Source organism: Caldimonas mangrovi (assembly GCF_023721835.1).
Lineage (GTDB): Bacteria > Pseudomonadota > Gammaproteobacteria > Burkholderiales > Burkholderiaceae_C > Caldimonas > Caldimonas mangrovi.
The window spans coordinates 168614-226284 of the sequence record NZ_JAMKFE010000002.1 but is presented as its reverse complement, the minus strand read 5'-3'; the positions used below and the strand labels follow the sequence as shown (position 1 = coordinate 226284).

The 57671-nt window shown below is 66.3% G+C and carries 46 protein-coding genes (2 of these 46 running past the window's edge); 11 read left to right on the top strand and 35 right to left on the bottom strand.

Features of this window, described 5'->3' with window-relative positions; translation table 11 throughout:
- The 3 genes from M8A51_RS03610 to M8A51_RS03600 form a co-directional block, all read right to left on the bottom strand.
- Positions 1 to 427 carry the 5' portion of an aspartate ammonia-lyase gene (locus M8A51_RS03610; RefSeq protein WP_251776759.1) on the bottom strand. 986 nt of this gene lie to the left of the window's left edge, so only the first 427 of its 1413 coding nucleotides appear in the window; the start codon lies at positions 425 to 427; its stop codon lies beyond the left edge, outside the window.
- Positions 428 to 569: 142 nt separating this feature from the next.
- Positions 570 to 2792, bottom strand: coding sequence for a site-2 protease family protein (locus M8A51_RS03605; protein ID WP_251776758.1), 2223 nt, complete (start codon positions 2790 to 2792; stop codon positions 570 to 572).
- A 48-nt stretch (positions 2793 to 2840) separates the two neighbouring features.
- Complete coding sequence (locus M8A51_RS03600; RefSeq protein WP_251776757.1) at positions 2841 to 3764, bottom strand: LysR substrate-binding domain-containing protein; 924 nt, start codon at positions 3762 to 3764, stop codon at positions 2841 to 2843.
- Positions 3765 to 3928: 164 nt separating this feature from the next.
- On the opposite strand from M8A51_RS03600, the gene M8A51_RS03595 reads away from it, so the two are divergent.
- On the top strand, positions 3929 to 4420 hold the full coding sequence (locus M8A51_RS03595; RefSeq protein WP_251776756.1) for a hypothetical protein: 492 nt from the start codon (positions 3929 to 3931) through the stop codon (positions 4418 to 4420).
- A gap of 9 nt (positions 4421 to 4429) precedes the next feature.
- Here the strand turns inward: M8A51_RS03595 and M8A51_RS03590 are convergent, their stop codons facing one another.
- The 6 genes from M8A51_RS03590 to M8A51_RS03565 are packed head-to-tail and all read right to left on the bottom strand — an operon-like array spanning position 4430 to position 15197.
- Positions 4430 to 5767, bottom strand: a complete 1338-nt coding sequence (locus M8A51_RS03590) for an ATP-binding protein (RefSeq protein WP_251776755.1) — start codon at positions 5765 to 5767, stop codon at positions 4430 to 4432.
- A gap of 35 nt (positions 5768 to 5802) precedes the next feature.
- Positions 5803 to 8640: an EAL domain-containing protein gene (locus M8A51_RS03585; protein ID WP_251776754.1), complete on the bottom strand. Its 2838-nt coding sequence runs from the start codon at positions 8638 to 8640 to the stop codon at positions 5803 to 5805.
- The gene (locus tag M8A51_RS03580; protein WP_251776753.1) at positions 8637 to 9083 is read right to left on the bottom strand and encodes a response regulator; all 447 of its coding nucleotides are present in this window, start codon (positions 9081 to 9083) and stop codon (positions 8637 to 8639) included. The genes M8A51_RS03585 and M8A51_RS03580 overlap by 4 nt, the downstream gene beginning before the upstream one ends.
- Positions 9080 to 12895 carry a PAS domain S-box protein gene (locus tag M8A51_RS03575; protein WP_251776752.1) on the bottom strand — a complete coding sequence of 1272 codons (3816 nt, stop codon included), beginning with the start codon at positions 12893 to 12895 and terminating at the stop codon, positions 9080 to 9082. Before M8A51_RS03575 ends, M8A51_RS03580 begins: the two co-directional genes overlap by 4 nt.
- A 58-nt stretch (positions 12896 to 12953) precedes the next feature.
- Complete coding sequence (locus tag M8A51_RS03570) at positions 12954 to 13847, bottom strand: ATP-binding protein (RefSeq protein ID WP_251776751.1); 894 nt, start codon at positions 13845 to 13847, stop codon at positions 12954 to 12956.
- Positions 13848 to 13856: 9 nt separating this feature from the next.
- Positions 13857 to 15197, bottom strand: a complete 1341-nt coding sequence (locus tag M8A51_RS03565) for an HD domain-containing phosphohydrolase (RefSeq protein ID WP_251776750.1) — start codon at positions 15195 to 15197, stop codon at positions 13857 to 13859.
- A gap of 346 nt (positions 15198 to 15543) precedes the next feature.
- Between M8A51_RS03565 and M8A51_RS03560 the strand changes: the two genes are divergently transcribed.
- Positions 15544 to 16572: a GGDEF domain-containing protein gene (locus tag M8A51_RS03560; protein WP_251776749.1), complete on the top strand. Its 1029-nt coding sequence runs from the start codon at positions 15544 to 15546 to the stop codon at positions 16570 to 16572.
- A gap of 13 nt (positions 16573 to 16585) precedes the next feature.
- On the opposite strand, the gene M8A51_RS03555 is transcribed toward M8A51_RS03560, so the two are convergent.
- Positions 16586 to 17998 carry a wax ester/triacylglycerol synthase family O-acyltransferase gene (locus tag M8A51_RS03555; protein WP_251776748.1) on the bottom strand — a complete coding sequence of 471 codons (1413 nt, stop codon included), beginning with the start codon at positions 17996 to 17998 and terminating at the stop codon, positions 16586 to 16588.
- An 80-nt stretch (positions 17999 to 18078) separates the two neighbouring features.
- On the opposite strand from M8A51_RS03555, the gene M8A51_RS03550 reads away from it, so the two are divergent.
- Entirely contained in the window at positions 18079 to 18333 is a 255-nt protein-coding gene (locus M8A51_RS03550; protein ID WP_251776747.1) for an acyl-CoA-binding protein, read from the top strand.
- 166 nt (positions 18334 to 18499) lie between these two features.
- Here the strand turns inward: M8A51_RS03550 and M8A51_RS03545 are convergent, their stop codons facing one another.
- From M8A51_RS03545 to M8A51_RS03535, 3 genes are all read right to left on the bottom strand, one after another.
- On the bottom strand, positions 18500 to 18883 hold the full coding sequence (locus M8A51_RS03545) for a polyhydroxyalkanoic acid system family protein (protein WP_251776746.1): 384 nt from the start codon (positions 18881 to 18883) through the stop codon (positions 18500 to 18502).
- A complete protein-coding gene (locus tag M8A51_RS03540; RefSeq protein ID WP_251776745.1) occupies positions 18880 to 20019 on the bottom strand; it encodes an aminopeptidase in 1140 nt (379 codons plus the stop codon). Before M8A51_RS03540 ends, M8A51_RS03545 begins: the two co-directional genes overlap by 4 nt.
- Positions 20020 to 20082: 63 nt before the next feature.
- Complete coding sequence (locus tag M8A51_RS03535) at positions 20083 to 22155, bottom strand: molybdopterin-containing oxidoreductase family protein (RefSeq protein WP_251776744.1); 2073 nt, start codon at positions 22153 to 22155, stop codon at positions 20083 to 20085.
- An 88-nt stretch (positions 22156 to 22243) separates the two neighbouring features.
- Here M8A51_RS03535 and M8A51_RS03530 point away from each other — a divergent pair, with 88 nt between their 5' ends.
- The 3 genes from M8A51_RS03530 (at position 22244) to M8A51_RS03520 (ending at position 25800) form a co-directional block, all read left to right on the top strand.
- Complete coding sequence (locus tag M8A51_RS03530) at positions 22244 to 23377, top strand: ABC transporter substrate-binding protein (protein ID WP_251776743.1); 1134 nt, start codon at positions 22244 to 22246, stop codon at positions 23375 to 23377.
- 133 nt (positions 23378 to 23510) lie between these two features.
- A complete protein-coding gene (locus M8A51_RS03525; protein ID WP_251776742.1) occupies positions 23511 to 24704 on the top strand; it encodes a M20 aminoacylase family protein in 1194 nt (397 codons plus the stop codon).
- Between the two features lie 7 nt (positions 24705 to 24711).
- Positions 24712 to 25800: a M14 family metallopeptidase gene (locus M8A51_RS03520; RefSeq protein ID WP_251776741.1), complete on the top strand. Its 1089-nt coding sequence runs from the start codon at positions 24712 to 24714 to the stop codon at positions 25798 to 25800.
- 14 nt (positions 25801 to 25814) lie between these two features.
- On the opposite strand, the gene M8A51_RS03515 is transcribed toward M8A51_RS03520, so the two are convergent.
- The gene (locus M8A51_RS03515) at positions 25815 to 26558 is read right to left on the bottom strand and encodes a zinc ribbon domain-containing protein (protein WP_251776740.1); all 744 of its coding nucleotides are present in this window, start codon (positions 26556 to 26558) and stop codon (positions 25815 to 25817) included.
- A gap of 177 nt (positions 26559 to 26735) precedes the next feature.
- Between M8A51_RS03515 and M8A51_RS03510 the strand changes: the two genes are divergently transcribed.
- Positions 26736 to 27293 (top strand): cysteine hydrolase family protein, encoded by a 558-nt coding sequence (locus M8A51_RS03510; RefSeq protein WP_251777034.1) that lies wholly within the window; start codon positions 26736 to 26738, stop codon positions 27291 to 27293.
- A complete protein-coding gene (locus M8A51_RS03505; protein WP_251776739.1) occupies positions 27277 to 28293 on the top strand; it encodes a GlxA family transcriptional regulator in 1017 nt (338 codons plus the stop codon). Before M8A51_RS03510 ends, M8A51_RS03505 begins: the two co-directional genes overlap by 17 nt.
- 7 nt (positions 28294 to 28300) lie before the next feature.
- Here M8A51_RS03505 and M8A51_RS03500 read toward each other — a convergent pair whose 3' ends face one another.
- The 3 genes from M8A51_RS03500 to tal are packed head-to-tail and all read right to left on the bottom strand — an operon-like array spanning position 28301 to position 31497.
- Positions 28301 to 28915, bottom strand: coding sequence for an HAD family hydrolase (locus tag M8A51_RS03500; RefSeq protein WP_251776738.1), 615 nt, complete (start codon positions 28913 to 28915; stop codon positions 28301 to 28303).
- Positions 28916 to 28928: 13 nt separating this feature from the next.
- On the bottom strand, positions 28929 to 30527 hold the full coding sequence (gene pgi, locus M8A51_RS03495; RefSeq protein WP_251776737.1) for a glucose-6-phosphate isomerase: 1599 nt from the start codon (positions 30525 to 30527) through the stop codon (positions 28929 to 28931).
- Positions 30528 to 30549: 22 nt separating this feature from the next.
- A complete protein-coding gene (tal, locus tag M8A51_RS03490) occupies positions 30550 to 31497 on the bottom strand; it encodes a transaldolase (protein WP_251776736.1) in 948 nt (315 codons plus the stop codon).
- Positions 31498 to 31803: 306 nt separating this feature from the next.
- On the opposite strand from tal, the gene zwf reads away from it, so the two are divergent.
- Complete coding sequence (gene zwf, locus M8A51_RS03485) at positions 31804 to 33252, top strand: glucose-6-phosphate dehydrogenase (RefSeq protein ID WP_251776735.1); 1449 nt, start codon at positions 31804 to 31806, stop codon at positions 33250 to 33252.
- Between the two features lie 38 nt (positions 33253 to 33290).
- On the top strand, positions 33291 to 34145 hold the full coding sequence (locus M8A51_RS03480; RefSeq protein WP_251776734.1) for a MurR/RpiR family transcriptional regulator: 855 nt from the start codon (positions 33291 to 33293) through the stop codon (positions 34143 to 34145).
- 45 nt (positions 34146 to 34190) lie between these two features.
- Here M8A51_RS03480 and M8A51_RS03475 read toward each other — a convergent pair whose 3' ends face one another.
- The 18 genes from M8A51_RS03475 to M8A51_RS03390 all read right to left on the bottom strand — a co-directional run bounded on the left by M8A51_RS03475 (position 34191) and on the right by M8A51_RS03390 (position 55249).
- Positions 34191 to 34463 (bottom strand): STAS domain-containing protein, encoded by a 273-nt coding sequence (locus M8A51_RS03475; RefSeq protein ID WP_251776733.1) that lies wholly within the window; start codon positions 34461 to 34463, stop codon positions 34191 to 34193.
- A 12-nt stretch (positions 34464 to 34475) separates the two neighbouring features.
- Positions 34476 to 35090: an MlaC/ttg2D family ABC transporter substrate-binding protein gene (locus tag M8A51_RS03470; protein WP_251776732.1), complete on the bottom strand. Its 615-nt coding sequence runs from the start codon at positions 35088 to 35090 to the stop codon at positions 34476 to 34478.
- A 38-nt stretch (positions 35091 to 35128) separates the two neighbouring features.
- Positions 35129 to 35899 carry an MlaA family lipoprotein gene (locus M8A51_RS03465; protein ID WP_251776731.1) on the bottom strand — a complete coding sequence of 257 codons (771 nt, stop codon included), beginning with the start codon at positions 35897 to 35899 and terminating at the stop codon, positions 35129 to 35131.
- Entirely contained in the window at positions 35896 to 36384 is a 489-nt protein-coding gene (gene mlaD, locus M8A51_RS03460) for an outer membrane lipid asymmetry maintenance protein MlaD (RefSeq protein WP_251776730.1), read from the bottom strand. Before mlaD ends, M8A51_RS03465 begins: the two co-directional genes overlap by 4 nt.
- Positions 36385 to 36554: 170 nt before the next feature.
- A complete protein-coding gene (gene mlaE / locus M8A51_RS03455) occupies positions 36555 to 37340 on the bottom strand; it encodes a lipid asymmetry maintenance ABC transporter permease subunit MlaE (RefSeq protein ID WP_407062199.1) in 786 nt (261 codons plus the stop codon).
- Between the two features lie 2 nt (positions 37341 to 37342).
- The gene (locus M8A51_RS03450) at positions 37343 to 38170 is read right to left on the bottom strand and encodes an ABC transporter ATP-binding protein (protein ID WP_251776729.1); all 828 of its coding nucleotides are present in this window, start codon (positions 38168 to 38170) and stop codon (positions 37343 to 37345) included.
- Between the two features lie 276 nt (positions 38171 to 38446).
- Entirely contained in the window at positions 38447 to 39925 is a 1479-nt protein-coding gene (locus tag M8A51_RS03445; RefSeq protein ID WP_251776728.1) for a glutamate synthase subunit beta, read from the bottom strand.
- Positions 39926 to 39949: 24 nt separating this feature from the next.
- A complete protein-coding gene (locus tag M8A51_RS03440; RefSeq protein ID WP_251776727.1) occupies positions 39950 to 44710 on the bottom strand; it encodes a glutamate synthase-related protein in 4761 nt (1586 codons plus the stop codon).
- 117 nt (positions 44711 to 44827) lie between these two features.
- A complete protein-coding gene (locus M8A51_RS03435) occupies positions 44828 to 45532 on the bottom strand; it encodes a transposase (protein WP_251776726.1) in 705 nt (234 codons plus the stop codon).
- 48 nt (positions 45533 to 45580) lie between these two features.
- Positions 45581 to 46690, bottom strand: coding sequence for a deoxyguanosinetriphosphate triphosphohydrolase (locus tag M8A51_RS03430; protein ID WP_251776725.1), 1110 nt, complete (start codon positions 46688 to 46690; stop codon positions 45581 to 45583).
- A 13-nt stretch (positions 46691 to 46703) separates the two neighbouring features.
- Positions 46704 to 47807, bottom strand: coding sequence for a 3-dehydroquinate synthase (gene aroB / locus M8A51_RS03425; RefSeq protein ID WP_251776724.1), 1104 nt, complete (start codon positions 47805 to 47807; stop codon positions 46704 to 46706).
- 1 nt (position 47808) lies between these two features.
- Complete coding sequence (locus M8A51_RS03420) at positions 47809 to 49458, bottom strand: hypothetical protein (protein WP_251776723.1); 1650 nt, start codon at positions 49456 to 49458, stop codon at positions 47809 to 47811.
- Between the two features lie 71 nt (positions 49459 to 49529).
- Positions 49530 to 50084, bottom strand: a complete 555-nt coding sequence (locus M8A51_RS03415; protein ID WP_251776722.1) for a shikimate kinase — start codon at positions 50082 to 50084, stop codon at positions 49530 to 49532.
- A 24-nt stretch (positions 50085 to 50108) separates the two neighbouring features.
- Positions 50109 to 52262 (bottom strand): type IV pilus secretin PilQ, encoded by a 2154-nt coding sequence (pilQ, locus tag M8A51_RS03410; protein WP_407062206.1) that lies wholly within the window; start codon positions 52260 to 52262, stop codon positions 50109 to 50111.
- Complete coding sequence (locus M8A51_RS03405; RefSeq protein WP_251776721.1) at positions 52259 to 52753, bottom strand: pilus assembly protein PilP; 495 nt, start codon at positions 52751 to 52753, stop codon at positions 52259 to 52261. Before M8A51_RS03405 ends, pilQ begins: the two co-directional genes overlap by 4 nt.
- 47 nt (positions 52754 to 52800) lie before the next feature.
- On the bottom strand, positions 52801 to 53502 hold the full coding sequence (locus M8A51_RS03400; protein WP_251776720.1) for a type IV pilus inner membrane component PilO: 702 nt from the start codon (positions 53500 to 53502) through the stop codon (positions 52801 to 52803).
- A gap of 14 nt (positions 53503 to 53516) precedes the next feature.
- The gene (locus M8A51_RS03395; protein ID WP_251776719.1) at positions 53517 to 54173 is read right to left on the bottom strand and encodes a PilN domain-containing protein; all 657 of its coding nucleotides are present in this window, start codon (positions 54171 to 54173) and stop codon (positions 53517 to 53519) included.
- A complete protein-coding gene (locus M8A51_RS03390) occupies positions 54170 to 55249 on the bottom strand; it encodes a pilus assembly protein PilM (RefSeq protein ID WP_251776718.1) in 1080 nt (359 codons plus the stop codon). Before M8A51_RS03390 ends, M8A51_RS03395 begins: the two co-directional genes overlap by 4 nt.
- 269 nt (positions 55250 to 55518) lie before the next feature.
- On the opposite strand from M8A51_RS03390, the gene M8A51_RS03385 reads away from it, so the two are divergent.
- A protein-coding gene (locus tag M8A51_RS03385; protein ID WP_251776717.1) for a penicillin-binding protein 1A crosses the window boundary here: on the top strand, positions 55519 to 57671 show its 5' portion. 211 nt of this gene lie beyond the right edge of the window; only the first 2153 of its 2364 coding nucleotides appear in the window; it begins with the start codon at positions 55519 to 55521; its stop codon lies beyond the right edge, outside the window.

Below are 57671 nucleotides of genomic sequence, written 5' to 3'. Positions count from 1 at the left end.
TCTGCGAGGCGTTGACGTGATCGTTCGGGTGCAGGACGTCGTAGCGGCCCTTGTCGAAGCCGAGGTGCTCGAGCGCGCGATTGGCGATCACCTCGTTCGCGTTCATGTTGGTCGAGGTGCCGGCGCCGCCCTGGATCACGTCGACGACGAACTGGTCGTGCAGTTGCCCGGCGGCCAGATCGTCGCAGGCAGCCTCGATCGCGTGGGCCAGCTTCGGCTCGAGCACGCCCAGGCGGGTGTTGGTGCGCGCGGCGGCCTTCTTGACGAGCGCCAGCGCGCGCACCAGTTCGGGCACTGCGCCGATCGGGTGCCCCGAGATGGGGAAGTTCTCGACCGCCCGTGCCGTGTGCACGCCCCAATACGCACCCGCGGGGATGTCCTTGCTACCCAGGAAATCGTGTTCGTGCCGTACAGCGGGGGTGGTCATGAAGGGGCTCGGTCAGTCGGTCTGGGCGCGACTGTAGGGCGGAGGCAATTCCGATGCCAATGCTGTTTCTACGGGACGTTATGCGATCGACGCATGGCGACCTAGGGTAAACACCATAGATCGGTGGAGGCGATTTCAGCGCTCACCGCGGAGGCAGCGCGGCCGCTGCGCGGACCATGAACTGCGCCTGCAGCAGTTCGCGCAAGGTCGGCAGCTCGACCAGTTCCATCGGCTGCGTTTGCAGCATCACGAGCCGCCAGCGCCCCGCCGCGTGGTCGGGGTGCAGCAGCACCGGTTGGTCCTGCAGCGTGCCGAGCTGCGGCCAGCTCAGCACCTCGTCGAGACCGTGGCCGCAGTTGCGCCCGGTGCTGCTCGTGCAGGCCATCGGCACGTGTGTCGGTCGCTGCGGGTGCAGCTCCTGCAGCTGCCTGCCGAGCTGGCTGGCGAGCCGCGGGCGGTTCTCGCGCAGCACCCTCACGTCCGCCACCGGGTACAGCTCGAGCCCGGTGTCGCTCTGCAACCCGTCTTGTGCCGAATACAGCCGACGCACGTCGTCCGGCAAGGCGTCGCCGGTGCGGTGGGCGAGTGAGGTCAACGCCAGCTCTGATGCGGGCGGCGGCGCAGCGGTGCGGCTTTCGAGCGCGCGCACCAGATCGCCGACCGCCATGGTGCGTACCCGCGTCTGCACATCGGCCAGCATCTGCGTCTGTTTCTCGGCCTCGCTGAGGAAGCTGGCGTGCATCGACCGTGCGAGATCCGGCACGGCCGCCAGCGGCAGGCAGAGCAAGGCCACATAGGCGAGCGCGACGCCCGCCCCTCGGGCGGCGCCCATCGGCCTGTAGCGCAGGTGGGCAATCAACTGGTCGACCATGCGGATGCGTTGCGCGAGCGATGCGCGCCGGGGCAGCAGCTTGTCCAGCAGCTGAAACGACTGCCGAGCGACGGCCTTGGCATCGCCCGGCTTGGTGCGCGCCGCGGCGCGCCGGTACCAGCGCTCGAATTGCAGTTGCCGCCACATCGACCGCCACGTCAACACGCGCAGCATGGCCAGCAGCAGGGCCACTGGGGCGTCGAGCAGCCACCACAGCCCCACCAGGCCGGCAAGGGCCACCGCTTCCAGCGCACACCGCACCACCGCCTGACGCGCCGGCAACAACGCTTCCAACACATGGCCGCCATCGAGGGGATGGAAGGGCAGCAGGTTGAGCGCATTGATCAACACCATCAGCCAGGCCAGCAGCGAAAGCTCCGGCTGCGATACCTCGGCCCACAGCAACGCCAGGCCGATCAGCAGACCCGGCACCGGCCCCGCCAAGCCCACCAGGGCACGGTGCCACGCGTTCGGCCGGCTTTCCTCGCCGAACGCCACCCCCCCGATCAGCGGCAGCATCAGCATCTGCGTACGGCGGTAGCCGAAGGCGCGCATCGCGAGGTAGTGTCCGGCCTCGTGCAAGGCCACCACGACCAGCAGCGCCGAGGCGAACGAGAAGCCGAACACCAGCGCCGCCAGCAGCAGGAACAGCGCGCAACTGCCGGCGTAGAGCGCCCATTGCACCTGCGGCGGCGGGCTGCTGCGCGTGACGGCCTTGCCGGCCACGAAGATCAGCAGCCCGCGCTCCAGCGGCGCCTGGGTCTTCAGCGCCGGGGCGTCGGCCGGGAGCTGGCGAAGCACCGCACGCAAGTGCCGCGACCGCTGCAAGGTGCGCCAGGCCAGCGCCGGCAGTCGGCGCGGCGCCACCGCCAGCGCCTCGCCGTCGGCGCGGCACCAGCCTTGCGCGACGCTGGCTTCGGCGGTGCGGTTCTCGTACTGCGTCAGCCGCGCCTCGATGTCTTCGCGCCCGCCCCACGGAAGGAAATCGGGCAGCCCCTCTGCATGCATGGCCGCCAGCTGCACATCGAACTGCTGCTTGGCGTTCGCAAACCCCTCGCCCGCCGCATGCAGCACGAGCGGGTCGGGCGGCACGACCGACCAGGGCAGGTTGGCGCTGGCGACCATCAAGCCTTCGCGCACCTGCGCCAGCATCACCAGCAGGTGCAGGTTGGGCAGCTCCACCGGGCCGGGAGCCATCAACTGCGCGATCAACGGATAGTGGTGGTGCGTGTAGACGCGCACCGGTTGCCAGGGGCTCAACGAGCGCGGCGTGCCGCGCAGCTCCGCCGCATGCGAGAACCGGAAACCGAGTTCGGCCAGCTCGGCCTCGACCGGCCGCAGCATGTCGTCGACCGCAGCCTGCAGCCGAGGCGCCGTCGGCCGGCGTTCGATGCGGGACGGAAAGCGCAGCGACGCCAGCTCTCGCACGCGCGTGACGAGCGGCGCCAGCGCGAACACCAGCACCACCGCGACGCCCAGCAGTTCCCAGCTCATCGATCTGTCCTCACGGCCCGTGCCGGGCGGCTTGCCGACCGCATGCGCTCAGGCGCCCCGCGTCTCGCGCAGGTAGTCCCACAGCGCCTGCACGCCGTGGCGCACGTGCTTGGCCACTTCGGGCCGCTCGCGGTAGATGCGCACGTCCATCGTCACTTCGTACGGCCCGGAGGGCGCCGCCAGCACCAGGCGTTTCGCGCGCAGCTCTTTCTTGACGGAACTGGCCGGCAGGAAGGCCACGCCGTGCCCCTCGAGCGCCATCGCCTTCAGGCCCTCGGCCATGTCGGTCTCGTAGATCGCCTCGAGGTTCAGCGGCGCCGGCGAGCGCTTGATGATCAGGTCGACCAGCCGGCCCAGGTAGGCGCCCGAGGCGTAGCTCAGGAAAGGAACGCGCTCGTTCGGGCGGCCTGGAATGCGGAACAGCGGCTCGCCGTCCGGCCCGGCCTTGGCGTACGGCGCCAGCGTCTCCTGGCCCAGGCTCAGCATCTCGTAGCGATCCGGGTTGAGCTGCAGCGGCTGCGACGCATGGTGGTAGGCGATCAGCAGATCGCAGCTGCCTTCGGTCAGCCGCATCACGGCGTCGTGCACGTTCAGTGCGATGAGCCGGCTCTTGACGGCGCCGAAACTCTTGCGCAGCCCCATCACCCAGTGCGGAAAGAACGTGAAGGCCAGCGTGTGCGGCACGGCGAACTCGATCATGTCCTGCGCCGCCGAGCGGTGCCCGCGCATCATGTTGCGCGTGGCCTGCAGGTTGCCGAGGATTTCCAGCGCCTGCGCCAGAAAAGTCTCTCCGGCCGGCGTCAGCCGCGTCGGGTAGGACGACCGGTCGACCAGATCGATGCCGACCCAGGCTTCGAGCGCCTGGATGCGGCGCGAGAAAGCCGGTTGCGTCACGTGCCGCAGCTGGGCCGACCGCGAAAAGCTGCGGGTCTCGGCCAGGCTGACGAAATCTTCGAGCCACTTGGTTTCCACGAGGGCGGAGTGTAACCACGACGAAACGCCGGCGGCTCTGGCGTTTAGCCGGGGTGGCGCACGAGCGCCACAGCCCTTGTCGCAGGACCGCCACGCGAGAACAATCCCCCGTTGCGCACGTCGGCGTGCGCCGGATGCGCTGCAGGGGCGTTAGCATGGGTCCCATGTCCGCTCAGGATACGAGCTCCCCCAGGCCGGCGCCGGACCTGGACCGGGAGAAGATCACCGAGGCCATCCGGCAGGTGTTGCTGGCGCAAGGCCTGCCGCCCGGTGCGGCGGAGATCAGCCTGCGCTCGTACGGTGGCACCGACGGCAAGGTGCCCGCGCTGCTGGTGCTGGTGCGGCTCAATCAGTGGTCGCCGCAGGCCTTGCTCGCCAGCAAGGTGATCGAGAAGCGGGTCCGTGATGCCCTGTGGCGGCAGCTGCAGGTGCGCATCGGTTATGTCTTCTGGCGCATCGGCAGCGAGGTGTCGACGCCGTTCGATCACCTGGAACGCTTCCCGGCCGTCGCGAGGCGCGACCGCGTGGAACCGCTGGTGGCCCAGGCCGCGGCAGCGGGCGCCAAAATGCCGCCGAGCGCACCCGTCACCGACTGGACGGATCTCGACGCTCCCGGCGAAGCCGCCGCCCCGGTGCCCCGCAAGCCGCAGCGCTGACAAGAAGGCTCAGGCCGCGCACCGGTGCATGGGCAACCATACCCGGAACCGGCTGCCCTTGCCTGCCTCGCTGTGCACATCGATCGTGCCCTGGTGCTTCTGCACGATCGAATAGGCGAGCGACAGACCGAGGCCGGTGCCGCTGCCGACCGGGCGTGTCGTGAAGAATGGCTCGAAGATGCGGCGCAGCACTTCGGGCGGCATGCCTTCGCCGTCGTCACGGACTTCGACCCATACGCGCTGGTCTTCGCGCCCGGTCGTCACCGCCACGTGGCCTCGTTCCCGCAGCGCCTGCGCCGCATTGACCAGCAGGTGGCGAAACACCTGCTGCAACTGCGCCGGCAGACCGCTCACCGGAGGCAGCGGCGTCAGCGTGCACTGCAGCTCTGCCCTGGCCGACAGCTCCGGTTGCGCCAGCTCGATCGCGCTACGCACCCACGCATTGAGGTCGACCTGCTCCCACTGTTCCTGCACATCGACGCTGGAGAAGTCGCGCAGGTTCTGCACGATCGAGCGCACGCGCTCCAGGCCTTCGCGCGTTTCCCCGGCCAGGCCCGGCAGATCCTCCTCGATATCGCGTAGGCTCCCATCGAGCGGCCCCGCGTCGCGCAGTCTCTGCAGCAGCTCCTTCGCGTAGCTCTCGAGTGCGCGGACGTTGGCCGCGACGTAGCCGATTGGGTTGTTGATCTCGTGCGCGACGCCGGCTGCAAGCTGGCCGATCGACGCCATCTTTTCGGACTGAACCAGTTGCGCCTGGGTTTGTGCGAGCCGGCGGTTGGTTTCCTCGAGCTCCCGATTGAGCTGCGAGAGGCGCTCGATGCGGTGCTGCTGGTCGATGTGCATGCGCAGGTTCTCGATCACCAGCGCCAGCATGTTGACCATGATGGAGCCGCGCTGCAGGTCCCGCTCCTCGAACGGCGCGTGCACCTCGAAGCGGTTCATCGACATCACGCCGATCAGTTTGCCTTTGACATGCAACGGCCAACACATCGACGAGGTCGGGATCTTGCGCTTGCTGACCGCCGCCGGGCGAGAGGTCTTCGAGATGTCCAGCTGGCCATTGATCAGCACCGGCTTGCCCTCCAGCGCCACTCCGCCGAGCACGCCGCGCCCGATCTGCACCTTCTGCCCGATCGCGTCGGCCGGCAGATCGGTGCCGGCCACGATCTCCAGCACTTGCTCTGCATCGACCATCAGCGCCAGCGTGCCGCTGCCTGCCGCAAACCCCTCTGCAATGTGCTTGAGCATCGCTACCAGCGCTTCATCGAGGTCGGTGGCGGCCGCCGCCGTCCGGCTCAGCGCGTACAACTCTTCCAGCCACGAGAGCTTGGACAGTTTGTCGCTCATCGTTTTCCCCTTTTATTCGCTCAGGTGACGCACGGTCAGACCGAGGCTCCCTGACGGTGGCGCTCGCCATGCAGGAAAGCCTCGCGCACATGGGCACGCAGTGCCTCGTCCTCCCACGGCTTGGTCAGGAAGCGGTAGATCGCGCCGCGGTTGATCGCATCCGTCACGGTCTGCAGGTCGGTGTAGCCGCTGAGGATCATGCGCACCGTGTGCGGGTACAGATCCTTCACCTGCCCCAGGAACTGAGTCCCCGTCATGCCCGGCATGCGCTGGTCGGAGACGATCACCTGCACGTCGTTGCGCGCCAGCACGTCGAAGGCCTCTTCGGCGCCCGATGCCGTCAGAAGCCGGTAGCCGTCGCGCCGCAATGCGCGACTCAGGGCTCGCAGGACGTTGGCCTCGTCGTCGACCAGCAGCAACGTGCGGCACTCGCCTTCGGCCGGCGTGCACAGCGATTGCACCGCGGGACTGCGCGGTGTGCTGAGGAAACGCTCGAACTCGTCGGCGGGCAGCGGACGGCTCAAGTGGTAGCCCTGGGCCTCGTCACACAACTGCCGGCGCAGGTAGCTCAGCTGCGCTTCGCTCTCGACTCCCTCGGCGATCACCCGCAGCTTCAGGTGATGCGCAATCGCGATGATGCTCAGCACGATGGACGAATCGCCGCTGTCGTGCGTGATGTCGCTGATGAACGAACGATCAATCTTGACCTTGTCGACCGGCAGCCTCTTCAAGTAGCTGAGGCTGGAAAACCCGGTGCCGAAATCGTCGATCGACAGCCGCACGCCGAGTTGACGCAACCTCCGGATGGTCTCGCCGGCGCGCCCGCTGGGCGCCATCATCACCGATTCGGTCAACTCCAGCTCCAGCAACTGCGGCTTCAGGCCGGACTGATCCAATGCAGCCGCGACCAGCTCCGCGAAGTTCTGCCGCTGGAACTGCACACCGGAGATGTTCACGGCAATCGGACAGTCGATCAGGCCTCGCGCGACCCAGCCTGCTGCGTGCCGGCACGCCTCGTGTATCACCCAGGTGCCGATCTGTACGATCTGGCCGGTGTCCTCGGCCAACGGCACAAAATGCGAAGGCCCGATCTGCCCCAGTTGCGGATCGTTCCAACGCAGCAGCGCCTCGACGCCGCACATGCGCCCGCTGCCGATCTCGAACTGCGGCTGGAAATGCAACTCGAACTCGTTGCCGGCAATTGCCTGACGCAGGCGATTGCGCAAGTCCAGCCGCTCGCTTGCGGAGCGATCGAGATCGTCGCTATAGAGACAGTACCCGTTGCGGCCGGCCTTCTTGGCGGAATGCATCGCGATGTCGGCCTGCTGCAGCAGCAGCGATGGCTCGACGACTTCCCGCGGCGCGATCGTCACGCCGATGCTGCAGCCGAGGAACAGCGGCCGGCCCTCGTGCTCGAATGGCTCGTCGACCGCATTGAGGATGCGGCTGGCGACACTGACAGCGTCGGACTCCTGCGTCAGGTCAGGCAGCATCACGATGAATTCGTCGCCGCCGCTGCGGCAGACGGTATCGCCTTCGCGCAGGCTGGCGGAGACGCGGCGGGCGGTTTCCTGCAGCACGCGGTCACCCGCCTCGTGTCCGAGCGAATCGTTGACGGTCTTGAAGTGGTCGAGGTCGATGAACAGCACGGCGATCACCGCCGCATGCCGCCGCGAGAGCGCCAGTGCCTGCTTCAGCCGGTCCTGCAGCAGCACGCGGTTGGGCAAACCGGTCAGCGGGTCGTGCGTCGCCCGGAACGCCGCCTCGGCCTGGTAGCGCATGCGCTCGGTCACGTCGAGCTGAACGCCGACGAAATGAGTGACTTCGCCGTCGGGGTCGCGCACCAGCCCGATGTGAATCTCGTTGTAGAAGGGCGTGCCGTCCTTGCGGTAGTTGCGCAACACCACGACGGTCTCGCGCCGTGCGCGCAGCGCATCCCGCAATTGGCCGATGCCGGCCTGGTCGTGCTCTTCGCCCTGCAGGAACCGGCAGTTGCGACCGATCACCTCGTCGCGCGAGTAGCCGGTCATCCGCTCGAACGCAGCGTTCGCGTAGGTGATCGGCATGTCCTCGCTGGAGGCATCGGTGATCACGATGCCGTTGACGCTCGACTCGATCACGCGATGGCTGATATGCAGCCCCCGCTCGGCCGCCTTTCGTGCGGTGACGTCGCGAATCATCACCATGGTCGCCGGCATGCCATCCCACTCGGTCGGCGATGAGCGCAGCTCGAGTGCGCGCGCTCCGCCGTGCAGCGTGCGCAGTTCGCGTTCAGCGGGTTGCGAATGGCCCGTCAGCAGTTCGGCGACGAGTACCGGCCAATCCAGCGGCGCCAACTGTCGCAGCCGCTTGGCTTGGCCGTTCTCATACACCGGGCGCGCGCCAGCATCGAGCACGATCAGCGCATCGATCGTGTCCTCGAGCACCGTCCACAGGGTGCGCTCCCGCCGCGCCACCTGGCGCTGTGCCGTCAACAGTGCGTCAAGCATCTGATGGCGCGCGAGCGCGTGCCGGAAGCTGCGCGCGATGGTGTCGGCGCTCAGCTCGCCCTTGACGAGGTAGTCGGCCGCACCGGCAGCGACCATCTGTGCGTCGATCGCATCGTCGCTGCGGCCGGTCAGCACGACGATCGGCTGGCGCACGCCGCTCGCGGTGGCGGCTGCCAGGAAGTCCTGCGCGGTCCCCGCACCGAGGTAGTAGTCAACCACGTAGAGACCGAAGCCTCCCATGCGCATGCGCTCGAGGCCCTCCTCGAAGCTCTCGGCGCGGCTGAGGCGGTAGCTTCGGGGCCGCAGTTCGTCGACCATATCCTTGAACAGCAGGTAGTCCTCGCTGTCGTCTTCGATGACGAGCACGTCGATGGGCAGGGTCATGGCATGGAACTTTCAGGCATGTACAAGCCGAGCCAGCGCTCGGCCAAATGGCGCACGAGTCGATCGAACTCCAGCAGCGTGACGGGCTTGGTGAAGAACGCGTTGGCGCCGTCCCGGTACGCACCGACCCGGTCGGCCTCCGACGAAGAGGTCGAGCAGACCACCACGGGCAGGTTGCGCAGCAGCAGATCGGTCCGGATGCGCTGCAACGCGGCACGGCCATCGAGCAACGGCATGTTGAGGTCGAGCACCAGCAGGTCCGGCATGGGCGATCGTTCGGTGCGGCGGCAGCCGTCCAGGTAGGCCATCAGCACCTCACCGTCCTCGACGAAGTCGAGTGCGCAGGGGACGAACGCATCGGTGAAGGCCTCGCGCATCATGTCGCGGTCGTCCGCGTCGTCGTCGGCGATCAGCACCAGCGGGCGGCGTCGGGCGATGATCATGGCGTCGGCAGCGCGAGCACGCCACGCTCTGTCGCAGGAGCCGGCAGCGCGGTGTCGGCCGGCTGCGCCACCGGGAAGGTCAACACGAAGCGCGTGCCCTGCCCTGGCGCCGACGTCACTTCGAGCTGCGCCCGGTGGCGTTCCGCAATCTTGCGCACGATCGCGAGGCCGATGCCGGTGCCCTCGTAGCGGTCGCGGCCGTGCAGCCGCTGGAACGGCATGAAAATGCGCTCGGCATACTGCTGCTCGAAGCCGATGCCCTCGTCCTCGACGTGCAGCGCGAGATGCGGCACCGCCTGCACGCCGCCTGGTGGCGCAGTGAGCAGACGCCGGCAGTACACGCGGATGATCGGCGGCTCACCAGTGCGGGTGAACTTGATCGCATTGCTGAGCAGGTTCAGCAACAGATGTTCCAGCTGGCCGGCATCGCCGTCGAGCTCGCCCAGCGCACCGACGTCAATGCGGGCGCCGCTGCGCTCGATGCCGCTTTCGAGGTCCGACAGCACCGCCTGCACCACGCGGGCGAGGTCGATGCGTTCGAAGCTGCGCTGCCGCGTCGACACGCGCGAGTAGGCAAGCAGGTCGGTGATCAGGCGCTGCATCCTGCGCGCGGCATTGTCGAGTCGATCGAGATAGTCGAGGCCGTCACCGGTCAACGCCTCACGGTGTCGCACACGAAGGCGGTCGGAGAAGGCCAGCACCTTGCGCAGAGGCTCCTGCAAGTCGTGCGATGCGACAAAGGCGAAGTCCTCCAGCTCGCGGTTGGTGCTCTTCAGGTCCAGCAGCAGGCGCTGGAATGCGGCTTCGGCGGCGCGCCGCTCGGTCACGTCGCGCGCCACGGCGTACACGGTGCCGCTCGCATCGGTGCTGCCGGCCCACTCGATCCAGCGGTAGCCTCCGTCTCGGTGGCGCAGCCGATTCGCGAAGGCGCGCAACGTGCCTTCCCGGCGCAGGCCGTCGAACGCACTCGCCGTGGCGTCGAAGTCGTCCGGATGGACGAAATCATGGAACGGGGACGACAGCAGCGTCCGTTCGTCGTGTCCGAGCGTCGCGATGAACGCCTGGTTGACCTGGCGCAAGCGGCCATCGCGATCGGCGGTGCAGAACATCTCACTCGACAGGCGGAAGAACGCATCGCTTTCGCGGATCGCGTTCTCGGCTGCCTTGCGCTGCGTGATGTCCAGACCGTACACCACGATCAGAGGATCGACGTCGTCGAGCTCACCGAGATAGGACAGCGTCAGCACCACATGGCGCAGCGCGCGATCGGGTGCCACCGTCGTCAGCTCGATTTCGCGGCCCTGCGCGTGGTCTCGCGCGACGTCGTGGATCGTCGCCGCCAGCAGGCGACGGTCGTCACGGCTGACCCCCGCGCACAGCGAGCGGCCGACCGCGCGCTCGGGCGCCACGCCAAACAGGCGGCTGGCACCCTTGTTCCAGTCGACAACCCGGCCGTTGAGATCGAGCAGGGCGATCGCGTCGTGCGTTCCGGCGATCACCTGCGCATGCAACCGCAGCCGCCGCAGGTTCTGCTTCGCGCCGGTCACGTCGTAGGCAACCGCGTAGTAGCCCACCACACGCTCTCCCACGAAGGTCGGTACCACCGTAACCGACAGCTCGCGCACCGCCCCGCTGCTGTGACAGGCCAGCACCTCGCGCGCGCTGGAGGCCGGTCGCGCATCGATCGGCGTGCTTTCTGCCTTGGCATCGCGCGTCCAGCCAGGCACCACCATGCCGAACGGGGCACCGATCAATTTATCGCGGCTGTAGCCGAGCAGCGCGGAACTGCTTCCGTTCATCTCGACGATACCGCCGGCAATGTCGAGAGCGAACACCGCTGCGGGGTTGTGCTCGAACAGCGAGCGAAAGCGCTGCTCGCTCTCGCTGAGCGCTTGCTTGTGCGCCCAATGCTGAATCGCCACGCCGGCAAGCTGCGCTCCGATCGCCACCAGATCGGTCTGCTGCACGTCCGGGCAGCGCGGCTGCGGATGCCACAGCATCAGCGCGCCCAGCGCCTCGTCGTCCTGCCCCATGACCGGGGCACACCAGCACGCACGCAGATCGGTCGTGTCGACCAAGCCCTGCCGGGAACTCCACAGCGGGTCCTGCCGCATGTCCTCGGTAAAGACAGGCGCCTTGGCGTCCATCGCCTGCGCCCAGATGGCGCCGTGGCCATCGGCCGCCGCCGTCATGACCGAGCGGGCGAACTCGGGAGCCAGCCGTGGCGCAGCCAACATCGCGAAGCCGCCATCGCGCCGGTCCCGCACGCCGATCGCGCCCCGCATGCCGGGCACCTGCGCCTCGAGCATCTGAACCACCTCGTCGAGCACGTTGTGCAGCGACATGCCGGCGGCGACACGCGACAGGATCCGGTGCTGGTCGGCAGCCAGCTGATCCTTCATGCGGCGCGAGCTGAGGTCGCGCGCGACGCAGAACACCTTGTTCAATGTCGCCGACCAGTACGCCGACCACATGGTGCTGACCACGCGGCCGTCCTTCGCAAGAATGCGGTTCTCGAAGTCGCGCGTCGGGTGACCTGCCATCACCTCGCTCATCGCCATCATCGTCTTCAGCACGTCTTCGGGCGCGACGAGATCGAGATAGGAGACGCCCACGAGCTCATCGGCGGCATGGCCCCACATCGTGCGCACTGCGGGGTTGGCGCGCACGAAGCGCCCCGCACTGTCGAGGATGCAGATGGCATCCAGCGAGTTGTCGAGCATCAGGCGGTTCTCTTCCAGCGCAGAGCGCAGGCCCTGTTCGGCCACCCGCCGGTCTGTGATGTCGCTGACGCACACGGCCACCGTGTCGCCGCGCGGGTGCAGGCGCAGATGCAGCCACCGCCCGGTGCCCGGGATAACGAATTCGCATTCCGAGGCTTGTCCGGTTCGCAGCGCCTGCACGCACAGCGCATGCACCTCGGGGCAAGATGGCCGCGTGAAGCATCGCGACGCGGCCCGCCCGATCAACGCCTGCGCTTCCCGCCCCGTCAGCTCGGCTGCCTGCGCATTGACGAACAGGATGCGCCCACGTGCACCGAGCAGCAGAAAGCCTTCGCTCATCGATTCGACGGCCGCCAGCATCTGGCGCTGCACTTCTTCAAGATGCTGCCGCGCCTCCTCGCTGCGCCGTTCCTTGGCGACCAGCTCGCGCTCTCGGCGTCTAGCGTCCTGTGACAATTGCAGCGCGAGCGCCGCCGCGAACGAAATCAGCAGGCCGCCGTTCAACAGCACCAGCGCGCTGCCGACGATCGCCAGCGCTGCTGCTGCAGGGTCGAGCGGGTGATCAGCACGCCCCGCAGGGCCGCCGTACGTCCAAACGGCACATAGCGCCAGCGTCGCAACGACGAGTCGGCTGTCGAGCAGCGACCAGTTGTCCGGCCGGGTGACCAGCGCATCGGCGCTCGCGATCGACGCCAGAAGCAGCGCAGCCCATGCCCAGCCCGACGCGAGCCGGAAGCGGCCTTTCGCCGCAGGCGAAACCAGTGCAGCCGCGAGCAGCGCCAACGCCGGCATCGGGCTGGCATACCAGGATGGAACACCGTCGTTCGCGCTCACAGCCCACACCACGCAGAAGAGCGCGAGCAGCACACCCGCCGCCCGGGACACGCCTTGGCGCCCTGCGCTTCGGCCCAGCAGGCCCATACAGGCGAGCACCACGCCGACTTGCGAACAGACCGTGCCCAGCACGAGACCGCCGGCAAAGTCGGCGGGGAGGCTGCCCAGCAAGGCGTGTCCGAGCAGCATGCCGGCCAGCGCAAGGCAACACAGCACCCACAGCTTCACCACGTGGTGGAGCGCGGGCGCGGACAAGCGTAGGCTGCGCATTACGCCGGGCGGTTTCATCGCGCTCGGTCCCCCGGCATGCCGTTCAGGTCGCGGCCTGCGCCGCCCCGCGATCGACCGTGCCGCTGCGGCGTGCAGGCAGCCAGACGCTGAAGCAGGTGCCCCGGCCCAGTTCGCTGTCGGCCTTGATCCACCCGCCGTGGTTCTTGACGATGTTGTACGAAATCGACAGGCCCAGCCCGGTCCCCTTGCCGACCGGCTTGGTCGTGAAGAAGGGCTCGAAGATGCGGTCCTTGAAGTCCGGCGAGATGCCTGCGCCGTTGTCCTTCACCTCGATCAGCACACCATCGTTCACTGCTGCGGTGCAGATCTCGATGACACCCTGCTCTGAGATGGCGTGCGCCGCATTGACGAACAGGTTCATCAGCACCTGGCCGATCTGTGTGGGCAGGCATTCGACCAGCGGAATCTCGGCGAAGCGGCGCTCAACAGTGGCCTTGTACTTGATCTCGTTGTTGACCACGTTGAGCGTGCTCTCGATGCACTGGTGCAGGTCGGCGGGCTGGAAGTCGTCGGCCTCCTCGATGCGCGACAGATCCTTCAGCGAACGAATGATCTGCTTGACACGGTCTATGCCGTCCTGCGACTCGGCGATCAGCGAGACGATGTCCTCGGCTAGAAACTCGACATCGATCTCGCGCTTGAGCGCAGTCACTTCGCTCGACTCGTGCCCACTGGCTTCGTAGGCACGGATCAGCCGCAGCAGATCGTTGACGTAGGTCGCCAGCGAGTTGATGTTGGAGAACACGTAGCCCATCGGGTTGTTGATCTCGTGGGCGACGCCGGCGGCAAGCTGGCCGATCGCCGCCATCTTCTCGGACTGCAGAAGTTGGCGCTGCGCCTGCTGCAGCCGTCCCAGCAGCTCTTCGCGGTCTTCGCCCTGCAGCGCGATGGGGTCGATGTTCGAGGTGTAGTTCATGGGTGAGTGTCAGGATGCGGCCGGTGCCACCGCGTCGGTCAGCACCTTGATCCATAGAAATTCGCCGGAGAAGTGTTCGTAACGCTGGATCTGCCGGATCAGTGCGGCATCGAGCACGTGCCCTTGCGACAACAGCAGCGTCCCGGCTTTCGACATCAGGTCCTGCCCGACTTCCATGCCCGGCTCCAGCCGGTCGCTCGACAGCAGCTTGCTCTGGCGCGGCACGGCCACCGCCTGACGCCGGCTCTTCAGAAAGGCATCCACGCAGCGCGGGTCGTAAACGCCGGCGCGGCCTTGGCGCAGGCGCTGGAAGGCGTGTTCCTCGGGCAGTTGCGCCAGTTCGATCGCGCCGCTGCGGTAGTGCTCATAGTCAGTGAGCACCCGCAACAGACGCGACGCGAGCGGAATCGCATCGCCGGCCAGGCTGTCGGGTTTGCCGCTACCGTCGAAGTTCTCGTACAGGTGACGCAGGATTGCACCGGCCGGCGCCAGCGACGGCAGCGCCATCAGGCATGCTTCGCCGGCCACCGGGTGGCGGCGCAGGCGTGCACGCTGGTCGCGGTTGAGCGCGGCGAACGGTACCCGCAGCAATTCGTCCGGCAGGCCCAGCTTGCCCACATCCTGCAGCAGCGCGGCAAAGGTCAGGTCGGCGATCTGCTCGCCGGCGATGCCTAGCTCCGGCGCCACTTCGCGCACGTAGCGCGCCACCGCGCGCGGGCAGCCGGCCGCGATGCCGGAGCGCGACGCCACCAGACTGGACAGCAGCTTCACGGTGCTGGTGAAGTCGGATTTCAGCCGATCGGTGGCCGCTTCCAGATCGCCCAGCGTTCTTTGCAGCTCGCCTGTGCGTTCGGCGACCAGCTGCTCCAGCCCGCCGTTCAGGCGCTTCAGTTCCGCGTTCTGCTGTTGGGTCAGCGCACGAAGCTCGTCGCGTTCCTGTTCCAGGACGCGGCGTTGCAGCCCTTCCTGCACCGCCTCCAGCAGGATCGGGTCCTCCCAGGGCTTGGTCAGGAAGCGGAAGATCTCGCCGTCGTTGACCGCCTCCATCGTCGAGCGCAGGTCGGCGTAGCCGGTCAGGAGGATGCGGATGGTCTCGGGCGCACGCTCCCGTGCGCCGCGCAGCAGTTCAGCGCCGGACATGCCGGGCATGCGCATGTCCGAGATGATCAGGTCGATCGGATGCTCAGCGAGGATCTGCAACGCCTGCTGTCCGCCCGGCGCGGTATGTATGGTGCAGCCGGTGCCGCGCAAGGCGCGCCGCAGCGCGCTCAACACGTGGGGCTCGTCGTCGACGATGAGCAAGGCCTGAGCGCGCGGCGGTGGCGGCCCGGCATCTGTAGTGGTGTCCATACTCGGCCGTTCTGGTTCTTGGCTGGCACCCGCTGCCTCATACACTCTTCCGCCCACGCGCAAACCTTGCCCGGGGGCCACAGCGTCGCCAGCCAGCTTTCAAGAGACTCGTGAACATCTTCGGCAGTCGGGAGAGATCCTTGACCGCAAGGCACTCTCACGCCGCCAGCCCGCTGTGCAGTATTTCTCGCTCCAACTGCTCGCCCCTCATTTCAGGGGGAACATGTGACGTTCGCACGCCGCGGATCTAAAGCAGGCATCGTGCACGCCGATATCCTGCGCATCTGTCAATCCTGGCAGTGGCCCTGCTCGGACGCTCCCTTGGCGTCCGCCGACTCCACACGGTATGTCCGATCCTGTCGAATCGCTTGCCGCATTGACGATCCACCGAGACCTGGACGCGCTGGATAGCGCGCTCGTCCACTCACTGGCGGAGCTGCTGCAACCGACGGCGATCGCGATTCACCGCGTCGTCGGCCTGCACCAAACGTCGAGCCGATGGTCGGTCAGCGCGCGGCTGGGCCGGTTGGTAACGTTCGGCCGGCCGGCCGAACGAGCCACCCTTGACGACGAGTTGTCGCCGCTGCACGCGCTGCCCGCACATCAGACATGCCTGGAAACCGCAACCGTGCGGAGCTTTGACGCCGCATCGAGCGGCGTCGGACTGGACATGACGCTGTTCCCCCTGGGTTCGACCGGCGGGCCGGTCGCCGTGCTTGAGATTCAGTCGCACCGCCCCCTGGAGCCGCACGAGATGCAGACGGTCGCCAGCATCCTGCGCGTGTTCCAGAACTTCTGGAACGTGCTCGACGAAAGCGAGCGCGACACGCTGACCGGCCTGTTGAACCGCAAGACCTTCGACGATGCCTTCTTCAAGACGGCGCATGCCCTGCCGGGCACGGCATCGGCGGCGCCGGGCGCCACCGGGTGCTGGATCGCGGTGTTCGACATCGACCACTTCAAATCGGTCAACGACCGCTTCGGCCACCTGATCGGCGACGAGGTGCTGCTGCTCGTCGCGCGCATGCTGCGTGAAATGTTCCGTCACCACGACCGGCTCTACCGCTTCGGCGGCGAAGAGTTCGTCGTGCTGCTGCGCTGCGACAGCGAGGCCGACGCCAGCCGCGCGCTCGAGCGCGTGCGCGAGCGCATGGCCCATCATCCGTTCCCGCAGGTCGGCAGGGTGACGGTCAGCATCGGCTTCGCGCAGGTGCTGCCGGGCGACACCCCCAGCACGGCTTTCGGCCGGGCCGACAAGGCCGTCTACCACGCCAAGCAGACCGGCCGCAACCGCGTCTGCAGCCATGCCGACCTGGTGACGCAGGGACACGCCTGCGAGCAGGAAAGCGCAGTCGGCGAGGTCGAGTTGTTCTGACCGGCGCTGCGCGTCAGTCCCAGGGCAGCATCAGGGTCAGCAGCAACAGCTTTTCGAACTCTTCGCCGAAACGGTCGATGATCTGCTGCGGCTGCGGGCACAGCTTGCGGTCGGTGATCAGGCCGAACTGCACACCGCCGCCGTACGACAGGATGCTGACGCCCATGCCGATGTCGCCCGACTGCGGCACCCAGAACATCACCTGCTTCAGCGTCGAGCCGCAGAAGCTCAGCGGCTGGCGCGGACCGGGCACGTTGGTCATCACCGCGGTGGCCTTCTTGGCGAACAGGTTCAGCAGCGCGGCCTGCACCGGCTTGATCAGCAGACCGGCCACCGAGAGCAGCGCGAACGCCAGCAGCGGCTGGTAGCTGCCCTTCAGCTCTGCCATGCGCCGCCGCACCGCGTGGACACGCTCGACCGGGTTCTCGATGCCGATCGGCAGCACCAGCGGCACCAGGCCGAAGCGGTTGCCGAGCTGGTGGGCCTTCTCGATCGGCCGCAGGTTCACCGGTACCATCGCGCGGATCTCCTTGCCTGCGGGGTCGTCGCCGTGCGCCTTCAGGTAGCTGCCGATGGCCCCGGCGACGCAGGCCAACAGCACGTCGTTGATCGAACAATCCAAGGCCTTGCCGACCGCTTTGACCTCGTCGAGCGGCACCGGCTCGCACCACGCGACGCGCTTGCCCCGGCCCGGCTTGCCCTTCAGCCGCGTCGGCGAGTCGTCGGGCATCAGCGCGAGCGCTGCCGCGTCGGTGACCACCTGGTAGCCGGTACGCGCCAGGTCGAGCGAGCCGAGCAGCGGCTGTCCCGGGCTGGACAGCAGTTCCATCGACTTCACGACGCCGTCGCCATACATGCCGATGGCCTTCACGGTCATCCCGGTCAGGGGCTTGAGCACCGCGTCGGACAGCCAGTCGCGTTCGTCATCGAGCCGGCGCGCCTTGACCGGCGGCGACACGCCGCCGTCGGTGATCGACAGCATCACCGAGATCAGCGCGATGCCGTCAGCGATGCAGTGATGGATGCGCGCAATCAGCGCGCTGCCGCCGTCCAGGTCCTCGACCAGGTGCAGCTGCCACAGCGGGTGCGCCCGATCGAACGGCTGCACCGTCAGCTCGGCGATGCGCTCCTGCAAGGCCTGCTGCGCGCTCTGGCCGCGGCGGCGCTCGACGGTCTCGCGCACCACGTGACGGTGCAGGTCGAAGTCGTCGTCGCGCACCCACGCCGCGCCCACCGGGTCCTCGACCACCTTCTGGCGAAAGCGTGCGTACTTGAGCAGCCGCTCCTCGACACGCCGGCACAGGGCCTCGTAGGGCACCTGCGGCGTGAGCATCCACACGCCGACGATCATCATCAGGTTGGACTCGCTGTCCATGCGCAGCCAGGCGGTATCCACCCGCGACATGCGCTCCACGGCTTTGGGCATGGAGCCCCTCCTCTATTCTTGTTGCAAGATGCGGTCTAGGATGCGCACCGTCAATCGACGTTTCCACCAACGAGGATCCCATGAGCGACTTGAAAGCCCGCTTCGAGCAAGCCGTTGCCGAATCGAAGACCCTGCCGGAGAAGCCGGACAACATGACCCTGCTGAAGATCTACGCGTTGTACAAGCAGGCCTCCAGCGGCGATGTCGAGGGCTCGCGCCCGGGCTTCACCGACATGGTCGGCCGCGCCAAGTGGGACGCCTGGAACGCGCTGAAGGGCCAGTCCTCCGACGAGGCGATGCAGGAATACGTCGACCTCATCGAGTCGCTGAAATAGGCCCCCCTACGGCCTGCGGCCGCCCCCCAAGGGGGCGACGCTGGCGGACCGGCGGAGCCGGATCCGCAGCGTCAGTCGGCTGGGGCCGACTGGTGCCGGGCCCTGCGCGCGCGGGCGGTTGTTTCATGGCGAGGCTCTTTTGAAGCCCTTCTGACTGGCAGATGCGTTATTTGGGGGTCTTGCCCGGCGCCTTCTTTGCTGTGGCCTTCTTGGTGGCGGCTTTCTTCGCGGGGGCGGCGCCCTTGGCGGCGCGAGTGGCTTCCTCGGCCAGCAGGGTGTCGAGGTTGTTTTCGATCTCGGCCTGGATCTTCTGCTTGAAGGCGCCGAGCAACAGGCCCAGCCGCGCGGTCAGTTCGAAGTGATCGGCCTCGACCTGCAACGTGCCCTTGACGCCGGAGCGTTCGAAGTGCACGACGTCGCAGTCGTCACCCTCCTCGACGGTGCACTCCATCTCGAACTGCTCTTCGGCGTCCTCGGCCCACTTCCACGCGATCTCGCGGGCGCGTGCCAGGCCCAGCTGGTGTTTGCGGCGGATCAGGATGTCGCTCATGGCTTCGCCTCCGACGACTGCTGCGACGTCTCCGCCACCGACCCTGTGTGTTCCATCTTGGCTCCTGCTGCTGACTGAGGCGGCTGCAGCGCGCGGCGTCGTTCTTCCTTGGGCAGCTCCGCCAGGCGCTTCACGGCATCATAGAACCGAGCGAAGTCGCGGCCTTCGGCTGCGAACAGGCGCTCGAAGCCGGGCACCAGTTCGTTGTAGGCCGCCAGCACGCCGAGCGAGGCATTGTTCGCCCGCGTGAACCACCCGTCGTAGCCGGCATAGCCGTTCCAGCGCTCGCGTTTCATCGTCTCGTAGTCGGCGCGCAGCTGCCCGAACAGCTCGGCCTTGCGCCGGCGCATCTCGTCGGGCGCGACGCGGCTGCGGTACAGCGTCTGCAACCGGGCACGGTAGCCCAGCGTCAGCGCGCGAAACTCCTGGCGCCGCGCGTCGAAGCGGACGTACTCCTCGCGCGCCTGCGCGCTGGCGTGTGTGCCGAGCCAACGCCACCCGCCAAGACGCTCCACCGCGGTCGCGAAGGATTCGTTGAACGTCGTGTCGCCCTTGGCATACGCCACCTGGTGCGCCAGCTCGTGAAAGATCAGCCGCGCCAGCTCGCCCTCGGGGTAGTGGATGAAGGTGTTGAGCAGCGGGTCGTCGAACCAGCCGAGCGTTGAATAGGCGGGCACGCCGTAGACCGCGACTTCGTAGCCTTCGGCGCGCAACGCCTCGGCCAGTTCGTCGGCCTTCGCCTTGTCGAAATAGCCGCGGTAGCCGACACAGCCGACCACCGGGAAACACCAGGTCTTCAGTTCCAGCGACAGCTCCGGCGCGGCCACGATGTTCCAGACCGCCGCCGGGCGGTGCAGATCGGCATAGCGGCGGTAGCTGCCGTTGTCTGGCAGCTTCAGTTCGCTCACCGCGTAGTCGCGAATGCGCTGGCTCAGCACGAGCCGCTCGCGCAACTTGTCGGGCGTCTCGGCGGCGTCGATCCACTGCGGCACCGGCCGCGCGTCGTTGAGCAGCGAGAAATGCCCCCGCACCGACTGCGCCAGGTACCCGACCGAGCCGCAGCCCGCGAGCCCGAACCCTGCCAGGGCCGACGCCGCGAGCACCGCAGCGAAAGCCAGCCGTCGACGTGCTTGCATGTTGCTGATCACCTTTCGTGCCGGCAGTCTAAGAGAGACGCGCGGTGCAGCACGCAAAAAACCTCAGCCCGCCTGCACCTCGACCAGCACGTCGTAGAAGCACGGCCCGCGTCCGATGTCGGTGAGCCGCTGATGCGTCAGTTCGTTGACGTTGGTGCCCCGCTGCCCGAGCTTGCGCCACCAGATACCGAGCCCGTTGACGACCCCGGGGCGGGCGCGTTCGCTGACGCGAGCGATGCACCAGTATTCGCCGCGGTCGTTGAAGACACGCACGGTGCCCCCGTCTTCGATGCCGCGCGGCACGGCATCCTGCGGGTGGATCTCGAGCAGCGGCTCGCCTTCGATGTCGCGCAGGCTGCGCACGTTGACGAAGCTCGAGTTGAGAAAGTTGCGCGCCGGCGGCGAAATCATCGCCAGTGGGTAGCGCGCAGCCAGCGCCGGTGACGTCGCCCGGCTTTCGTGGTTGGGCACGAAGTCGGGCGCTTCGACCGCGGCCGAGGCAATGATGCAGCGGCCCGAGGGCGTCGGGAAGCCGCCATCGGCGAACGGCGCGTCGGGCAGCGCCAGCTTCATCCAGCCGCGCGCGCGCAATTCGTCCAGCGCGATGTGCGAGCCGAAGGCCTGCGCGGCGACGGTCTCGTCGCTTTCTTGCAGACATGGGTCCTCCAGCCGCATGCGGGCGGCCAGTTCACGGAACACCTGCGTGTTCGGCTTCGCTTCGCCCAGCGGCGCGACGGCCGGCTCGTTGATCAGTGCATAGGTGTGCCCATAGCTCGCATGCACGTCCAGGTGTTCGAGCTGCGTGGTCGCCGGCAGCACGTAGTCCGCCACGTCTGCGGTGTCGGTCATGAAATGTTCCAGCACCACGGTGAACAGGTCTTCGCGCCGGAATCCCTGCACCACCTGCGGCGATTGCGGCGCCACCGCCACCGGGTTGCTGTTGTAGACCACCAGCGCTTCGATCTTCGGGCCGAACTCGGGCGCCGCCTCGCGCAGCAGGTCGGCGCCGATCGTGCTCATGTTGACCGTTCGTGGATTGCGCGCGCCCAGCAGGTCGGGCCGCTGCAGCGCTGCCTTGTCGACCGGGAACCAGCCCGAACTGGACAGCAGCAGCCCACCGGCACGGTGCCGCCAGGCGCCGACCAGGCACGGCAGCACGGCGATCAGACGCACGGCATTGCCGCCCCCCTTCACGCGCTGCATGCCGTAGTTGAGCCGGATCGCCGCCGGCGCCAGCGTCGCATAGTCGTGCGCCAGCTGCCGCACCTCGTCGGCCGTGATGCCGCACACCTGCGCGGTGCGCTCCGGCGTCCACGCCAGGGCCTTCTCGCGCAGCGCCGGCCAGCCATCGGTGTACCGCTCGATGTAGTCGTGGTCGAGCCGGTCCTGGGCGATCAGCTCGTGCATCAGGCCCAACGCCAACGCTCCGTCGGTGCCGGGTAACACCTGCAGGTGCTGGTGGCACTTGTCGGCCGTCTCGGTGCGGCGCGGGTCGATGCAGACGAGCCGGGCGCCGTTGCGCTTGGCCTGTTGCGCAAAGCTCCAGAAATGCAGGTTCGACGCGATCGAGTTGCTGCCCCAGATCACGATCAGCCGGCTTTCGGCGAAATGCTCCAGGTGCATGCCGACCTTGCCGCCATAAGTGGCCGCGAGCGCCTCGCTGCCGGCACTGGCACAGATCGTGCGGTCCAGCCGCGAGGCGCCGAGCGCATGGAAAAAGCGTGCCGCGATGCTTTCACCTTGCACCAGGCCCATCGTGCCGGCATAGCTGTAAGGAACGATGGCTTCGGGGTCGCGCGCCGCGATCGCCTGCAGGCGATCGGCGATATCCCGCAAGGCTTCGTCCCAGCCGACCTGCACGAAGTGGCCGCTGCCCTTCGGGCCGATCCGCTTCAAGGGGTGCAGCACGCGTTCCGGGTGGTAGGTGCGCTCGGGATAACACGAGACCTTCCGGCACAGCGCTCCATGCGTCGGCGGGTGCTCCGGGTCGCCTTGCACCTTCACGGCGCGGCCGCCTTCGACCGTGACGCGCATCGCACAGGTGTCGGGGCAGTCGTGCGGGCAGGCCGCACGCACGAACTTCGAAGATTCGTGCGGTATCGCGCATTCCCCCTTCAGCGGGGTTTCCGGTGGCATCGGCATTGCTTAACCTGTGAAGTGTTTCGACCGGCACACGTCGTGTGCGATCTGCGGGCGCGATTTGCCCCGATGACCGGACTTTGCCATGCCTTCGACCTCCCTGTCCCGCCGCCGGACACTTCGGCTTTTCGGCTCCGCTGCCGCCTCGCTCGCGCTGCCTGCACAGGCGCAGGCCGAGCGCATCGTGCTCGGGCAGTCCGCTGCCTTCACCGGCCCTGCCGCGCAGCTGGGCATACAGATGAACCGGGGGGCACGCGTGCTGCTCGACCAGGTCAACGCGTCGGGCGGCATCGGCGGGCGCCAGATCGAGCTGCGCACGCTCGACGACGGCTACGAGCCCGAGCGCTGCAAGGCGAACACCGAGAGATTCCTGCGCGACGGCGTGTTTGCCTTGTTCGGCTACGTCGGCACGCCCACCTGCATGGCGGCGTTGCCGCTGGTCAACGAGGCGCGCACGCCTTTCATCGGACCGTTCACCGGCGCCGAAGCACTGCGCGACCCGTTCAGCCGCTACGTGTTCCACGTGCGTGCGTCCTACTTCGACGAAACGGCACTGGTGGTCAAGAACCTCACCTCGCTCGGCTTGAACCGCATCGCTGTCTTCTACCAGGACGACAGCTACGGCATGGCCGGCCTGACCGGCGTGCAGCGCGCGCTGGAATCGCGCGGCCTGAAGCCCGCCGCGCTCGGCACGGTGCAGCGCAATTCGGTGGACGTCGCGGCCGCGGTGAAGTCCATCGTGGCGGCGCGACCGCAGGCGGTCGTGCAGATCAGCGCCTACAAGAGTTGCGCCGCGTTCATCCGCGAAGCCCGCAAGGCCGGCTTCGGCGGCACCTTCTTCAACGTGTCTTTTGTCGGCACCCAGGCACTGGCCGATGAACTGGGCCGTGAAGGCCAGGGTGTGATGATCAGCCAAGTCATGCCCTACCCCTACAGCCCGGCGATAGCGATCTGCCGCGAATACCTCGACGCCCTCAAGGCGGCTGGCGGCAACGCGCAGCCGAACTACTCCAGCATCGAGGGCTACATCGCTGCCAAAGTGCTGGTCGAAGGCCTGAAACGAGCGTCCAAGCCGACGCCGGACGGCCTCATCGCCGGCCTTGAGTCGATCAACACCTCGTTCGGCGGCTTCAATGTCGTCTTTGGTCCCCGCAAGCACACGGCTTCCAGCTTCGTCGAACTGTCGATGCTGACCGCAGACGGCGGGGTGCGGCGTTGATGCCCACGGCCGCACAGGGTCCGGGTTGCCGGGCTACACTGAAATGGCCCCCGGCCACGCCCGGCGGCGCCGTCCCTCTTCTTGTTGTGCGCTGGCGGTCGCAGGCTCCGCTGGCGCCCGTCGGAGTTCCGCCATGCAGTTGATCGAATCGATCCTGGCCGATGCCGCCACCGTCGCACAGATGCGGCGCAGCATCCACGCTCATCCCGAACTGTGCTTCGAGGAAGTCCGTACCTCCGACCTGATTGCGCAGGCTCTTACCGAGTGGGGCATCCCGATCCATCGCGGCCTGGGCAAGACCGGCGTCGTCGGCATCGTCAAGAACGGCACATCGAACCGCGCCATCGGCCTGCGCGCCGACATCGATGCGCTGCCGATCACCGAGCACAACCAGTTCCCGCATGCCAGCCAGCACCCCGGGAAGATGCACGCTTGCGGCCACGACGGCCACACAGCGATGCTGCTCGCGGCGGCGAAGCACCTGGCCCGGCACCGCAACTTCGACGGCACGGTGTACCTGGTGTTCCAGCCGGCAGAAGAAGGCGGCGGCGGCGCGCGCGAAATGATTCGCGACGGCCTGTTCGAGCGCTTCCCGATGGAGGCGATGTTCGGCATGCACAACTGGCCGGGCATGCAGGTGGGCCAGTTCGCGATCAAGAACGGGCCGTGCTTCGCATCGAGCAACGAGTTCCACATCAGGATCCGCGGCAAGGGCGCGCATGCGGCGATGCCGCACCTCGGCACCGACCCGGTGCCGGTGGCCTGCCAGATGGTGCAGGCCTTCCAGACCATCATCACGCGCAACAAGCGCCCGATCGACGCCGGGGTGATCTCGGTGACGATGATCCACACCGGCGAAGCGACCAACGTCGTGCCGGACAGCTGCGAAATCCAGGGCACCGTGCGTACCTTCACGCTCGACGTGCTGGACCTGATCGAGCAGCGCATGAAGGCAATCGCAGAACACACGGCAGCCGCCTTCGATTGCGAGTGCGTGTTCGAGTTCAGTCGCAACTACCCGCCGACGATCAACCACCCGGCAGAGACCGAGTTCGCCCGCAGCGTGATGGCCGACGTGGTCGGCGCCGAGAACGTGCTCGAGTTCGAACCGACGATGGGCGCCGAGGACTTCAGCTACTTCCTGCTCGAGAAACCGGGCGCCTACTTCCTGATCGGCAACGGCGATGGCTCGCACCGCGAAGGCGGCCACGGGCTGGGGCCCTGCATGCTGCACAACCCCAGCTACGACTTCAACGACGACCTGATCCCACTGGGTGCCACCTTGTGGGTGCGCATGGCCGAACGCTGGCTCAACACGGTGCGTTGAGGTGGTCATGAAGACGGACGTTGACGGTTTCGCCGGCAGCTATGCCGAGGCGCGGCAGAAGTTCCTGGGGTCCTGCGAAGACGCGGGCCTGGACGTCGAGCACCACGTGCACCCGATGCTCGGACGCGACGGCGAAACACTCGCGCTCGATGTCTGCCGGGAAGGACCGCGCGACGCCGAACGGGTGCTGATCCTCAGCAGCGCCTGCCACGGCGTTGAAGGCTACGCAGGCTCCGGCATCCAGATCGCGCTGCTGCGCGACACTGCGTGGCACCACGCAGTGCACGACAGCGGCGTTGCGGTGCTCTATCTGCACGCGCTCAATCCCTACGGCTTCTCGTGGCTGCGGCGCGTCACCCACGAGAACGTCGACCTGAACCGCAACTTCCACGACTTCTCGAAGCCGCTGCCGGCCAACGACGCCTATGCCGACGTCCACCCGCTGCTGCTGCCGGCCGCCTGGCCGCCCTCCACGGAGGACGAGCAGGCATTGCAGGCCTACATCGCGCAGCACGGCGTCGCGGCCTTTCAGGCCGCCGTCTCGCAGGGCCAGCACACGCACGAGGCAGGCCTGTACTTCAGCGGTCGCAACCCGACGTGGAGCAACCTGACGCTGCGCCACGTGCTGCGCGATCACAACCTGCACACGCGCGACCTCGCCTGGATCGACCTGCACACCGGCCTGGGTCCGCGCGGCCATGGCGAGCGCATCTTCGCGTCGCGCAACGATGCTCAGGACCTGGCGCGCGCGCGTCGCTGGTGGGGCCCGGAGGTGACATCGATCTACGAAGGCTCGTCGAGCTCGGCACTCCTGACCGGCATGATGTGGTTGTCGGTCTTCGACGAATGTCCCCAGGCACGCTACACCGGCATCGCGCTGGAGTACGGCACGCTCCCGCTGCTCGACGTGCTCAATGCGCTGCGTGCAGAGCATTGGCTCGACCATCACCCCGAGGTGGGCCCGCCGCAGTCCGGCGCGATCAAGCAACAACTGCGAGACGCGTTCTACATCGACGCCGACGACTGGAAGCTGCAGCTCGTCGCGCAGGCCCGCGAGGCGGCGCTGCAGGCGCTGGCCGGGCTGAGCGCCGGCTGACCGCTTGCCGCCGCTCAGGGCCGGTTGTCCGTGCTGCCGGTCGGGCATTCGGGCACCTCGCCCCAGTGGCCGTCGTTGCAGTACTTCCATTTGGTCTTTTCGAGGCACGTCGTACGGCTGAAGAAGTTGCCGCTGTTGCGCCGGCACTCGTCTCGTGCGGCCAGGTACTCGGCATACCAGCCGCCGCCGACCGCCGGCTTGCGCGCCGCCGGAGCCGGCTCGGGCGGCGGCGTGTGCCGCTGTGCGGTGGCCGGCGGCTTCTCGGACCGGAGCCGGGGCGGCGCGGGGGTAGGAGCCGGCTCGGGTGCAGGCAGCGTGGGCGCTGCCGCCGCCTCGACCGGCTCTTCCTGCACCGGGGCACGCTTCGATTCAGCGGACTCAGGCCGCAGCACTTCTGTGGCAGCGCTCGCCGCCGGCTCGGCCGGGCGAGGCGCCTGAACCACCGCGGGGCGGCTGCCGCCGTCCTCCAGGGCCTGGCGACCGGCCAGCCACCAGGCGGTCGCCGCACCGGCAATCACCAGCACCGCCAGTCCGGCACCGATCCCCACCGCCTGGCGTGAGGCCCCCCGCCCCGGCGGCACCGCCGCAGCCGGCTTGGCCGGCTCGGGCGCGCCGCAATGCACGCAGTAGCGGGCGCCGGGGTCGTTGGGCTGATCACAGGCCCGGCACGGCACGGGTCCGATCGACATCGCGGCCCCGCACGCGTGGCAGAACTTGGCGTGGGGCGGGTTCTGGGCACCGCAACCGATGCAATCCATGAGCAGGCATCCGTGGCGTCAAAAAGGCAAGCATACCCGCTGGCCGCAATGGCTCTGGAAGCCGGGGACGGGCGACATGCAGGTTCGTCCGAAAGTGATCGATACCGACCCGTTTATGTCACGCCCGGGAGGCTGCGCACCTCTAGCATCCGTGTCATCATTCACACGGAACCTGTCATGCATACCGCGCTGATTCTGATCGACGTTCAAGAGTCCTTTCGCCACCGCCCTTACTGGAGCGAGGCCGAGGTGCCGCGCTTGCTCGAGCGCACGCACGCGCTGCTCGACGGCTGCCAGGCGCGCGGCATTCCGGTCGTGCGCATCCTGCATACCGACGGACCGGAGGCGCCAAACAACCCCTTTTCCCGGGTATCCGGGCTGGTGCGTCCGCTCGAAGGCCTGCAGGCTTGCGACGCTGCAGCCGAATTCCTCAAGCACCGCCACAGCGCGCTGGTCGGCACCGGCCTCCCAATCTGGCTGCGGCAGCACGGCATCGACCGGCTGATCATCGCCGGCATCCGAACCGAGCAATGCTGCGAAACCACCGCGCGACACGCCAGCGACGAAGGCTTCGAGGTCGACTACGTGACCGAGGCCACGCTGACCTTCGCCATGACACAACCCGACGGCAGCCTGTTGTCGCCGCGTGACCTGATGCTGCGTACGGAGACCGTGTTGAAGGACCGCTTCGCGACGATCGCCACGGTGGGGGAGGCACTTGAACGGGCGCACTAACCGCTTATCCGAGCCTGCCGGCATCGACGTGCTGTTCGTCGTGCTGCCGGGCTCGCTGTTGCTGGACATCGCCGGGCCGGCCGAAGCCTTCCGCGTGGCGAACCAGCATCTGCAGTCCCACGGCCGGCCGGCTCGCTTTCGTCTGCGTTTTGCCGGCCCGGCGCCCGAGGCCTGCAGTTCCGTCGGCCTGACACTCGGCGGGCTGGAACCGCTGCCGCAAACTGTCGAAGGTCGCACGTGGTGCGTGCTGGTCGGCCTGCAGGGGACGCTGGCGGCGCGGCAATCGTGTCACTGGCTCCAGGCGCGCGACTGGCTCAGCCGCTGGCTGGCACCTGTGCTCGCCGATGCGAACACGGGTTGCAAGCTCGTGACCGTGTGTGCGGGCACCCTGCTGGCCGCCGATGCCGGCCTGCTGGCGCGCCGGCGGTGCACGACCCATCACGAAGTGCTCGCCGCCTTGCAGGCGTTGGCGCCCGAGGCCGAGGTGGTGGGCAACCGGGTGTTCGTCGAGGACGGCCCCGTGGCCTCGAGTGCCGGCATCACTTCGGGCATCGACCTCGCTTTGCACCTGATCGCCGCGGAAGCCGGCGATGCCGCCGCTGCCGCCGTGGCGCAGACGATGGTGGTGTACCTGCGCCGCGGCCCGCAGGACCCGGAGCTGTCGCCCTTGCTCACCCACCGTCACCACCTGCATCCCGCCGTGCACCGGGTGCAGGACGCCGTCTGCGCCGACCCGGCCGCCCATTGGAACGTCGAGACCATGGCGCAGGCCGCGCATGTCACGCCGCGCCACCTGCATCGCCTGTTCTGCCTGCATGCAGGCATCGCCCCGCTGGCCTACCTGCAACGCATCCGCGTCGAACGCGCGCGGCAGGCGTTGACCCAGGGCGCGAGCGTCGGGCAGGCGGCCGAAGCGGCCGGCTTCGGCTCGGATCTGGCCCTACGCCGCGCCTGGAAGACCCACGCGCAAGGCACGCCGCGCGAAGCCCGCGCGGCTTGAGCCGCGATCACAGCACGCCCAGCGCTTCCAATTCGCCTTGCGCTTGCGCGGCGTCGGCGAAGTGCACGGTGCGTATGCCGAGGCCGCGTGCCGTTTCCACATTCACCCGGTGGTCGTCCAGAAAAACCGCCTCGTCGGGTGTGCTGCCAAACACCCGCAATGCGTGATGGAAGATCGCCGGGTCCGGCTTGATCAGCTGGACGCGCGACGAGAACACCCCGCCGTCGAACCACTCGAAGAAGGCGTGGTGGGTTTCGAGATGCGCCGCATACGGCACCGGCATGTTCGACAGGTAGAACAGCCGGTGGCCCGCCGCCTTCACGCGGCGCATCAACTCGACGCTGGTCTCGATGGCCTGCAACTCGGCCGGGATCGCATCGATCACCGCGGCGACCTCGTGCACCTGCAGCTTCAGCCGGTGCGCAATGCGCTGCGCCAGAGCCGGCGCCTCGATGGTGCCGCGGTCGAACTCGCCCCAATCGCCGCCGTAGTTCTGGAAAAAGCCGTCCACCAGGCGGGCGAGCGCCTCGGGCGTGGCAGTATGGGCCGGCAGGCATTGTGCGAGCAGCACTGCCGGCCGCCAACGGAACACGACGCCGCCGAAATCGAAGATGACGTTCATGCAGGCGCGCACCTCAGGCTGTCAGCCGCCGCAGCAGGCCCGCGGTGGAGCCGTCGAGCCCGCCGAGCTCACCCGAGCCGAGGCGTGGCAGCAGGTCGTTGCACAAGGCCTTGCCCAGCTCGACGCCCCATTGATCGAAGCTGTTGATGCGCCACAGCGCACCGCTGGTGAACACCCGGTGCTCGTACAGCGAAATCAGCGCACCCAGGCTGCGCGGCGTCAGTTGCTCCAGCAGCAGCGTCGTGCTGGGTCGGTTGCCTGGGAAGGTGCGATGGCGCGCGACCGTCTGCGCATCCAGTTCGCTCGAGGCGGTCGGCGCCTTCTCGCCCCGTGCCTGTTCGGTGGTCTTGCCCAGCATCAGCGCCTGCGCCTGCGCAAGCCCGTTGGCCAGCAGCTTGGCGTGCAGGTCGGCATGCGGATGCGTCGGCCGCTTGACAAGGACGAACTCAACCGGGATCACGTCGGTGCCCTGGTGCAGCATCTGGAAGTAGGCGTGCTGCCCGTTGGTGCCCGGCTCGCCCCACACCACGGGCGAGGTGCCGAACGGCAGGCGCTCGCCATCGAGGTCGACGCACTTGCCGTTGCTCTCCATCTCGAGTTGCTGCAGGTAAGCCGGCAGACGCCGCAGACCCTGGTGATAGGGCGCGATGCTGCGGCTGGTGTAGTGGTGGAAGTTGCGGTACCAGACGTCGAGCAGCCCCAGCAGCGCCGGCAGATTGCGCTCCAGCGGTGCCTCGGCGAAGTGCCGGTCCATCGCGTGCGCGCCCGCCAGCAGCGCGCGGAAGTTGTCGGCGCCGATGGCCAGTGCGATCGGCAGGCCGATCGCCGACCACAGCGAATAGCGGCCACCGACCCAGTCCCAGAAACCGAACGTGGTGGCAATGCCGAATTCGGCCGCGGCCTCCACGTTGGTGGTCGTCGCGACGAAATGCTTCGCGGTGTCTGCGCCGCCGTGCTGCAGGAACCACGCCTTGGCGACATGCGCGTTGGCCATGGTCTCTTGCGTCGTGAAGGTCTTCGACGCGATGATGAACAGCGTCTCCTCCGGCTTCAGCTTGCGCAGCACCGGCGTGATGTCGTGGCCGTCGACGTTGGAGACGAAATGGAAGTTCAGGCCCGGATGGACGAACGCGTCGAGCGCCGGCACCACCATCTGCGGCCCCAGGTCGGAGCCGCCGATGCCGATGTTGACGACGTGCCGGATACCGCTGCGCGCTGTGTCGCGCACTTCCTCGACGTAGGTCAGCATCCGGTCCAGCACCTCGTGCACTTCGGCGCTGTGCGGCCCCCGGCCCTGCGGCGCGCGCAACGCGGTATGCAGCACGGCGCGGCCCTCGGTGTGGTTGATCGGCGCGCCCGCGAACATCGCGTCGCGGCGCTCGGCGAGGCGGCATTCCTGCGCCAGCTCGAGCAACAGCTTGAGCGTCGCGAGATCGAGGTGGTTCTTCGACAGGTCTGCGAACACTTCGGGCGCTTCGACGCCGAAGGCAGCAAAGCGCCCGGGGTCGCGCGCGAAGGCCTCGCGCAGATCGAAATCGCGTCCGTGGGCTTCGTAGTGCCCCTTCAACGCAGCCCAAGCCGTCGTGCGGTCGCAGCGCGGTGCGGTCGTCATCGTTGTCCTTCCCGAGAAAAAATCAAAGCGCCTGGATCAGTCCTTCGAGTTTGACGGCATCGACCGCGAACTGGCGAATGCCCTCAGCGAGCTTCTCGGTCGCCATGGCGTCCTCGTTCAGCGCGTAGCGGAAGCTCGCCTCGTTGTACGCCACCGCCTTGATGCTTGCGCCACGCGCAGCATGAGGGTCGAGGTAGCGCGTGACCGGCGCGTCGCTCGCGTGCAGTTGCGCCAGCAGTTCGGGGCTGATCGTCAGCAGATCGCAGCCGGCCAGTGCGAGGATCTGCCCGGCGTTGCGGAAGCTGGCGCCCATGACTTCGGTCTCGATACCGAAGTGCTTGTAGTAGTTGTAGATCTGGGTGACGGAACGCACGCCGGGGTCGTTGACGCCGGCATTCGCCGCTTCGTCCCAGCTGCTGCCGGCGGTCTTCTTGTACCAATCGTAGATGCGACCGACGAAGGGCGAAATCAGCTGCACGCCGGCCTCGCCGCATGCCACCGCCTGGCAGAAAGAGAACAGCAGCGTCAGATTGCAACGGATGCCCTCGTGCTGCAGCGCTCGGGCCGCCTGGATGCCCTCCCAGGTCGACGCGACCTTGATGAGCACGCGCTCGCGGCCAATGCCGGCCTCTTCGTACAGCGCCATGATGCGTTGCGCTCGGGCGATGGTCGCGGCAGTGTCGAAGCTGAGCCGAGCATCCACCTCGGTCGAGACCCGGCCGGGCACGACCTTGAGGATCTCGAGGCCGAAGCGCACCAGCACCTGGTCGATGATCTGATCGATCGGCTCGCCGCGATGCGCCGCGACCGCTTCGGCCAGTAGCGGCTGATAGTCGGGCTGCTGCACCGCCTTCAGGATTAGCGAAGGGTTGGTGGTGGCGTCCTTCGGGGCGAACTGCGCGAGCTGCTTGAAGTTGCCGGTGTCGGCGACGACGGTGGTGTATTGCTTGAGCGCTTCCAGTGAGGTCATGGTCGGTCCAGAGAAACGGTGCAAAACCGAATTGTCGGCGCTGGTCGTGGCGGCTTTTGCCGACGGCCACGACAGGCAGCGTGCTTCGGCAAGGCACGCATGGTAACAAGGTTACCCCGTAACCCGCCTGTAATCGGCGCCTTTCCACCCTTCCGGCAGCCAAGCTGCAGGCCTTGGTGAATTGACGGAAGCCGAAATTGGCGGCATCATCGTTGTGAAACTTTATTACACCCGCGGGCTGATAGCACTGCTGCCGGAAGTTCGGGCCGGCGTGCCCGCTTTTCCAACGGTTACCGTTTCACGATCATGTCCTTCGATCTGGTTTTCTTCGGCGGTACGGGCGATCTCACGTGGCGCAAGCTGATGCCGGCCCTGTTCCAGGCGTTTCGGCACGGCAAGCTGCCGCCAGGCGGCCGCATCCTCGCGGTCGCGCGCGACGACCAATCCGATGAGCAGTACCGTGTCTGGCTCAAAGAGCGTTTCCAGGAAGTCGACACGCCAAAGCGTCCAAGCGACGAGGAATTCGCCCGTTTCGCCGAGCTGATCTTCTACCGCCGGGTCGACCTGTCGCAGCCGGAGCACTACCAGCGACTGAAGTCCTGGCTGGGCGAGCGCAACGCCGACACCGTGGTGCTCTACCTCGCGACCAGCCCGCACCTGTTCCCGGTCATCTGCGAGCAACTCGGTGCCGCCGGCCTCAACGAGCCTCACATTCGCGTCGTGCTCGAAAAACCGCTCGGCCACGATTTGAAGAGCGCGCAGGAGATCAACCGCGTGGTGCGCTCGGTGTTCGACGAGAACCAGGCGTTCCGCATCGACCACTATCTCGGCAAGCCTTCGGTGCAAAACCTGATGGCGCTGCGCTTCGGCAACGCGCTGTTCGAGCCGCTGTGGCGCCGCGAAAGCATCGCCAACATCCAGATCACGCTGGCAGAGAGCATCGGCGTCGGCACGCGCGGCGACTTCTACGACCGCACCGGTGCCTTGCGCGACATGATCCAGAACCACGCGCTGCAGCTGCTCACGATGATCGCGATGGAGCCGCCGTCCACCAGCGACGCGGACGCCATCCGCGATGAAAAGCTCAAGGTGCTGCGCTCGCTGAAGCCGTTCACTCCCGAAACCGTGGTGCGCGACGTGGTGCGCGGCCAGTACCGTGCCGGCAACGTCGACGGCAAGGCCGTGCCGGGCTATCCGGACGAAGTGAAAGTGCCGCCCGGGAGCCGCTGCGAAACCTTCGTCGCGCTGCGCACCGAGGTGCAGAACTGGCGCTGGGCCGGCGTGCCCTTCTACCTGCGCACCGGCAAGCGCCTGGCCGCACGCGACGCAGAGATCGTCGTCAACTTCCGCCCGGCGCCGCACAGCATCTTTCCCGGCGAGAACCAGCCGAACAAGCTTGTCATCAAGCTGCAGCCGGAAGACGGCCTGGAGCTGCACCTGCTTGCGGCCAAGGGCACCGGCGGCCAGCACGAGACGCTGTCGCCGGTGTTCCTCGACCTCGACTTCGACAAGGCCTTTCCGACGGAGCGCGTCGGTGCCTACGAACGCCTGCTGCTCGATGCGATCGCCGGTCGCCTGAACCTGTTCGTGCGTTCCGACGAGCAGGAGCAGGCGTGGCGCTGGGTCGAGCCCATTCTCGAGGCATGGGGCCGCGACGGCAACGGCCTGCGCGGCTACAACGCCGGCAGCTGGGGTCCACCGGCTGCCAGTGCACTGGTGGCGCGCGACGGTTTCACGTGGTCCGAGGAACAGTGACGAAGCGACCGCTCCCGTGTCGCGCTGAGGAGTAAGACATGCTGGACCGCATCAGGGCGTCGATCCCGGCCTTGCCGCCGGCCGAGCAGCGCGTCGCGAAGCTGGTGCTGGCCGATCCGCGCAGTTTCGCGAGCCTGCCGGTGGCTGAGCTGGCTGAGCGCTCGCACGTGAGCAAACCGACGGTGGTGCGCTTCTGCCGCAGCGTCGGCTACGACGGGCTGGCCGACTTCAAGCTCAAGCTCGCCGGCAGCGTCAATGAGGGCGTGCCCTTCGTGCACCGCTCGGTCGACGAGGACGACAAGCCGTCCGACATCATCGTCAAGGTGATCGACAACACGGTGTCGGCACTGCTGAAGTTCCGCAACGACGCGGCCAGTCACGCGTTCGAACGCGCGATGGAGGCGCTCGCCGAAGCGGGCCGCCAGGGGAGGCGCATCGAGTTCTACGGCGTCGGCAATTCGGGCATCGTCGCGCAGGACGCGCAGCACAAGTTCTTCCGGCTCGGCGTCAATGCGGTGGCCTGCAGCGACGGCCACGTGCAGGTGATGAGCGCGACGATGCTGAAGCCCGGGGACTGCGTCGTGGTGATCTCGAACTCGGGTCGCAGCCGCGACCTGCTCGACGCCGCCGAGATCGCCCGCAAGAAGGGCGCCACCACGATCGTCGTTACCGCCAGCGGTTCGCCGCTGGCGCAACAGGCGCAGATCCTGCTGGCCGCCGACCACCCGGAAGACTACGACCGCTACAGCCCGATGGTCTCGCGCCTGTTGCACCTGATGATCATCGACATCCTGACCACCGGCGTCGCACTGCGCCTGGGTGAGCACCTGCGCCCGATGCTGCAGGAGATCAAGCGCAACCTGCGCGCGAAACGCTACGCCCAACCGGAATGAGCAACGGGGGCCACGGCCCCCGTTTCGTCGCCGGCGAAGCGGCCATCAGCCGGCCGTCGGCAGCAGTTCCCCGATCCCGTACAAGCCCGCCAATTCGCGCAGCTTGGATGGCAGTTGCTGCACCTCGAAGCGCTTGCCGCCGGCGACAGCGAGCCTCTCGCATTCGAGCAGCACCGCGAGTGCCGAAGAGTCGAAATGCCGCAGCGCGCCCGCATCCACGACGAGCCGGTCGCCCGGCTCGCGCTTGAGGCCCTGCTGCAGCATGCGCAGCGTGTCGTTGGCTTCGTCTACGGTCAGACGGTCGGGCAGCAGCAGCATCGGTCCTGACCTTCAGCTCTGGCCGGCGGCAGCCTTGTTACGCTCGGCGAGCTTGTTGATCAAGCCGTCGATGCCGCCCTGGCCGATCTCCTGTGCAAACGTGTTGCGGTAGTTCTCGACCAGCCACACACCCAGCACATTGACGTCGTAGATCTTCCAGCCGGCGGGCGTCTTCTGGAGCCGGTAGTCGACCTGCACCGGCTCACCCTTGCCGCGCACCTCCGTGCGCACGATCACCTCGGTGTCCTCCGGCGCCGCACGCATCGGTTTCATGTGGACCTGCTGGTCCTTCACCTGTGACAACGCGCCGGCATAGGTGCGCATCAGCAACTGCTTGAATTCTTCCTGCAGGCGCTGGCGCTGCTCCGGGGTGGCCTGGCGCCAGTAGCGGCCGACAGCCGAAGCCGTCATGCGCTGGAAGTTCACATGCGGCAGGATCTTGGCGTCGACCAGTGCGACGATGCGCTGCAGGTCGCCCGCCTGGATCGCCTTGTCATTGCGGGCTGTGTCGATCACGTCCTGCGACACCTCGCGGATCAGCGCATCGGGTGCCTGCTGGGCCCAGGCACCGCCGGACACGAACAACACCGCACTGATACACGCTGCAGCAAAACCTCGACGATTCATCACTTTTCCTTTTCCAATGGGGGACTTCCCCTGCAAGCTCAGTCGGTTGAGACCGGCGCGGCGCCCGATGGTTCAACGCTCGGGTCGTCCAGTTCTTCGCCGTCCTCGTAGCTGTCGCCGTTGTCAGGCGGATCGCCGTCGTGGACCAGGTTGAGACGCCGCTGAAGATAGGCGTCGCGAACGAACAGGTAAGGATCGAGCGCAGCGTCGCCGATCATGCTGGTGACCGACAAGGCCCTCGCTCTTGCGTTCACGAGGCGCAGACCGTTCAGGCCGAACTGCGTTTGGGGGTCGTGCCGGAAAGCATAGCCTGCCGCCTTCATGTCGAGCGGCAGCGCTGCCGTGTCGCGCAACGTCGAGGGCCCAAGCAGCGGCAGCACCACGTAGGGCCCGGAACCCATGCCCCAGCGGGCCAGCGTCTGGCCGAAATCCTCGTACTGCGGCTCGATGCCCGCCTCGGTGGCGATATCCAGCAACCCGCCCAGCCCGAGGAAGGTGTTCATGCTGAAGCGCATCGTGTTGCGCAAGCCCGCTTCCGCCTTGAACTGCAGGAAGGCGTTGATGGCCGACCACGCGTCGCTGAGGTTGGAGAAGAAGTGCGTGACGCCGGTGCGCACCGGGCTCGGCACCGTGTCGCGGTAAGCGGTCGCCACCGGCTTGAGCACCGCCCGGTCCACCGCATCGTTGAAGGCATACACCTTGCGGTTCATCGGCTCCAGCGGGTCGCGCGGGTTGCTTGCGCACCCGCCCAGCGCGGCGACGGCCGACACCACGCCCAGCAAACGAAGAAGACTGGACCGGAACTTCACGGCTTGCCCCCCCCGGCCGGTGCGCTCGGACCTTCGGCAGCCCGGTTGTAGAGGAACTGGCTGATCAGGTTCTCGAGCACGACCGCCGACTGCGTCTGCGTGATCACGTCGCCGACCGCCAGATTGCTTTCCTCGGCGCCCGGCTCCAGACCGATGTACTGCTCGCCGAGCAATCCCGAGGTGAGGATTTTGGCCGAACTGTCCTTCGGAAACACGTAGCGCCGCTCCAGTTCGAGCCGCACCCTCGCCTGATAGATCTTGTCGTCGAAGCGGATCGACTCGACGCGCCCGACGACCACCCCTGCACTCTTGACCGGCGCACGCGGCTTCAATCCACCGATGTTGTCGAAGCGGGCGTCGACGTAATAGGTGGGCTCGAACGACAGACTGACCAGGTTGCCGGCCTTCAACGCGAGAAACAACACGGCCGCCGCGCCGATCAGCACGAACAATCCGACCCATATGTCATGACGAGACTTCTGCATCGTCTGCTCTCCTCGGCGGCATCAGCGCCGCCATCCAAGGTTCTTCAGTGGTCCGCCGGCGACAGCGGGTGGTTCCGGCCGTCCACGAGGGCATGCGCCGGCAAAATCCAGGGCCGCCGCGGATCCGGCTCCGCCGGGTCGTCCAAGGCGCCGAAGGTGTTCCATCGCCCTTATATCGAGAACATCAAGGCCGTGAGCACGAAGTCCAGCCCCAGCACCGCCAGCGAAGCCATGACCACGGTGCGCGTGGTGGCGCGAGACACGCCTTCGGGGGTCGGCTTGCAGGCGTAGCCTTGCAGCAGCGCCACGAAAGTGACCGTCACACCGAACACGAAACTCTTGATGATGCCGTTGCCGACGTCGGCCCAGACATCGACGCCGCTTTGCATCTGTGACCAGAAGCCGCCTTCGTCGACACCGATCAGCAGCACGCCGACCACCCAGCCGCCGATGATGCCGACCGCGCTGAACACGGCCGCCAGCAGGGGCATCGCGATCACTCCGGCCCAGAAACGCGGCGCCAGCACGCGTTGCACCGGGTCGACTGCCATCATCTCCATCGCGGTCAGTTGCTCGCCTGCTTTCATCAGGCCGATCTCGGCCGTCAGCGAAGTGCCGGCCCGCCCTGCGAACAACAAGGCGCTGACCACAGGTCCCAGTTCACGCACCAGCGACAGCGCGACGAGCAGCCCGAGCGCTTCGGAAGATCCGTAGCGCTGCAGGGTGTAGTACCCCTGCAACCCGAGTACGAAGCCGACGAACAAGCCCGAGACGGTGATGATCGCCAGCGAATAGTTGCCGAGGAAATGCAGCTGGTCGACCACGAGTCGGCCGCGCGCGAACGCCCGGCCGCCAAGCAGCACCAGCCTGAGAAGCAGCCGCGCGGACCAGCCGATGTCGTTCAGCTTGCTTCTGACCGCGAAACCTACGCGCGAGGGATGCAGGAAGCCCAGCATGGTCAGGCCCTCATGCGGAAATCTTCCGCCACCGATGAAGCCGGGTAGTGGAAGCGCACCGGGCCGTCGGGTTGCGCGTCGACGAACTGCCGGACCAGCGGGTCGCTCGAAGCACGCATCTCGGCCGGTGAGCCCTGTGCCGCGATGCGGCCGTTGGCCAGGAACACGACGTGGTCGGCGATCAGGAAGGTCTCGTCGACGTCATGCGAGACCACGATGCTGGTCACGCCGAGCGTGTCGTTCAGCTGGCGGATCAGCCGTGCCGCGACACCCATCGAAATCGGGTCGAGCCCGGCGAACGGCTCGTCGTACATGATCAGATCCGGGTCGAGCGCGATCGCACGGGCCAGCGCGACACGCCGCGCCATGCCACCCGACACTTCGGCGGGCATCAGGTTCCGCGCACCACGCAGGCCGACAGCGTTGAGCTTCATCAGTACCAGGTCGCGGATCATGCTTTCGGGCAGGCGTGTGTGCTCGCGCAGCGGAAAAGCGACGTTGTCGAACACCGACAGATCGGTGAATAGCGCCCCGAACTGGAACAGCATGCCCATGCGCCGGCGTGCCGCATACAACTGCCGCGGGTCCATGGTGCCCACGTCGGCGCCGTCGAACAGCACCTGGCCGGCCTGAGCCGTCACCTGCCGCCCGATCAACCGCAACACGGTGGTCTTGCCGCCGCCGGAAGCGCCCATCAGAGCGATCACCTTGCCGCGGGGGACCTGCAGGCTCACTTCCTCGAGGATCAAGCGCTCGCCGTAGCCGAAGCTCACGCCGCGCAACTCGACGAGCGGCGTGGTGGGGGTGGGAGCTGAGACGAGGGGAGACATCAGAAGAAGGCCAGTCAACAAAAAGCCGGTGTCATGAAACAACCGGCCGTCGGATGATAGGGGAAAACACTCGGGCCCATGGCGGAGCTCCCCCGTCTGGAGGACCGCCCCGCGGCAGGCATTGTTGCGGCAATCCAACGGCCGCTCGCGCCGCTCATTCTTCGCGGCGCGGTTTAAGACGGCGTTAACCGGCCTGCACCGCAGGCCGGCGGCCGGGCTGTCGGCGCCTTGCGGCAAAGCGACTGCGGCCCGCCCTTTGTGGCGCCTGGCCCGGCGTCAGCGCGGCAGCTCGCTGGCGCCCATCAGGAACTCGTCGACCGCGCGCGCAGCCTGCCGACCCTCGCGAATCGCCCACACCACGAGCGATTGGCCGCGGCGAATGTCACCCGCCGCAAAAACCTTGTCGACGCTGGTCTGGTAGCCGCCCATGAAGTCGGTGCTCGCTCTTGCGTTGCCGCGCGCGTCCTTCTCGACGCCGAAGGATTCGAGCACGCTCGCCACCGGGCTGACGAAGCCCATGGCCAGCAATACGAGGTCGGCCTTGAGCACCTGCTCCGAACCCGGCACCTCGACCATCTTGCCGTCCTTCCACTCGACGCGGACGGTCTTGATCGCGGCAAGCTTGCCGCTGTCCTTTCCTTCCCCGCCCATGAACTCCTTGGTCGCGATCGCGAATTCGCGCTCGCAGCCTTCTTCATGGCTCGACGACGTGCGCAGCTTGTACGGCCAGTACGGCCAGGTCAGCGCCTTGTTCTCGTGCTCAGGCGGCATCGGCATCAGTTCGAACTGCGTCACGCTCGCCGCGCCATGACGGTTGGAGGTACCGACGCAATCCGAGCCGGTGTCGCCGCCGCCGATCACGATCACGTGCTTGCCGGTCGCCATGATCTGGTCCTTGACCTGGTCGCCGGCATTGACGCGGTTCTGCTGCGGCAGGAACTCCATCGCGAAGTGCACGCCGGCCAGGTCGCGACCGGGCGCCGGCAGATCGCGCGGCTGCTCGGCGCCGCCGGCCAGCAGCACAGCGTCGAACTCTTTCGCCAATTGCTCGGGCGACACCGTCTGCTTGGCAAGGTTGGTCACCTTCGAGCCCTCGGGCATCTTGCCGACCAGCACCCCGGTGCGGAAGCTCACGCCCTCGGCCTCCATCTGCTGGACGCGGCGGTCGATCAGCGACTTCTCCATCTTGAAGTCGGGGATACCGTAGCGCAGCAGGCCACCGATGCGGTCGTTCTTCTCGAACACCGTCACGTCATGGCCGACGCGCGCAAGCTGCTGCGCCGCAGCCAGCCCGGCGGGGCCCGAGCCGATCACGGCGACCTTCCTGCCCGTCTTGATCTTCGACGGCTGCGGCGCCACCCAGCCCTCGGCCCAGGCGCGATCGATGATCGCGCGCTCGACCGACTTGATACCGACCGCCTCGTCGTTGAAATTCAGCGTGCAAGCCGCTTCGCACGGCGCGGGGCAGATGCGCCCGGTGAACTCGGGGAAGTTGTTGGTCGAGTGCAGCACGTCGATCGCGCGCTGCCATTCGTTGCGATACACGAGGTCGTTGAAGTCGGGAATGACGTTGTTGACCGGGCAGCCGCTGTTGCAGAACGGAATGCCGCAATCCATGCAGCGCGCCCCCTGCACGCGCGCCTCGTCTTCCTTCAGGCCGATGACGAACTCTTTGTAGTGCTTCAGCCGGGTGGGAGCGGGCTCATACGCCTCTTCGACCCGCTCGTATTCCATGAAGCCAGTGACTTTTCCCATTTCTTACTCCTAAAGTCCGGCCGCTCAGGCCTTGGCCTTGGTGCTCTTGCCGCCGGACTTCTCCGACCCCTTGACGGCCGCCTTCGCGATGGTGGCGTCAGCTTCCTTCTTCGCATTGAGTTCGCCCAGTGCGCGCTTGTACTCGTGCGGGAACACCTTCACGAACTTCGAGCGTGCCTCATTCCAGCGATCGAGGATTTCGCGCGCGCGCAGCGAGCCGGTCCAGCGGTGGTGCTCCTCGATCAGCTTCTTCAGCAGCACTTCGTCGGTCTGGCTCTTGTGCCAGATCGCGGGGTCGATACCCGCTTCCTGTTCCTTCGCGGGCAGCACCTTGTCGAGGGACACCATCGAGGTGTTGCAGCGCGATGCGAACTGGCCGTCCTCGTCGTACACGTAGGCCAGGCCGCCCGACATGCCGGCCGCGAAGTTGCGACCCGTCTTGCCAAGCACCACGACAGTCCCGCCGGTCATGTATTCGCAGCCATGGTCACCGGTACCTTCGACGACCGCGGTCGCGCCTGACAGGCGCACCGCGAAACGCTCGCCGGCGACACCGCGGAAGAAGGCCTCGCCGCTGGTGGCACCGTACAACACCGTGTTGCCGACGATGATGTTCTGCGTCGCGTCGCCGCGGAAGTCGATGCTCGGCCGCACGACCACGCGCCCACCGGACAGGCCTTTGCCGGTGTAGTCATTGGCATCGCCGATCAGGTACATCGTGATGCCCTTCGCGAGGAAGGCGCCGAAGCTCTGGCCGCCGGTGCCTTCCATCTGGATGCGCAGCGTGTCGTCGGGCAGGCCTTCGGGACGATGGCGGATCAGCTCGCCGGACAGCATGGCGCCGACCGTGCGGTTGACGTTGCGCGCAGTCTCGATGAACTGCACCTTCTCGCCCTTCTCGATCGCCGCCTTGGACTTCTCGATCAGCTTGACGTCGAGCGCGCGGTCGAGGCCGTGGTCCTGCATCTCGACGTGGTAGCGCGGCACCTCGGCCGGCACCGTCGGCTGGAAGAAGACGCGGCTGAAATCCAGCCCACGCGCCTTCCAGTGCTCGATGCCCTTCTTCGTGTCGAGCAGGTCGGCGCGGCCGATCAGGTCGTCGAACCTGCGCACGCCCAGCTGAGCCATGATCTGGCGCGCTTCTTCGGCAATGAAGAAGAAGAAGTTGACCACGTGCTCCGGCTTGCCCTGGAACTTGCGGCGCAGCACCGGGTCCTGCGTGGCCACGCCCACTGGGCAGGTGTTCAAGTGGCACTTGCGCATCATGATGCAGCCTTCGACCACCAGCGGAGCGGTGGCGAAGCCGAATTCGTCTGCACCCAGCAGCGCCCCGATCACGACATCGCGGCCGGTCTTCATCTGGCCGTCGGCCTGCACCCGGATGCGGCTGCGCAGACGGTTGAGCACCAGCGTCTGTTGCGTCTCGGCCAGGCCCAGCTCCCACGGCGTGCCCGCATGCTTGATCGATGACCACGGCGAGGCGCCGGTGCCGCCGTCGTGGCCTGCAATCACCACATGGTCGGCCTTGGCCTTCGCGACACCGGCCGCGATCGTACCGACGCCGACTTCCGACACCAGCTTGACGGACACGTCGGCACGGGGGTTCGCGTTCTTCAGGTCGTGGATGAGTTGCGCCAGGTCCTCGATGGAATAGATGTCGTGGTGCGGCGGCGGCGAGATCAGCCCGACGCCCGGCACCGAGTAGCGCAGGAAGCCGATGTAGTCGGACACCTTGCCACCCGGCAGCTGCCCGCCCTCACCGGGCTTGGCGCCCTGGGCCATCTTGATCTGGATCTGGTCGGCCGACACCAGGTACTCGGTCGTGACGCCGAAGCGTCCCGAGGCCACCTGCTTGATCTTCGAGCGCAGCGAGTCTCCGTCCTTCAGCTCGTAGTCGGCCTCGACCACGCCGGCGCCGACCACCTCGGACACCTTCGTGCCCTGCCTGATCGGTATGCCCTTGAGCTCGTTGCGATAACGCGCCGGGTCTTCGCCGCCTTCGCCGGTGTTCGACTTGCCGCCGATGCGGTTCATCGCGATGGCCAGCGTCGAGTGCGCCTCGGTCGAGATCGAGCCGAGCGACATCGCGCCGGTCGCGAAGCGCTTGACGATCTCTGCGGCGGGCTCGACCTCGTCCACGGGAATCGCCTTGCTCGGGTCGACCTTGAACTCGAACAGACCGCGCAGCGTCATGTGGCGGCGCGACTGGTCGTTAATGATCTGCGCGTACTCCTTGTAGGTGTCGAACTTGTTGGCGCGCGCGCTGTGCTGCAGCTTCGCGATCGCATCCGGCGTCCACATGTGTTCTTCGCCACGCACGCGCCAGGCGTATTCGCCGCCGGCATCGAGCATGTTCTGCAGCACCGGGTCGTCGCCGAACGCCGCCACGTGCATGCGGATCGCCTCTTCGGCCACCTCGAACACGCCGATGCCGCCCACCTGCGACGCCGTGCCGCGGAAGTATTTCTCGATCAACTCCTTCTTCAGGCCGATGGCCTCGAAGATCTGCGCGCCGCAGTAGGACATGTAGGTCGATATGCCCATCTTGGACATGATCTTCGACAAGCCCTTGCCGATCGCCTTGACGTAGTTGTAGATTGCCTTCTCGGCCGACAACTCGCCGGGCAGTTCCTTGTGCAGCGCAGCCAGCGTCTCCATCGCGAGATACGGGTGCACGGCTTCGGCCCCGTAGCCCGCGAGCACGGCGAAATGATGCACTTCGCGCGCTGAAGCGGTCTCCACCACAAGACCCGCCGTCGTGCGCAGCCCTTCGCGCACCAGGTGCTGGTGGACCGCCGACAACGCGAGCAGCGCGGGAATGGCCACTTGGGCCCGGTCCATATGGCGGTCGGTGATGATCAGGACGTTGTGGCCGCTCTTGATGGCGTCAACCGCTTCTGCGCACAGGGACGCCAGCTTTGCCTCGACCCCTTCGGGGCCCCAGACCAGCGGGTAGGTGATGTTGAGCCCGTAGCTCCTGAACTTGCCGCCGGTGTGCTTCTCGATCTCGCGCAGGCGAGCCATGTCGTCGAAGTCGAGTATCGGTTGCGACACCTCCAGACGCATCGGAGGGTTCACCGCATTGATGTCCAGCAGGTTGGGCTTGGGACCGATGAAGGACACCAGCGACATCACGATCGCTTCGCGGATCGGGTCGATCGGCGGGTTGGTCACCTGGGCGAACAGCTGCTTGAAGTAGTTGTACAGCGGCTTGTTCTTGCTCGACAGCACGGCCAGCGGCGAGTCGTTCCCCATCGAGCCGATGCCTTCCTCGCCGGCCTGGGCCATCGGGCTCATCAGGAACTTGATGTCTTCCTGTGTGTAGCCGAACGCCTGCTGACGGTCGAGCAGCGATTCCGGGAAGGCCGCCGGGCCGCCGGTCACTTCGATCGTGTCGAGCTTGATGCGGACGTTCTCGATCCACTGCCGGTAGGGCTTGGTCGATGCGTGAAGGTTCTTCAGCTCCTCGTCATCGACGATACGCCCCTGCTCGAAGTCGATCAGGAACATCTTGCCAGGCTGCAGGCGCCACTTCTTGACGATCTTGTTCTCGGGGATGGGCAGCACGCCGCTCTCCGAGGCCATCACGACCAAGTCATCGTCCGTGACGATGTAGCGTGCCGGACGCAAGCCGTTGCGGTCCAGCGTGGCGCCGATCTGCTTGCCGTCGGTGAAGACCATGGCGGCGGGGCCGTCCCAGGGCTCCAGCATTGCGGCGTGGTACTCATAGAACGCGCGACGGCGCTCGTCCATCGTCGCATGCTGCTCCCACGCCTCGGGAATCATCATCATCGCGGCGTGAGCGAGCGGGTAGCCGGCCATGGTCAGCAGCTCGAGCGCGTTGTCGAACGTGGCCGTGTCGGACTGGCCCTCGAAGCTGATCGGATACAGCTTGAGCAGGTCATCCCCCAGCACCGGGGACTTCATCACGCCTTCGCGGGCACGCATCCAGTTGAAGTTGCCCTTGACGGTGTTGATTTCGCCATTGTGCGCAACCATGCGGTACGGGTGCGCGAGCGGCCACTCGGGGAAGGTGTTGGTCGAGAAGCGCTGGTGCACGAGCGCGAGCGCCGACACCGTGCGCGGATCCTGCAGGTCCTTGTAGTAGGTGCCGACCTGGTCTGCCAGCAGCAGGCCCTTGTAGATGATGGTGCGGCACGACATGCTCGGCACGTAGTACTCGCGGCTGTGCGTCAACTTCAGCCGCTGGATCGCACTGGAAGCGGTCTTGCGGATCACGTAGAGCTTGCGCTCCAGTGCATCCGGCACGATGATGTCCGGCCCCCGGCCGATGAAGATCTGGCGGATCACCGGTTCCTTTTCGCGCACGGTCGGTGACATCGGCATGTCCTTGTCGACCGGCACGTCACGCCAGCCGAGCAGCACCTGCCCTTCCGCCCTGACCGCCCGCTCGAGTTCCTGCTCGCACGCCAGGCGCGAAGCATGCTCTTTCGGCAGGAAGATCATGCCGACGCCGTATTCGCCCGGCGGGGGCAGTTCGACGCCTTGCTTCGCCATCTCGGCGCGGAAGTAATCGTCCGGAATCTGGATCAGGATCCCCGCACCATCGCCCATCAGCTTGTCGGCGCCGACAGCGCCGCGGTGGTCGAGGTTCTCCAGGATCTTCAAGCCCTGCTCGACGATGGCGTGGGCCTTCTGGCCCTTGATGTGCGCGACGAAGCCGACGCCGCATGCGTCCTTCTCGTTGGCCGGGTCGTACAAGCCGCTGGCGGCCAACGACTGGATTTCTTCGGGGGCAGCAGCCCCCAGGGCGGCCTTGGTCATGGCGCACTCCGTGTCATCGTTAGGGATAACGCGGAGGATACTTATGCATCAGGTCATGTCAAGCCGGAATAAATGGGGTCGGAACTAATCTAAATCGATGCACCATTGTGATGCATATTAAATGGGGACGGATTCCTTGGTTTTCCGGGGACGCCCCCTTGGCCGGGGCGTCAGTGGCCGAGCGATCTGCCGACTCAACCCGGCAAGGAAGGCGCCGGAACCCAGCGCCCACCCCCTCGTGGCGGCGTCTTCGATACGTTGGGTTTCAGCAGCGCTCAGCCCCTGCTCGAAGCGCTGCCGGTAAGCCGCCTCCCGGTCGAAGGGCGTGTTGCCGAGCTCCCACCAGAGTGCATGCTCGACGACGACCGGATCGACCCGCCGGCCGCTGTGGTGCGGGAAACTCGACCAATGCCAGTGCTCGGCGTGCGCCGCATGACCCCGCCGTTGGGGCGCGGCTTCGACGAACACGGTGCACGCCAGCCACGCGGACCTGGCCTCGATGAGCCCGGCACGGAACCGCCCTTCCCACAGCGCACCGGTCCTGCCGTGTCGGCGGTTGTACCAGGCGACATAGCGGCGCCCGAGCGACTGCATCGTCCGGCTCAAGGCCTGGTTGTCGAGGGGTGTGGCCAGCAGAAGCACCTCGGCCGGAAGCAACGCGTAGGCATGGACGGAGAGGCCATACGTCACCGCATATTCGCGCAGGGTGTCCAGGAAGGTCCGGTAATCAGCCTCCGTCTCGAAGACGGTCTGGCGGTTGTGTCCGCGTTGGACGATCAGATGGGGATGGCCAGGAACTGTCAGACGGGGCAGGCGTGCCATGTATGGTCAGGGCGGAATTACTCTGACCCCATTTTAGCTGCCGACGGCTCAGAAAAGCGCTCGCCCGGTCAGCCGAGCGTGTTCACGAATGGCAAAGCGATCGGTCATCCCCGCGATGTAGTCAGCGACGGCCCGGTGTCGGTCACCCGCGGCGGCGTAGTCTTGCGGCATCTCGGCTGGGCGCTCGACATACGCCGCGAACAGCTCGCGCACGACCTGCTTGCCGCGATCCGTGGTTTCGACGACTTGCGGGTGGCGGTACAGATGCTGACGCAGGAATCGCTTGAGCTCGGCCACCTCCGCACGCATCGTCTCCGTGAAGCGCACCAGTGGCGGCATCAGACGCGCCTCGTCCGCGGTCTGCGGACGGTGCTTCTCGAGCTCGTGCCGGGTGGCTGCAATCACGTCGTAGACCTGGTCGGACAGCATGCGTCGTATTGCCTCGAACAGCACGCGCCGCCCCGCGAGCGCCGGATGCTCGACACACACATGCGCGCGGTAGCGAGCAAACAGCCCGACGCCGTCGAGCTGCTCCAGCGTCAACAGGCCCGAGCGTACGCCATCGTCGATGTCGTGCGCGCTGTAGGCAATCTCGTCAGCCAGGTTGCACAGTTGGGCTTCAAGGCTGGGTTGCGTGCGCTCGATAAAGCGCTGCCCGACGTCACCCAATCGGCGCGCATTGTCCAGCGAGCAGTGTTTGAGGATGCCTTCACGCGTCTCGAAGCTGAGGTTCAAGCCGTCGAAGGACGGATAACGCTCCTCGAGGCGGTCGATCACCCTCAGGCTCTGCAGGTTGTGCTCGAAGCCACCATGCTCACGCATGCATTCATGCAGTGCGTCCTGCCCGGCATGCCCGAAAGGCGTGTGGCCCAGGTCGTGCGCGAGGGCGATTGCCTCGACCAGGTCTTCGTGCAGGCCCAGCGTTCGGGCGATCGACCGGCCAAGCTGGGCCACCTCGAGCGAGTGGGTCAGTCGGGTACGGAACAGGTCGCCTTCATGATTCAGGAACACCTGGGTCTTGTACACCAGCCGGCGAAAAGCCGTGCTGTGCACGATGCGGTCGCGATCCCGCTGGAAGGCGTTGCGAGTCGGTGCTTCCGCTTCGGGGTAGCTGCGCCCCCTGGAATGCTCCGGCCTGCAGGCGTAGGGCGCGAGCATGGCGAACAACGCGTCAGCGCGCGGAGTGAGCCTCGATCACACGGGCCACCAGTTCGTCTGACGCCGGCCGCATGCCGGCCTGCCCCAGGCTCTCGATGACGACAAATCGAATCTCGCCATCCTCGGCCTTCTTGTCCACCCGCATCAGTTCGAGGTAGCGGTCGCCGCTCAGCGTCGCCGGCCCTTGCACAGGCAGCTTTGCGCGCTCGATCACTCGGTGCATACGGTCGACAAAACTTGCCGGCATCAGGCCGAGTTGTGCCGAAAGCTCGCTGGCCATCACCATGCCGCAGCCGACCGCCTCGCCATGCAGCCAAGCGCCATAGCCCAGCCCGGCCTCGATGGCGTGCCCGAAGGTGTGGCCAAAGTTGAGGATCGCGCGCAGACCGCTTTCCCGTTCGTCCTGCCCCACCACCCAGGCCTTGATCTCGCAGGACCGCTTCACGGCATGCGCCAATGCCGCCTTGTCGCGTGCCAGCAGTGCATCGAGGTTGTCCTCGATCCACGCCAGGAACGCGGCATCGGCGATCGGCCCGTACTTGATCACCTCGGCCAGACCGGCCGACAGCTCGCGCTCCGGCAGCGTGTCCAGCACGTCGAGATCGGCGACGACCAGTTGGGGCTGGTAGAACGCCCCGATCATGTTCTTGCCGAGCGGGTGGTTGATCGCGGTCTTGCCGCCGACCGACGAGTCGACCTGCGCCAGCAGCGTGGTCGGAACCTGCACGAAAGGCACGCCGCGCATGTAGCAGGCGGCAGCGAATCCCGTCATATCGCCGACGACGCCGCCGCCGAGGGCGTAGAGGACGGTCTTTCGATCGCACCCGTTGGTGAGCAGTGCATCGAAGATCGTGTTGAGCGTCAGCCAGTTCTTGTGCTCTTCGCCGTCCGGCAGTTCGACACGCAGGACCCGAACATGCCGAGCGGACACCGCGCGCGCGACACTCGATGCATACAACGGCGCGACGCTCGTGTTGGTCACGACCACAGCAACGCCGCCCCGAGGAACGGCGTCGTAGCTCTCGGGCCTGCTCAGCAGGCCCGAGCCGATGCGTATCGGGTAGTCGCGGTCGCCAAGCTGGACCCGGACTTCACAAGTCGCCGACGCTTCTTCCATCTCAGGGAGTGCACGCCTGCGCTGTCGTTCCGGTGTTCGGATTGGCCGGAATATCTGCACGCCACCGGTTGTATCGATACAAGGTCATCTCGCAATTCTCGCCGATCCGAAGATCGAAGAGATGCCAGTAGCGCGCCGAGCCCTCACCCGAGGGTGGGCTGAAAGCCACCACCCGACCGAGGTAGTTCAGTTCGACCCGCGTTGGGGAGCCGGTCATGCCGGGGCTGAAAGTTCCGGAGTAGTTGTGCAGATAGAAGCGGTAGATGCCCACCTTGGGACGGCGAACGGTGGTCACTTCAGGGCCAAAGCCGCTGGTGTCGTCGACGTCCAGGCTGGCGAAAGGTTCGGCCGTGAGCGACCCCTTGTTCACGTAGTAGACGTGGGCACCGCCCGGGACGTGAAGGTGCGAGTCGATGTCTCGGGGGTTCTCGCCCCACGTCAGGCGCACGGTCGCTCCATCCGTCGACGGCAGCGTAAGACAGCCGGTCAGACTCATGTTCTGAGAAGCGGTCGTCACCGATCTGGCGTTCGTTTGATGCGCACCGCGGTTGCCCGAGACGATGAGGTCGCTGTTGGGGCGCACTGTCAGGGAAAACTGCCCCTGGGCGTCGGTCATCGTGTAATTGACGCCGCTGTAGGAGATACCTTCTGCGGCAAGGCTGACGTTGGCCGCCGGAGCGCCGGTATCGTCCTCCACACAGCCGGTGATGGTCACCGAACCGGTCAGCGGCTGCCCGACCATCCATTGACCAAACCTGCCGACGATTGCGGTGTAGTAAGCGGGGGATCCCGCGGTCAGCGTGGCCTGACCCTCCTGCACCCAGCGAGCAGTGGCAGGGTCGAAGTAATACAGGTTGGCCGTCGCCGGGCTCGCACTGCTGCGAGTGCTGACGGGGATGCGCAGCTCGATCTGCGCACCGGCAACGGCTTGGATATCCTGATCGACCGAAACAACGGCTCCCCCAAAGCTCTCCAGAGCATTGGCGCTGCCGTCCGTGTAGTCACCGGACAGCAGATAGCTGTCCGACCCCAACGCAATCCGCGTCACGCGCAGGTCGACGTCGCCCGTGGCACCCACTCCGTCGCCGTCCTCCAGAGCCCCCGCCGGGACGACGGCCCGCAAAGGCGAGGCAGGATCCTGCGTTGTTCCGCCGGCTGCAGCATCGATCGTCTGCGTCGTTCCGTAGGGGATGAGCTTGAACACCGTCAGCGAAGGCACCGCATTCACCACACGTGTCACGCGATAGGTCGTTTCGTAGTTGCTTGCGGCGACCTCCATGATCAACCGATTGGTCGCGGGATGGTCGGCCACCGAGAAGCGGCCTTGGGCATTCGTCGTGTCGTTCACGCCACCGAACGCAACCTGCGCCGAAGACACCGGTTCACCGGTCGAGGCACTGAGCACCGTGCCCTGGACTTCGTCGTTGGAAGGCACGACGGTGGCATCCGGCTCGGGCCGCGTCCCATCGCCTGTCTGGCCCGTCCCCCCGCCGTTGCCCCCGTTGCCGCCTCCGAAATCAGGATCGCCCGCTCCGGGGCTTGCGAACGGAGGGGATCCGGCGCTACCGCCGCCCCCGCCGCAGGACGCTGCAAGAACACCCGCCATGACCAAGATCAGGGCCTGGCTGGAACGCACAAGAACTTCACGCATGATCTGTTTCCCTCGATTGCACGTTTGTTGTTGGCATCACCGAGTGATGCGTTTGTGGACCCGCCGCTGCGCTACGGTGGGCTGTCGTCCATCCCGAGGTGCGGTGGAACGGCCTTGGGGTTCGCCAATTCCACCTGCATCGCGATGATGTTCATGATGGTGCGTACGGACGGTTTACCCGTGTCAACGACGATGTCGGCGATCTGCCGATAGAGCGGCTCGCGCTCTTCCGCCAACTGACGCAGTCGCGACAGGCCATCCGAAACCTGAAGCAGAGGCCGCTTGGTGTCGTGCCGCAGACGGCGCCATAGATCGTCGGCACTGGCGCGCAGGTAGACCACCGTGCAATCACGCTTCAAAGCCGCTCGGTTGGCGGCCCTCAACACCGCGCCTCCGCCGGTGGCCAGGACCATATCGCCGCGCTCGCACAAGCGCTGGAGAACAAACTGCTCCACGTCACGGAAAGCCTCCTCCCCATGCTGGTCGAAGTAAGCCCGAATCGGCATGCCGATTTCGGCTTCAATTTCGTTGTCAGTGTCAACATACGACAAAGCGAGCCTATGCGACAGCTGACGGCCGATGGTGCTCTTTCCGCAACCAGGCAAGCCGACGAGCGCCAACTTCACGACCCATCCGCCGAGGTCAAGCGATCAGCGGACCGCACTTCGGTCAGAGATCACCCGCGGCGTCAGGAAGATGAGCAGTTCGCTCTTGTCCGCCGTCCGGCCCTTGGTCTTGAACAGGTAGCCGAGCACCGGCACATCGCCGAGGAAAGGCACCTTGGAGGTCTCGTCGCGCTCGACCTGCGTGAAGATGCCGCCAATGACCACCGTGCCGCCGTTCTCGATCAGTACCTGCGTCTTCACGTGTTTCGTGTCGATGGCCAGGCCGGCGGGGGTCGAGATGCCGACGCTGTCCTTATTGACATCGACGTCGAGAATGATGTTGCCTTCCGGGGTGATCTGCGGTGTCACCTCGAGCTTCAGGTTGGCCTTGCGAAACTGGATGGCCGTTGCACCACTGGAAGTCGCGGACTGGTAGGGCAATTCCGTACCTTGTTCAATCAGGGCTTTGACTTGGTCGGCCGTGATCACGCGCGGGCTCGACACGATCTTGCCGCGGCCATCGGCTTCAAGGGCTGACAACTCAAGGTTCAGGAAGCGGTTCGCGGTGGCGCTGAACAATGACAAGGCGAACGTCGCCGGATTCTGGCCATTGATCTCTCCAGCCGGCAGGTTGATGAACTGCGTATTCGGGATGTAGCTCTCTTCCGTGATTTCGGCCTGCCCGGTCTGTTCGCCAACGCCCAAGTAGTTACCGGTAACGGAGACCCGGTTGTTCCCGCCCACACCCCAGCCCGGCGTGCCGCCTCGAATGCCGCGCAAGTCCGCCGCGCCGAGCTTCACGCCCAGCTGGCGTCCGAACTTGTCGTCTGCCTCGACGATGCGCGCTTCGATCATCACCTGCCGGACAGGAATGTCGATCTTCGCGATCAGTTGCTGGATCTCTTCGAGCTTCGACGGAATGTCGGTCACGAAAACCTGGTTCGTACGCGTTTCGAAAATCACACTGCCACGCGGCGTGAGGATGGGCTTGGCCTTGCTGGACGACCCCGTCCCTTCGCCCAGCAACCCCTTGGCCACCTCTTCCGCCTTGGTGTAGTTCAACTGGAACGACTGGGTGCGCACGGGCTCGAGCTGGGCCACCTGCGCCTTCGCTTCCAGGTCGAGCTTCTCCTTGGCCGTGATCTCGTCCTTCGGCGCAATCCACAAGACGTTGCCCGACTTGCGCATTCCCAGGCCCTTGGCCTGCAAGATGACGTCGAGTGCCTGATCCCAAGGAACGTCCTTGAGCCGCAGCGTCACGTTGCCCGTCACGGTGTCGCTGGTGACAACGTTGAAGTTCGTGAAGTCGGCGATGACCTGCAGCAGCGCCCGCACTTCGATGTTCTGGAAGTTCAGCGACAGCTTTTCGCCCTGATAGCCTGGGCCCTGCACGAGCTTGTTCGGGTCTTCCTTCACTGGCCGGACTTCGAGCACGAACTGAGTATCGCTCTGGTAGGCGCTGTGTTCCCAGTTGCCTCGCGGCTCGACGACCATGCGAACCCGGTCGCCCACTTGCGACGTCGACACCGATTGCACCGGCGTACCGAAGTCGGTCACATCGAGCCGGCGACGCAGGTTCTCCGGCAGTGTCGACCGCAGGAACTCGACCACCAGGCTCTGCCCTTGTTGGCGAATGTCGACACCCACCTGATTGCTGGGGAGTTCGACGACCACTCGGCCGGCACTGTCCTGGCCCCGCCGGAAGTCGATATCTTTCAATGCCTGCTGCGTCTGGTTGCCGCTTTCCGCGAAATGGACCGGCTCGCTCGACTGAGGCGCCGCAGCGACCTGCCCTTGCGACTCGATCACCAGCAACAGCGTCTTGCCCTGCAACTGTGCGGTGTAATTGGCTGCCTGCTTCAGGTTCAGCACCAGCCGGGTACGCTCACCGGCTTGCGCGACGTTGATCGAACGCAGGTTGCCCTGGTTCAACTCGATTGCCGACCGCCCCATCGCGTTGCCGACGCCGGGCAGATCGATCGCAATGCGTGGAGGCGCCTGGATGGTGAATCCCGACGGCACCTCGGCCAGAGGCTGCGCAAGTTCGATGCGCACCACTTGCGCACCGGATTGCTGCGCACTGTTGATCGATTGAATGGCGTTTTGCGCTTGCGCCCACATCGGCATAGCGAGGAGAGACACCCCCAGTGTCACGGCCCGTAGGAAGTTCATCGTTCGGTTCTCTTGTTTGCCATTCATCGCGCGTTCTCCTGAAGCTGGAGGCTGCTGGTGCGCTCGATCCACTCGCCCGCAGCGTCCTGAACGATCTCCCGGAGAGCGACCTCCGTCTCGGTAATCTTGGTGATACGACCGTAGTTCTGGCCCAGGTAGTCGCCCACCTTGACCTGGTACAACAACTGATCGACCTTCAGCAGTGCGAACTGCCTCCCTTCGCGCGAGACGCTTCCCACCATCGACATGCTGTCGAGCGGATAGGCTTCGAGCGGCTCGCGACGGCGGTTCAACTCGCTTGCCAGCAGCGAGCTCGGCTGCCGGGCTTCCTGCTTCAACGCAACCGTCAGTTTCTGCGCGCTGAACGGCTCGACGGCGTCTGCCGCCGAGTACGCCTCAGGATCGAATTTCTTCGGCGGTTCGAGCGGCGTGACGCTCGGACGAACCTCTCGCTTTTGCTGCTCCATCCATGCCTGCAGCTCCTGCTGGTTGCTCTCGCAACCAGCCAGCAGCAGCATGCACGCAGCAGTCAGCAGCGCCCCCCTCTTGCGGTGCAGAATAGAGATCATTTGTTCTTGCCCCCCTTCTTCGAGGCGGCAGCGGCCTTCGCCGCGCGCTGCGCCTCCAGCTCGGACTGGTCAAGATATCGATAGGTGCGGGCCGTTGCCTCGAGGCTCAGCGCCCCAACAGCGGCATCCTTGTCTTTGGGACGCCCGATGTTCAGTTCGTGCAGCGTCACGATGCGTGAGAGGTTGGCGACGTCAGCCGCGAACGCTCCCATGTCGTGATACCGGCCGGAAATCTTCACCGAGATCGGCAGCTCGGCGTAGTAGTCCTTCACGACGACCTGCCCAGGCTTGAACAGCTCGAACTGCAGACCACGGCCCAGGCCTGCCTGGTTGATGTCGGACAGCAACGCATCCATCTCGGCCTTGCCAGGCAGCTGCTTCTCCAGTTGCGTGACGTACTCTTGCACCTGCAGGCGCTGTTTGCGCAATTCGCCGAGGTTGACGGCCTGCGCCAACTTGCTGCGATAGCTGGACTTGAGTTGGGGCTCCTTGTTGCGCTCGGCCTCGAGAGTGTCGGCTTCACCCGAAAGCAGGAGAAACCAACCGAGGACCACCACGCCGACCGCTGCCGCCAGCCACGCGAGCGCTTTGGGCAGGACAGGCCATTGGCCGGGCTCGTTCGCGTCGAGCCCACGGAATTGCGAGGCGATCTCGTCGGATAGCTCGCTCAGATTGATATTGACGGCCGCTTTTGCCATGGCTGCGCTCCGGTTCAAGACTGCTTGGCGGGAACAGCGCGGGCGCCCGTTCCCGGCGGAGCGACGGGAACGTCCCCGTCCTTGGCGACCGCGTCCTGCGGGCGCTTCAGCGATACGCGCATCGAGAATTCGAACAGACGTCTCTGCTCGGCTTCACGCCCGCGCTTGTCCGCAGCTTGCACATTGGCAGCCTTGATCTCCACCAACTCCGGGCGCTCCAGCCACGGCGAGTTGTACGCGGTGTTGCGCAGCAGTTCAGACACACGCTCGTTCGTCTGCGCAACCCCGGTGACCGTGACGGTCTGCCCGGTCTGCTTGATGTTGCTCAGGTACACGCCCTCGGGGGTCTGCTTGACGAGTTCGTTCAACAGATGCACCGGCATGTTGCGGTCGGTCTGCAGATCTTCCACGGCGCGCTGACGCGCCTTCAGTGCGTCGATCTCGGCGCGCAACGTCGCGATGTCCTTGATCTGCTCGTCGAGTTTTTTGATCTCGGCGGTCAGATAGGCGTTGCGCTCCTGCTGGTTGGAGATCAGTTGCTGCAGCACCGTGTACCAGCCGCCGACCACCAGCGCGCCAGCAACGGCCGAAAGGCCCAGCGCAGCAAAAAACGCCTGCTTGCGGCGTCGCCGCTTCTCTTCCCGGTGGGGAAGCAGGTTGATCAGAATCATTGGAGGAATCTCCGCATCGCGAGGCCACAGGCCGTCAGGTAGGACGGCGCCTCCCGGCGCAGCTTGCTCTCACGCACGCTGGAACCGAGCTTCATGCCGTCGAAGGGATTGACGACCATCGACGCGAAACCGGTTTGCTCCGTCACGCGTTCCTTCAGACCGGGCAGCGCGGCGCTGCCGCCGGCGAGCATCACGTAGTGCACCTTGTGGTGAGGCGTGCTCGTGAAGAAGTACTGCAGTGCGCGGCCGATCTCCTGAGACAGGCTGTCGACGAAAGGCGTCAAGATGGACTGCTCGTAGTCTTCCGGCAGGTCGCCGGCAAGCTTCTTCTGTTCGGCCTCTTCGAACGAGAACCCGTACTGGCGAGAGATCAGTTGCGTCAACTGCGAGCCGCCGAAGGCCTGGTCGCGGTCATAGAGGAGTTCGTCGTCGCGCAGCACCTTCAAGCTGGTCGTCTCGGCGCCGATCTCGAACAGCGCAACCAGCGAGTCCTTGCCTTCGTTCGGCAACGTGGTCACCAGCCGACCCATCGCCAGGCGCGATGCATGAGACTCGATGTCCAGCACCACCGGCTTCAATCCGGCCGCCTCGGCCAGACCCTGCCGATCCTGCACCCGATCCTTGCGAGACGCCGCGATCAGCACTTCGACGTCGCCCACGGAGGTGGGGCTGGGCCCGACCACGCAGAAATCGAGGCTCACTTCGTCGAGCGAGAAGGGGATGTACTGGTTGGCCTCGGATTCGACCTGCATCTCCAGTTCTTCCTCGCGCAAGCCGGCCGGCAGCATGATCTTCTTCGTGATCACGGCCGACTGCGGCATGGCCATCGCGACATGCTTGGTACGCGTGCCGCTTTTGACGACCACGCGCCGCACGGCGTCGGCCACCTCGTCGAACTTCTCGATCTGCCCATCGGCGATCCAGCCCTTTTCGAAACTTTCCGTTGCGAAACGTTCGACAACGTACTCGCCCGAAGTACTTTGGGCCAACTCGACCAGCTTGACACTCGACGAACTGATGTCGAGCCCGACAAGCGGCGCGTGCTTGCGGCCTAGCAAAACGTCAAGAAAACTCACGGGTCCCCCAACGCGCAAGAGGTGCGCCGGATTGTTAATAAGTTACTTCAATGCTAGCAGTAAACCCCTTGTGCAACAAAGATTTTTTCACGGTTTGGCCGTTTCTTTCGAGTCATAAAAAGGGCTCCTCAAACCGCGATTTCGGGTGAACCCTGAGACACGCCGTTGCTTTGAAACTGGGCGTGTCAAACCTTGCCAAATGCGACGGGATTTAACCAAACTGCCCCATGAGTCGATTTCTATAATGAGTGGTGCCTCATAGGAACGACATGACAGACTCTGCGCGCCCGCGCTCGAAAGGCGGCGGTGCCGGCCACTCCCTGCCCTCCTCGGCACGCTGGCTGCTCAAAGGACTCTCCTGGGTCTTCGGCGTGGCTCTTGCCGGCGCTTTCGGCGTCTTGATGGTCGCGGCGATCTCGCTCGCGGTGGCCTACCCGAACCTGCCCGAGATCAGTGGGCTGATGGACTACCGGCCGAAACTGCCGATGCGGGTCTACTCGGCTGACAGCGTGCTGATCGGTGAGTACGGCGAGGAGAGGCGCAAGTTCGTGCCGATCCGCAACATCCCGAAGGTCATGCAGCAGGCCGTGCTCGCGATCGAGGACGCCCGCTTCTACGAACACAGTGGGGTCGACTACCTCGGTGTGGTGCGTGCGGGCCTGAGGAACTTCGGTGAAACGCGCAGCCAGGGCGCGTCGACGATCACGATGCAGGTGGCGCGCAACTTCTACCTGTCGACCGAGCGCACCTTCACCCGCAAGATCTATGAGGTGTTGCTGGCACTGAAGATCGAGAGCCTGCTCAGCAAGGACCAGATCCTTGAGCTCTACATGAACCAGATCTATCTGGGCCAGCGGGCATACGGGTTCGCCGCCGCCAGTGAAACCTATTTCGGTAAACCGCTGAAAGACATCACGATCGCCGAAGCAGCCATGCTTGCAGGACTGCCGAAGGCGCCTTCGGCCTACAACCCGGTTGTCAATCCCAAACGGGCCGGTGTACGGCAGCGCTACATCATTTCGCGCATGCTCGAGAACGGCTTCATCACGCAGGCCCAGCACGACGCGGCGCTGTCCGAGCAACTGAAGTACCACCAGAACGTCGCGCCGCCCGTGCATGCAGAGTACGTGGCTGAAACGGCGCGGCAGCTGATCTACAACCAGTATGGCGAGGAAGCCTATACGCGCGGACTGAACGTCTACACGACGATCGAGACCGGCGACCAGACCGCTGCTTACCGGGCACTGCGCAGCGGAATCATCGACTACGAGCGACGCCAGCACTACCGCGGCCCCGAAGGTTATGTCGATCTGCCGAAGAATCCGGCCGAACTCGACGCGCGCATCGCGGAGGCGCTGGTCGACCATCCGGACAACGATGAGATCCGGGCGGCCGTGGCCATCGAGGTGAGTCCGAAGAAGGTCCTCGCCGTGCTGCAGAACGGCGAGGACGTCACGATCACCGGGACCGGCTTGCGTCCGGCCCAATCGGGGTTGTCGGAGAACGCCAATCCGAAGGTGAAGATCCGCCCGGGCGCCGTGATCCGGCTGGTCAGCGACGCGAAGGGCAACTGGTCGATCACACAGCTGCCGGAGGTCGAAGGCGCCTTGGTATCGCTCGACCCCCGCACCGGCGCGGTGCGTGCGATGGTCGGTGGCTTCGACTATGCAAAGAGCAAGTTCAACCACGTCACGCAGGCCTGGCGGCAGCCTGGCTCGAGCTTCAAGCCCTTCATCTATTCGGCATCGCTGGAGAAAGGCTTCACGCCCGCCACAGTGATCAACGATGCACCGCTGTTCTTCGATGCCGGCACCACCGGCAGCCAGCCGTGGGAACCCAAGAACTACGATGGCACCTTCGATGGGCCGATGTCGATGCGGCGGGCGTTGGCCAAGTCCAAGAACATGGTGTCGATCCGCCTGCTGCAGGCGATCGGCCCGTCGTACGGCCAGGAATGGGCGCGCAACTTCGGCTTCGACGCCGACAAGCACCCGGCCTACCTCACGATGGCGCTCGGCTCCGGCTCGGTCACGCCGCTGCAGATGGCTTCGGCCTACGCGGTGTTCGCCAATGGCGGCTATCGCGTCAGCCCCCATCTCGTGACCCGCGTGACCGATACCAAGGGCACCGTGCTGGTCGACCGCTCGCCGACGCCCGTCGACGAATCGGCGCGCGCGATCGACCCGCGCAACGCCTTCGTGATGAGCAGCCTCCTGCAGGAGGTGACGCGCTCCGGCACCGCGGCCAAGGCCCAGGCGACGCTCAAGCGGCCCGACCTTTACGGCAAGACCGGCACCACCAACGACGCCCTCGATGCATGGTTCGCCGGCTACCAGCCCAGTCTGGTCAGCGTCGTCTGGATCGGCTACGACAACCCGCGCAAGCTCGGCTCGCGCGAAACGGGCGGTGGCCTCGCGCTGCC

Excerpts from the sequence above, each read along its gene's own strand:
- aroB (WP_251776724.1), bottom strand. The coding sequence starts at position 47,807 with ATGGAAGAAGCGTCGGCGACTTGTGAAGTCCGGGTCCAGCTTGGCGAC.
- M8A51_RS03440 (WP_251776727.1), bottom strand. The coding sequence starts at position 44,710 with ATGACCAAGGCCGCCCTGGGGGCTGCTGCCCCCGAAGAAATCCAGTCG.
- M8A51_RS03420 (WP_251776723.1), bottom strand. The coding sequence starts at position 49,458 with ATGCGTGAAGTTCTTGTGCGTTCCAGCCAGGCCCTGATCTTGGTCATG.
- M8A51_RS03435 (WP_251776726.1), bottom strand. The coding sequence starts at position 45,532 with ATGGCACGCCTGCCCCGTCTGACAGTTCCTGGCCATCCCCATCTGATC.
- M8A51_RS03450 (WP_251776729.1), bottom strand. The coding sequence starts at position 38,170 with ATGTCTCCCCTCGTCTCAGCTCCCACCCCCACCACGCCGCTCGTCGAG.
- pgi (WP_251776737.1), bottom strand. The coding sequence starts at position 30,527 with ATGACGACCGCACCGCGCTGCGACCGCACGACGGCTTGGGCTGCGTTG.
- zwf (WP_251776735.1), top strand. The coding sequence starts at position 31,804 with ATGTCCTTCGATCTGGTTTTCTTCGGCGGTACGGGCGATCTCACGTGG.
- M8A51_RS03560 (WP_251776749.1), top strand. The coding sequence starts at position 15,544 with ATGTCCGATCCTGTCGAATCGCTTGCCGCATTGACGATCCACCGAGAC.
- M8A51_RS03535 (WP_251776744.1), bottom strand. The coding sequence starts at position 22,155 with ATGCCACCGGAAACCCCGCTGAAGGGGGAATGCGCGATACCGCACGAA.
- M8A51_RS03475 (WP_251776733.1), bottom strand. The coding sequence starts at position 34,463 with ATGCTGCTGCTGCCCGACCGTCTGACCGTAGACGAAGCCAACGACACG.
- M8A51_RS03530 (WP_251776743.1), top strand. The coding sequence starts at position 22,244 with ATGCCTTCGACCTCCCTGTCCCGCCGCCGGACACTTCGGCTTTTCGGC.
- M8A51_RS03555 (WP_251776748.1), bottom strand. The coding sequence starts at position 17,998 with ATGCCCAAAGCCGTGGAGCGCATGTCGCGGGTGGATACCGCCTGGCTG.
- M8A51_RS03570 (WP_251776751.1), bottom strand. The coding sequence starts at position 13,847 with ATGAACTACACCTCGAACATCGACCCCATCGCGCTGCAGGGCGAAGAC.
- M8A51_RS03545 (WP_251776746.1), bottom strand. The coding sequence starts at position 18,883 with ATGAGCGACATCCTGATCCGCCGCAAACACCAGCTGGGCCTGGCACGC.
- M8A51_RS03585 (WP_251776754.1), bottom strand. The coding sequence starts at position 8,640 with ATGACCCTGCCCATCGACGTGCTCGTCATCGAAGACGACAGCGAGGAC.
- M8A51_RS03430 (WP_251776725.1), bottom strand. The coding sequence starts at position 46,690 with ATGCTCGCGCCCTACGCCTGCAGGCCGGAGCATTCCAGGGGGCGCAGC.
- M8A51_RS03480 (WP_251776734.1), top strand. The coding sequence starts at position 33,291 with ATGCTGGACCGCATCAGGGCGTCGATCCCGGCCTTGCCGCCGGCCGAG.
- M8A51_RS03540 (WP_251776745.1), bottom strand. The coding sequence starts at position 20,019 with ATGCAAGCACGTCGACGGCTGGCTTTCGCTGCGGTGCTCGCGGCGTCG.
- M8A51_RS03580 (WP_251776753.1), bottom strand. The coding sequence starts at position 9,083 with ATGATCATCGCCCGACGCCGCCCGCTGGTGCTGATCGCCGACGACGAC.
- M8A51_RS03515 (WP_251776740.1), bottom strand. The coding sequence starts at position 26,558 with ATGGATTGCATCGGTTGCGGTGCCCAGAACCCGCCCCACGCCAAGTTC.
- M8A51_RS03595 (WP_251776756.1), top strand. The coding sequence starts at position 3,929 with ATGTCCGCTCAGGATACGAGCTCCCCCAGGCCGGCGCCGGACCTGGAC.
- M8A51_RS03445 (WP_251776728.1), bottom strand. The coding sequence starts at position 39,925 with ATGGGAAAAGTCACTGGCTTCATGGAATACGAGCGGGTCGAAGAGGCG.
- M8A51_RS03470 (WP_251776732.1), bottom strand. The coding sequence starts at position 35,090 with ATGAATCGTCGAGGTTTTGCTGCAGCGTGTATCAGTGCGGTGTTGTTC.
- M8A51_RS03565 (WP_251776750.1), bottom strand. The coding sequence starts at position 15,197 with ATGGACACCACTACAGATGCCGGGCCGCCACCGCCGCGCGCTCAGGCC.
- M8A51_RS03525 (WP_251776742.1), top strand. The coding sequence starts at position 23,511 with ATGCAGTTGATCGAATCGATCCTGGCCGATGCCGCCACCGTCGCACAG.
- M8A51_RS03405 (WP_251776721.1), bottom strand. The coding sequence starts at position 52,753 with ATGCTGCTGCTGGCTGGTTGCGAGAGCAACCAGCAGGAGCTGCAGGCA.
- tal (WP_251776736.1), bottom strand. The coding sequence starts at position 31,497 with ATGACCTCACTGGAAGCGCTCAAGCAATACACCACCGTCGTCGCCGAC.
- M8A51_RS03520 (WP_251776741.1), top strand. The coding sequence starts at position 24,712 with ATGAAGACGGACGTTGACGGTTTCGCCGGCAGCTATGCCGAGGCGCGG.
- M8A51_RS03400 (WP_251776720.1), bottom strand. The coding sequence starts at position 53,502 with ATGGCAAAAGCGGCCGTCAATATCAATCTGAGCGAGCTATCCGACGAG.
- M8A51_RS03510 (WP_251777034.1), top strand. The coding sequence starts at position 26,736 with ATGCATACCGCGCTGATTCTGATCGACGTTCAAGAGTCCTTTCGCCAC.
- mlaE (WP_407062199.1), bottom strand. The coding sequence starts at position 37,340 with ATGCTGGGCTTCCTGCATCCCTCGCGCGTAGGTTTCGCGGTCAGAAGC.
- mlaD (WP_251776730.1), bottom strand. The coding sequence starts at position 36,384 with ATGCAGAAGTCTCGTCATGACATATGGGTCGGATTGTTCGTGCTGATC.
- M8A51_RS03590 (WP_251776755.1), bottom strand. The coding sequence starts at position 5,767 with ATGAGCGACAAACTGTCCAAGCTCTCGTGGCTGGAAGAGTTGTACGCG.
- M8A51_RS03550 (WP_251776747.1), top strand. The coding sequence starts at position 18,079 with ATGAGCGACTTGAAAGCCCGCTTCGAGCAAGCCGTTGCCGAATCGAAG.
- M8A51_RS03500 (WP_251776738.1), bottom strand. The coding sequence starts at position 28,915 with ATGAACGTCATCTTCGATTTCGGCGGCGTCGTGTTCCGTTGGCGGCCG.
- M8A51_RS03395 (WP_251776719.1), bottom strand. The coding sequence starts at position 54,173 with ATGATTCTGATCAACCTGCTTCCCCACCGGGAAGAGAAGCGGCGACGC.
- pilQ (WP_407062206.1), bottom strand. The coding sequence starts at position 52,262 with ATGAATGGCAAACAAGAGAACCGAACGATGAACTTCCTACGGGCCGTG.
- M8A51_RS03605 (WP_251776758.1), bottom strand. The coding sequence starts at position 2,792 with ATGAGCTGGGAACTGCTGGGCGTCGCGGTGGTGCTGGTGTTCGCGCTG.